53 protein-coding genes and 1 riboswitch (1 of these 54 cut by a window edge) are annotated in these 56581 nt (G+C 71.4%); of the genes, 36 read left to right on the top strand and 17 right to left on the bottom strand.

The window, feature by feature from the left end:
• On the top strand, positions 1-1492 hold the 3' end of the coding sequence (locus tag ADK52_RS29760) for an efflux RND transporter permease subunit (RefSeq protein WP_053692949.1). It extends 1640 nt beyond the left edge of the window; the window shows 1492 of its 3132 coding nt (coding positions 1641-3132); its start codon lies beyond the left edge, outside the window; the stop codon is at positions 1490-1492.
• A gap of 94 nt (positions 1493-1586) precedes the next feature.
• On the opposite strand, the gene nadA is transcribed toward ADK52_RS29760, so the two are convergent.
• Positions 1587-2774 (bottom strand): quinolinate synthase NadA, encoded by a 1188-nt coding sequence (gene nadA / locus ADK52_RS29755; RefSeq protein WP_078988697.1) that lies wholly within the window; start codon positions 2772-2774, stop codon positions 1587-1589.
• 303 nt (positions 2775-3077) lie between these two features.
• Between nadA and erpA the strand changes: the two genes are divergently transcribed.
• Positions 3078-3434, top strand: a complete 357-nt coding sequence (erpA, locus tag ADK52_RS29750; RefSeq protein ID WP_030010511.1) for an iron-sulfur cluster insertion protein ErpA — start codon at positions 3078-3080, stop codon at positions 3432-3434.
• A gap of 75 nt (positions 3435-3509) precedes the next feature.
• Here erpA and ADK52_RS29745 read toward each other — a convergent pair whose 3' ends face one another.
• Positions 3510-4982, bottom strand: coding sequence for a hypothetical protein (locus ADK52_RS29745; protein WP_053692947.1), 1473 nt, complete (start codon positions 4980-4982; stop codon positions 3510-3512).
• Positions 4983-5072: 90 nt separating this feature from the next.
• Entirely contained in the window at positions 5073-5312 is a 240-nt protein-coding gene (locus ADK52_RS29740; protein WP_420714952.1) for a hypothetical protein, read from the bottom strand.
• A 133-nt stretch (positions 5313-5445) separates the two neighbouring features.
• On the opposite strand from ADK52_RS29740, the gene ADK52_RS29735 reads away from it, so the two are divergent.
• On the top strand, positions 5446-6423 hold the full coding sequence (locus tag ADK52_RS29735; RefSeq protein ID WP_053692946.1) for a carbohydrate kinase family protein: 978 nt from the start codon (positions 5446-5448) through the stop codon (positions 6421-6423).
• A gap of 51 nt (positions 6424-6474) precedes the next feature.
• Here the strand turns inward: ADK52_RS29735 and ADK52_RS29730 are convergent, their stop codons facing one another.
• Positions 6475-7884, bottom strand: coding sequence for a cysteine desulfurase/sulfurtransferase TusA family protein (locus tag ADK52_RS29730; RefSeq protein ID WP_053692945.1), 1410 nt, complete (start codon positions 7882-7884; stop codon positions 6475-6477).
• Positions 7885-8167: 283 nt separating this feature from the next.
• Here ADK52_RS29730 and coxB point away from each other — a divergent pair, with 283 nt between their 5' ends.
• The 4 genes from coxB to ADK52_RS29710 all read left to right on the top strand — a co-directional run bounded on the left by coxB (position 8168) and on the right by ADK52_RS29710 (position 12636).
• The gene (coxB, locus tag ADK52_RS29725) at positions 8168-9142 is read left to right on the top strand and encodes a cytochrome c oxidase subunit II (protein WP_053692944.1); all 975 of its coding nucleotides are present in this window, start codon (positions 8168-8170) and stop codon (positions 9140-9142) included.
• Positions 9139-10869 carry a cytochrome c oxidase subunit I gene (ctaD, locus tag ADK52_RS29720; RefSeq protein WP_053692943.1) on the top strand — a complete coding sequence of 577 codons (1731 nt, stop codon included), beginning with the start codon at positions 9139-9141 and terminating at the stop codon, positions 10867-10869. Before coxB ends, ctaD begins: the two co-directional genes overlap by 4 nt.
• Positions 10866-11264, top strand: coding sequence for a cytochrome c oxidase subunit 4 (locus ADK52_RS29715; RefSeq protein ID WP_053692942.1), 399 nt, complete (start codon positions 10866-10868; stop codon positions 11262-11264). The genes ctaD and ADK52_RS29715 overlap by 4 nt, the downstream gene beginning before the upstream one ends.
• A 124-nt stretch (positions 11265-11388) precedes the next feature.
• A complete protein-coding gene (locus ADK52_RS29710; protein ID WP_053692941.1) occupies positions 11389-12636 on the top strand; it encodes a L,D-transpeptidase in 1248 nt (415 codons plus the stop codon).
• Positions 12637-12746: 110 nt separating this feature from the next.
• On the opposite strand, the gene ADK52_RS29705 is transcribed toward ADK52_RS29710, so the two are convergent.
• Positions 12747-13148, bottom strand: coding sequence for a chemotaxis protein CheY (locus tag ADK52_RS29705; protein WP_053692940.1), 402 nt, complete (start codon positions 13146-13148; stop codon positions 12747-12749).
• 199 nt (positions 13149-13347) lie between these two features.
• Between ADK52_RS29705 and ADK52_RS29700 the strand changes: the two genes are divergently transcribed.
• From ADK52_RS29700 to ADK52_RS29675, 6 genes are all read left to right on the top strand, one after another.
• Complete coding sequence (locus ADK52_RS29700; RefSeq protein ID WP_030863506.1) at positions 13348-13968, top strand: cytochrome c oxidase subunit 3; 621 nt, start codon at positions 13348-13350, stop codon at positions 13966-13968.
• A gap of 76 nt (positions 13969-14044) precedes the next feature.
• On the top strand, positions 14045-14854 hold the full coding sequence (locus ADK52_RS29695) for a c-type cytochrome (RefSeq protein ID WP_030156111.1): 810 nt from the start codon (positions 14045-14047) through the stop codon (positions 14852-14854).
• Positions 14851-15909, top strand: a complete 1059-nt coding sequence (locus tag ADK52_RS29690) for a ubiquinol-cytochrome c reductase iron-sulfur subunit (protein ID WP_053692939.1) — start codon at positions 14851-14853, stop codon at positions 15907-15909. Before ADK52_RS29695 ends, ADK52_RS29690 begins: the two co-directional genes overlap by 4 nt.
• Positions 15906-17534, top strand: a complete 1629-nt coding sequence (locus tag ADK52_RS29685; RefSeq protein ID WP_053692938.1) for a cytochrome b — start codon at positions 15906-15908, stop codon at positions 17532-17534. The genes ADK52_RS29690 and ADK52_RS29685 overlap by 4 nt, the downstream gene beginning before the upstream one ends.
• 166 nt (positions 17535-17700) lie before the next feature.
• The gene (gene trpD / locus ADK52_RS29680; protein WP_053692937.1) at positions 17701-18765 is read left to right on the top strand and encodes an anthranilate phosphoribosyltransferase; all 1065 of its coding nucleotides are present in this window, start codon (positions 17701-17703) and stop codon (positions 18763-18765) included.
• A 99-nt stretch (positions 18766-18864) separates the two neighbouring features.
• Positions 18865-18981, top strand: a riboswitch (SAM riboswitch).
• Between the two features lie 239 nt (positions 18982-19220).
• Positions 19221-20612 carry an aminotransferase class V-fold PLP-dependent enzyme gene (locus ADK52_RS29675; protein WP_053692936.1) on the top strand — a complete coding sequence of 464 codons (1392 nt, stop codon included), beginning with the start codon at positions 19221-19223 and terminating at the stop codon, positions 20610-20612.
• A gap of 74 nt (positions 20613-20686) precedes the next feature.
• Here the strand turns inward: ADK52_RS29675 and ADK52_RS29670 are convergent, their stop codons facing one another.
• Positions 20687-20968, bottom strand: a complete 282-nt coding sequence (locus ADK52_RS29670; protein ID WP_008738815.1) for an Lrp/AsnC family transcriptional regulator — start codon at positions 20966-20968, stop codon at positions 20687-20689.
• Entirely contained in the window at positions 20965-21687 is a 723-nt protein-coding gene (locus ADK52_RS29665; protein WP_053693019.1) for a rhomboid family intramembrane serine protease, read from the bottom strand. The genes ADK52_RS29670 and ADK52_RS29665 overlap by 4 nt, the downstream gene beginning before the upstream one ends.
• Positions 21688-21814: 127 nt before the next feature.
• On the opposite strand from ADK52_RS29665, the gene ADK52_RS29660 reads away from it, so the two are divergent.
• The 8 genes from ADK52_RS29660 to ADK52_RS29625 all read left to right on the top strand — a co-directional run bounded on the left by ADK52_RS29660 (position 21815) and on the right by ADK52_RS29625 (position 31236).
• Positions 21815-22054, top strand: a complete 240-nt coding sequence (locus ADK52_RS29660) for a hypothetical protein (RefSeq protein WP_008738811.1) — start codon at positions 21815-21817, stop codon at positions 22052-22054.
• A gap of 40 nt (positions 22055-22094) precedes the next feature.
• Positions 22095-23459, top strand: coding sequence for an NYN domain-containing protein (locus ADK52_RS29655; RefSeq protein ID WP_053692935.1), 1365 nt, complete (start codon positions 22095-22097; stop codon positions 23457-23459).
• Positions 23460-23718: 259 nt separating this feature from the next.
• The gene (locus ADK52_RS29650) at positions 23719-24753 is read left to right on the top strand and encodes a C40 family peptidase (protein ID WP_053692934.1); all 1035 of its coding nucleotides are present in this window, start codon (positions 23719-23721) and stop codon (positions 24751-24753) included.
• A 251-nt stretch (positions 24754-25004) separates the two neighbouring features.
• Entirely contained in the window at positions 25005-26048 is a 1044-nt protein-coding gene (locus tag ADK52_RS29645) for a C40 family peptidase (RefSeq protein ID WP_053692933.1), read from the top strand.
• 57 nt (positions 26049-26105) lie between these two features.
• Positions 26106-27236, top strand: a complete 1131-nt coding sequence (locus tag ADK52_RS29640; RefSeq protein WP_053692932.1) for a hypothetical protein — start codon at positions 26106-26108, stop codon at positions 27234-27236.
• Positions 27237-27294: 58 nt separating this feature from the next.
• Positions 27295-28437 carry a glycosyltransferase family 4 protein gene (locus ADK52_RS29635; RefSeq protein ID WP_053692931.1) on the top strand — a complete coding sequence of 381 codons (1143 nt, stop codon included), beginning with the start codon at positions 27295-27297 and terminating at the stop codon, positions 28435-28437.
• A 295-nt stretch (positions 28438-28732) separates the two neighbouring features.
• Positions 28733-29494, top strand: coding sequence for an SDR family NAD(P)-dependent oxidoreductase (locus ADK52_RS29630; protein ID WP_053692930.1), 762 nt, complete (start codon positions 28733-28735; stop codon positions 29492-29494).
• 125 nt (positions 29495-29619) lie between these two features.
• Positions 29620-31236: a GMC oxidoreductase gene (locus ADK52_RS29625; RefSeq protein ID WP_053692929.1), complete on the top strand. Its 1617-nt coding sequence runs from the start codon at positions 29620-29622 to the stop codon at positions 31234-31236.
• A 58-nt stretch (positions 31237-31294) separates the two neighbouring features.
• On the opposite strand, the gene ADK52_RS29620 is transcribed toward ADK52_RS29625, so the two are convergent.
• The 3 genes from ADK52_RS29620 to ADK52_RS29610 form a co-directional block, all read right to left on the bottom strand.
• The gene (locus ADK52_RS29620) at positions 31295-32857 is read right to left on the bottom strand and encodes a caspase family protein (protein WP_053692928.1); all 1563 of its coding nucleotides are present in this window, start codon (positions 32855-32857) and stop codon (positions 31295-31297) included.
• An 11-nt stretch (positions 32858-32868) separates the two neighbouring features.
• Complete coding sequence (locus ADK52_RS29615; protein WP_159046057.1) at positions 32869-33318, bottom strand: effector-associated constant component EACC1; 450 nt, start codon at positions 33316-33318, stop codon at positions 32869-32871.
• A gap of 89 nt (positions 33319-33407) precedes the next feature.
• Positions 33408-35204 carry an AMP-dependent synthetase/ligase gene (locus tag ADK52_RS29610; protein ID WP_053692926.1) on the bottom strand — a complete coding sequence of 599 codons (1797 nt, stop codon included), beginning with the start codon at positions 35202-35204 and terminating at the stop codon, positions 33408-33410.
• A gap of 229 nt (positions 35205-35433) precedes the next feature.
• On the opposite strand from ADK52_RS29610, the gene ADK52_RS29605 reads away from it, so the two are divergent.
• From ADK52_RS29605 to ADK52_RS29580, 6 genes are all read left to right on the top strand, one after another.
• Positions 35434-36216 carry a metallophosphoesterase family protein gene (locus ADK52_RS29605; protein ID WP_053692925.1) on the top strand — a complete coding sequence of 261 codons (783 nt, stop codon included), beginning with the start codon at positions 35434-35436 and terminating at the stop codon, positions 36214-36216.
• 99 nt (positions 36217-36315) lie between these two features.
• Positions 36316-36756 (top strand): SRPBCC family protein, encoded by a 441-nt coding sequence (locus tag ADK52_RS29600; RefSeq protein WP_053692924.1) that lies wholly within the window; start codon positions 36316-36318, stop codon positions 36754-36756.
• Positions 36757-36759: 3 nt separating this feature from the next.
• Positions 36760-38001 carry an ArsA-related P-loop ATPase gene (locus ADK52_RS29595; RefSeq protein WP_053692923.1) on the top strand — a complete coding sequence of 414 codons (1242 nt, stop codon included), beginning with the start codon at positions 36760-36762 and terminating at the stop codon, positions 37999-38001.
• 95 nt (positions 38002-38096) lie between these two features.
• On the top strand, positions 38097-38582 hold the full coding sequence (locus ADK52_RS29590; protein ID WP_053692922.1) for a DUF5304 domain-containing protein: 486 nt from the start codon (positions 38097-38099) through the stop codon (positions 38580-38582).
• A gap of 140 nt (positions 38583-38722) precedes the next feature.
• Positions 38723-39664, top strand: a complete 942-nt coding sequence (locus ADK52_RS29585) for an ROK family glucokinase (RefSeq protein WP_053692921.1) — start codon at positions 38723-38725, stop codon at positions 39662-39664.
• A gap of 59 nt (positions 39665-39723) precedes the next feature.
• A complete protein-coding gene (locus ADK52_RS29580) occupies positions 39724-40479 on the top strand; it encodes an endonuclease/exonuclease/phosphatase family protein (RefSeq protein ID WP_053692920.1) in 756 nt (251 codons plus the stop codon).
• 166 nt (positions 40480-40645) lie between these two features.
• Here the strand turns inward: ADK52_RS29580 and ADK52_RS29575 are convergent, their stop codons facing one another.
• Both ADK52_RS29575 and ADK52_RS29570 read right to left on the bottom strand, forming a co-directional pair.
• Positions 40646-41269, bottom strand: a complete 624-nt coding sequence (locus ADK52_RS29575; protein WP_053692919.1) for a hypothetical protein — start codon at positions 41267-41269, stop codon at positions 40646-40648.
• Positions 41262-42041, bottom strand: coding sequence for an alpha/beta hydrolase (locus ADK52_RS29570; RefSeq protein WP_053692918.1), 780 nt, complete (start codon positions 42039-42041; stop codon positions 41262-41264). The genes ADK52_RS29575 and ADK52_RS29570 overlap by 8 nt, the downstream gene beginning before the upstream one ends.
• A gap of 145 nt (positions 42042-42186) precedes the next feature.
• On the opposite strand from ADK52_RS29570, the gene ADK52_RS29565 reads away from it, so the two are divergent.
• The 6 genes from ADK52_RS29565 to ADK52_RS41825 all read left to right on the top strand — a co-directional run bounded on the left by ADK52_RS29565 (position 42187) and on the right by ADK52_RS41825 (position 47562).
• Complete coding sequence (locus ADK52_RS29565; RefSeq protein WP_078988695.1) at positions 42187-42954, top strand: lysophospholipid acyltransferase family protein; 768 nt, start codon at positions 42187-42189, stop codon at positions 42952-42954.
• 35 nt (positions 42955-42989) lie between these two features.
• Complete coding sequence (gene macS, locus ADK52_RS29560; RefSeq protein WP_053693018.1) at positions 42990-44201, top strand: MacS family sensor histidine kinase; 1212 nt, start codon at positions 42990-42992, stop codon at positions 44199-44201.
• A gap of 50 nt (positions 44202-44251) precedes the next feature.
• Positions 44252-44896 carry a response regulator gene (locus tag ADK52_RS29555; protein ID WP_051696177.1) on the top strand — a complete coding sequence of 215 codons (645 nt, stop codon included), beginning with the start codon at positions 44252-44254 and terminating at the stop codon, positions 44894-44896.
• Positions 44897-45073: 177 nt separating this feature from the next.
• Complete coding sequence (locus ADK52_RS29550; protein ID WP_053692915.1) at positions 45074-46102, top strand: 6-phosphofructokinase; 1029 nt, start codon at positions 45074-45076, stop codon at positions 46100-46102.
• A 107-nt stretch (positions 46103-46209) separates the two neighbouring features.
• Positions 46210-47208, top strand: coding sequence for a 2-hydroxyacid dehydrogenase (locus tag ADK52_RS29545; RefSeq protein WP_053692914.1), 999 nt, complete (start codon positions 46210-46212; stop codon positions 47206-47208).
• A 69-nt stretch (positions 47209-47277) separates the two neighbouring features.
• Entirely contained in the window at positions 47278-47562 is a 285-nt protein-coding gene (locus ADK52_RS41825; protein WP_053692913.1) for a hypothetical protein, read from the top strand.
• A 91-nt stretch (positions 47563-47653) separates the two neighbouring features.
• On the opposite strand, the gene ADK52_RS29535 is transcribed toward ADK52_RS41825, so the two are convergent.
• Positions 47654-49561: an anthranilate synthase family protein gene (locus ADK52_RS29535; RefSeq protein WP_053692912.1), complete on the bottom strand. Its 1908-nt coding sequence runs from the start codon at positions 49559-49561 to the stop codon at positions 47654-47656.
• Positions 49562-49857: 296 nt separating this feature from the next.
• Between ADK52_RS29535 and ADK52_RS29530 the strand changes: the two genes are divergently transcribed.
• Positions 49858-51207, top strand: coding sequence for a class II 3-deoxy-7-phosphoheptulonate synthase (locus ADK52_RS29530; protein ID WP_053693017.1), 1350 nt, complete (start codon positions 49858-49860; stop codon positions 51205-51207).
• Between the two features lie 173 nt (positions 51208-51380).
• Positions 51381-51629: a (2Fe-2S)-binding protein gene (locus ADK52_RS29525; RefSeq protein ID WP_053692911.1), complete on the top strand. Its 249-nt coding sequence runs from the start codon at positions 51381-51383 to the stop codon at positions 51627-51629.
• Between the two features lie 24 nt (positions 51630-51653).
• Here the strand turns inward: ADK52_RS29525 and bfr are convergent, their stop codons facing one another.
• A complete protein-coding gene (gene bfr, locus ADK52_RS29520; RefSeq protein ID WP_053692910.1) occupies positions 51654-52133 on the bottom strand; it encodes a bacterioferritin in 480 nt (159 codons plus the stop codon).
• A gap of 201 nt (positions 52134-52334) precedes the next feature.
• Between bfr and ADK52_RS29515 the strand changes: the two genes are divergently transcribed.
• Positions 52335-52967 (top strand): sulfite oxidase-like oxidoreductase, encoded by a 633-nt coding sequence (locus tag ADK52_RS29515; RefSeq protein WP_053692909.1) that lies wholly within the window; start codon positions 52335-52337, stop codon positions 52965-52967.
• A 50-nt stretch (positions 52968-53017) separates the two neighbouring features.
• Here ADK52_RS29515 and ADK52_RS29510 read toward each other — a convergent pair whose 3' ends face one another.
• The 3 genes from ADK52_RS29510 to pknB all read right to left on the bottom strand — a co-directional run bounded on the left by ADK52_RS29510 (position 53018) and on the right by pknB (position 56438).
• Entirely contained in the window at positions 53018-53542 is a 525-nt protein-coding gene (locus ADK52_RS29510; RefSeq protein WP_053692908.1) for a DUF4396 domain-containing protein, read from the bottom strand.
• A 93-nt stretch (positions 53543-53635) separates the two neighbouring features.
• Complete coding sequence (locus ADK52_RS29505) at positions 53636-54505, bottom strand: deoxyribonuclease IV (protein WP_053692907.1); 870 nt, start codon at positions 54503-54505, stop codon at positions 53636-53638.
• 4 nt (positions 54506-54509) lie between these two features.
• Positions 54510-56438 (bottom strand): Stk1 family PASTA domain-containing Ser/Thr kinase, encoded by a 1929-nt coding sequence (gene pknB / locus ADK52_RS29500; protein WP_053692906.1) that lies wholly within the window; start codon positions 56436-56438, stop codon positions 54510-54512.
• Positions 56439-56581: the final 143 nt, after the last annotated feature.

The following is a 56581-nucleotide window of genomic DNA, read 5'->3' as shown; positions in this document are numbered from 1 at the left end:
GATGGCGCCCCTGCTGAAGACCAACTTCTTCGACCAGGGCGAGCAGAGCGTCCTCACCGTCAAGCAGCAGCTGCCCCCGGGCACCTCGCTGGCCGCCTCCGACGCGGCGAGCCAGAGGGTCGAGAAGGCCCTGACCGGGATCGAGGGCGTCAAGGACTACCAGGTCACCGTCGGCTCCTCCGGCTTCCTGGCCGCCTTCGGCGGCGGTACGGGCTCCAACCAGGCCTCGTACCAGGTCACCCTGGAGGACTCCGGCGACTCCGAGGGCGTCAAGAAGCGCATCGAGGACGCGCTCGGCAAGCTCGACGGCATCGGCGACACCAGCATCTCGGCGGGCGGCGGCTTCGGCAGCCAGAACCTGAGCGTGGTCGTCAAGGCGGGCGACGCGGACGTCCTCGCCAAGGCCGCCGAGCAGGTCCGGGCCGAGGTGGCCACGCTCGACGACGTCACCGACGTACAGAGCGACCTCTCCCAGTCCGTGCCCCGGATCTCGGTGACCGCCACCCCGAAGGCCGCCGAGGCGGGCCTGAACCAGGCCGCCCTCGGCGCGGTCGTCGCCCAGGCCGTACGGGGCAACCCGGCGGGCAAGGCCGTACTGGACAACACCGAGCGGGACATCGTCATCAAGTCCGCGCACCCGGCCACCACCCTGGCCGAACTGCAGGCGCTCCCCGTCGGCCCGGTCAAGCTCGGCGACATCGCCGAGGTCAAGGAGGTCCCCGGCCCGGTCTCGATGACCCGGATCGACGGCGCCCGCGCCGCCACCGTCACCGCGAAGCCGGTCGGCGACAACACCGGCGCGATCGGCGCCGCGCTCCAGACGAAGATCAGCGCACTGGACCTGCCCGAGGGGGCCACGGCCACCATCGGCGGCGTCTCCGCCGACCAGGACGACGCGTTCGCCAACCTGGGCCTGGCCATGGCCGCGGCCGTCGCCATCGTGTTCATGCTGCTCGTGGCCACGTTCCGGTCGCTGAGCCAGCCGCTGATCCTGCTGGTGTCGATCCCGTTCGCGGCGACCGGCGCGCTCGGCCTGCTGCTGGTGACCGGCACCCCGCTGGGCGTCCCGGCGATGATCGGCATGCTGATGCTCATCGGCATCGTCGTGACCAACGCGATCGTCCTGATCGACCTGGTCAACCAGTACCGCGCCCAGGGCCTCGGCGTCGTCGAGGCCGTCATCGAGGGCGGCCGGCACCGCCTGCGCCCGATCCTCATGACGGCCCTCGCGACGATCTTCGCGCTGCTGCCGATGGCGCTCGGCGTCACCGGCGAGGGCGGGTTCATCTCGCAGCCGCTCGCGGTGGTCGTGATCGGCGGCCTGGTCAGCTCGACCCTGCTGACGCTGCTCCTGGTGCCGACGCTGTACACGATGATCGAGCTCCGCAAGGAGCGCCGCCGCGCGAAGCACGAGGCCAAGCGCACGGCCCGCCTGACGGTGGTCCCGGCCCCGGACGAGTCCTCGGACGAGGAGTCCCCGGTCCGGGTCTGACGCACGGTCCGGTGAACGCGCTCCGGTGAACGCCGAAGGGCCGCCCCTCCCCGGTCGGGGAGGGGCGGCCCTTCGGGCGTACGGGCGGGGACGGCTACGGGAGGGCGAGCATGCGCTCCAGGGCGAGCTTCGCGAAGCTCTCCGTCTCCTTGTCGACCTGGATCTGGTTGACGAGGGTGCCCTCGGCCAGGGACTCCAGGGTCCACACCAGGTGGGGGAGGTCGATGCGGTTCATCGTCGAGCAGAAGCAGACCGTCTTGTCGAGGAAGACGACCTCCTTGTCCTCGGCCGCGAAACGATTCGCCAGGCGGCGGACGAGGTTCAGCTCGGTGCCGATGGCCCACTTGGAGCCGGCCGGGGCCGCCTCCAGCGCCTTGATGATGTACTCCGTCGAGCCGACGTAGTCCGCGGCCGCGACGACCTCGTGCTTGCACTCGGGGTGGACGAGGACGTTCACGCCGGGGATGCGGGCGCGCACGTCGTTGACCGAGTCGACCGAGAACCGGCCGTGCACGGAGCAGTGGCCGCGCCACAGGATCATCTTGGCGTCGCGCAGCTGCTGGGCGGTCAGGCCGCCGTTCGGCTTGTGCGGGTTGTAGAGCACGCAGTCGTCCAGGGACATGCCCATGTCGCGGACGGCGGTGTTGCGGCCCAGGTGCTGGTCCGGCAGGAACAGCACCTTCTCGCCCTGCTCGAAGGCCCACTCCAGGGCCTTCTTCGCGTTGGACGAGGTGCAGATCGTGCCGCCGTGCTTGCCGGTGAACGCCTTGATGTCGGCGGAGGAGTTCATGTACGAGACGGGGACCGTCGCACCGGCTATGCCGGCCTCGGTGAGCACGTCCCAGCACTCGGCGACCTGCTCGGCGGTGGCCATGTCGGCCATCGAGCAGCCGGCGGCCAGGTCCGGCAGGACGACCTTCTGGTCGTCCGAGGTCAGGATGTCCGCGGACTCCGCCATGAAGTGGACGCCGCAGAAGACGATGTACTCGGCCTCCGGCTTGGCGGCCGCGTCCTTGGCCAGCTTGAAGGAGTCGCCGGTGACGTCGGCGAACTCGATCACCTCGTCACGCTGGTAGTGGTGGCCGAGGATGAAGACCTTGTCCCCGAGCTTCTCCTTGGCCGCGCGGGCGCGGGCCACCAGGTCCGGGTCCGACGGCGAGGGCAGGTCGCCGGGGCACTCCACCCCGCGCTCGCTCTTGGGATCGGCCTCACGGCCGAGCAGCAGCAGGGCAAGGGGCGTCGGCTGGACGTCCAAAGGCTGGGCGGTGGTCACGACACGCACCCTTTCTGTTCTGCGACTAGGGAACTTCTGAAGCAGGGCTTCGACTTCTCGTCTATTTGACGCTATCTATGATAGCCGCTTCACGTCACTTTGACGATGCCGATAGTGTCGATGTGACGAATTCGCCCGGGATGAACCCCGCGGTCCGTCAGGTCCACCTCCGCGCGACGGTGTGCGAGCATGAATATGAAACATGCGTCGGGTCCGGAATGAATCCGCGGCCCCGCTCGTTGCCATCGACGGCAAGAGTCCGACGTTTCCCTGCCTTGGGTGGGGAGCCGCCCACTTCGGGAGTGAATGCAGATGTCCGTACAGGACGACAAGACCACTGTGAGCGACGGCATCCTCCTGTCCGACGCCGCCGCCGAGAAGGTCAGGACCCTGCTGGAGCAGGAAGGCCGCGATGACCTGGCGCTCCGCGTCGCCGTCCAGCCCGGCGGCTGCTCCGGCCTGCGCTACCAGCTCTTCTTCGACGAGCGCTCCCTGGACGGCGACGTCGTCAAGGACTTCGACGGCGTGAAGGTCGTCACGGACCGGATGAGCTCCCCGTACCTGCACGGTGCCTCGATCGACTTCGTCGACACCATCGAGAAGCAGGGCTTCACGATCGACAACCCCAACGCCACCGGCTCCTGCGCCTGCGGCGACTCCTTCAGCTAAGCCTGTAGCGAGTACGGACACACGGGAGGCCCCCGGCACCATCGGTGCCGGGGGCCTCCCGTCGTGCGGGACGGGCTACTGCCGGGGGAGCGGCTTGCCCGTCGTCGCGTCGATCACCTTGCGCTCGCCCAGCGGCTGCTGGAGCGTCGTCGACACCGTCATGTCCTGGGCGAGCATGATGCAGGCCCGGCCCGGCTCGTTCGGGGTGTCGGTGATCCTCACCGAGACCGAACCGGCCTCCTCCCGCGCCTCCAGGGCGTACGTGCTGCACACCCCGCCCCAGAAGTTCACGGTCAGCTTCCGGTCGGCCTCGTTGTACGAGACGCCGGGCACGGTCCGCCCGCCCTTGGGGGCCGACGGCACGGCCCGGGCGTTCTCACCGGCCGGCTGGACCACCGTGCGCCCCGGCCCGCCGTTGCTGCCCGCCACCTCGAACAGCCAGGCCGGCACCAGGCCGCGCGCCCCGTCCACGGTCCCCGGGGCCAGCCCGAGCACCGCCCCCTTCACGGTCTCGGTCCGCGGCGGCTTCATCGGCCGCGGCTCCGGGTTGCAGGGAGGGGTGTCCCCGGGGCCGACCGGGGTGTCCGGGGTCAGCGGGACCGAGGTCGCGCAGCCGCTGGGCCCCGGGTCCGTACCGCCGGATCCGGCCGAGGACCGGTTCAGCCGGGCCAGCGCCTCGACGGCCCCGACCACCGGCTGCTCGGCGGCGCGTACGGGGGCCTTCAGCTCACCGCTGCCCGCCACCACCTGGGAGTCCGCGCCCACGCTGACCTTCGTGGCCCAGCCCTGGGTGGGCAGCCCGTCGATCACCGGGTCGGCCGTCACCACGCGTACGGAGCCCTGCGTGAGCCGGGCGTCCAGCTTGGCCCCGCTCTGGCCGAGCGCCGCGAGCACCGGGGCGGCGGCGGCCTTGGCGGCCTCCTCGCTCACCGGGGTCCCGCCCTTGGCGTCCGTCCCGGCCGCCCCGGCCTTGCCGTCCGCACCGTCCGCACCGGCAGCCTGGGGGAGGGTGGCCGGGCCGCAGGTGTCCTTGCCGCGCTTGCAGTCGTCGCCGGCGCCGCCCGTCCCCTGGAAACGGGAGAAGTTCCAGGTCCCGGGGGCCTTGTGGTTCACCGTGAGCCGGGGTCCGGAGCCGTCGGCGCCCTCCCCGGCCTGCCAGGTCTCCCCGGTGAGCCGCGGGGCGCCCGGGATGCCCAGGGCCGCCGCCAGCCGCGCCGCCTCCTCCGAGCCGACCTCGCCGGTCGCGGCGAAGGAGGGCGCGGTCGCCGGGGCGTCCGGAAGCTTCACGTCGGCCCGGTACGTCACCCCGCTGCCGTGCGGGTCCGGCTCGCCGGGGGCGATGCCCGGCCCGGAGGGGCTCGGCGCGACGCGGGGTGCCGAGGCCGCGCTGTCAGCCGTACGGATGCCCTGCTTGCCGTCGCCCGGGGCCGCCGACGCCCAGTACGCCGTACCGCCGCCCGCGAGCAGGACGGCGGCCGCGATCGAGCCGATGGCCCAGGCCGGCCGCCGCCGTGTGCCGCGTGATGTGTCGGGTTGTTCGCTGGTCACCGCTTGCTCCTTCGCCCTCGCCGCAGTGGCTGATGCGGCTGTGACGGAACAGACGGCGAACCGGTTCCCCGGTCCCTCGCCGGCCGGCCGCTAGTCCCCGTACTCGGCCGTCGAGGCGATCAGGCGGGCCGAGGCCGGCGGGACGCTGATCCCGTGGATCTGCGAGGGCGCCACGCGGTCCGGCCGGGGGTCCGCCGGGACCGCCCAGTGCGGAGCCATCCTGGCGCAATCGCCCAGCAGCCGTGCGAACCCGGGCCGCGTGTCGGCGGCGCCCTTTTCGGCGCCCTCCTTGGGCATACCCATGTACCCGAAACCATCGGTGTAGGTCATGGGGGCACGGTAGGCACGGCGCGGCGGGCGAAGAAAGACCTACTACGGGGTAGTTTCATGCGGTCGGCGCCCGGGCAGCGACCGGGTAGTTTTGACTGTCCCCCTCGCCGTCCTCCGCAGGAGCGTCCACGCCGTGCGTATCGCAGTCACCGGCTCCATCGCCACCGACCACCTCATGACCTTCCCCGGCCGCTTCGCCGACCAGCTCGTCGCGGACCAGCTGCACACGGTCTCCCTCTCCTTCCTCGTCGACAACCTCGACGTGCGCCGGGGCGGCGTCGGCCCGAACATCTGCTTCGGCATGGGCCAGCTCGGCACCCGCCCGATCCTGGTCGGCGCGGCCGGGTACGACTTCGACGAGTACCGCGCGTGGCTGGACCGGCACGGCGTCGACACGGAGTCCGTGCGGATCTCCGAGGTGCTGCACACCGCGCGCTTCGTGTGCACCACGGACGCCGACCACAACCAGATCGGCTCCTTCTACACGGGCGCGATGAGCGAGGCCCGCCTGATCGAGCTGAAGGCGGTCGCGGACCGGGTGGGCGGGCTCGACCTCGTCCTCATCGGCGCCGACGACCCCGAGGCGATGCTGCGCCACACGGAGGAGTGCCGGACGCGGGGGATCCCGTTCGCGGCGGACTTCTCGCAGCAGATCGCCCGGATGGACGGCGAGAACATCCGCACGCTGATGGAGGGCGCGACGTACCTCTTCTCGAACGAGTACGAGAAGGGCCTGATCGAGTCGAAGTCCGGCTGGAGCGACGAGGAGATCCTGGGCAAGGTCGGCACGCGCGTGACCACGCTGGGCTCGCGCGGCGTGCGGATCGAGCGGGTCGGCGAGGAGCCGATCGTGGTCGGCTGCCCGGACGAGACGGCGAAGGTGGACCCGACGGGCGTCGGCGACGCGTTCCGTGCCGGGTTCCTGACCGGTCTCGGCTGGGGCGTGGGCCTGGAGCGGGCGGCGCAGGTCGGCTGCATGCTGGCCACCCTCGTGATCGAGACCCTGGGCACGCAGGAGTACACCCTGGCGCGGGCGCACTTCATGGAGCGCTTCGCGAAGGCCTACGGCGAGGACGCGGCGTCCGAGGTTCGCGCCCACCTGGCGGCGTAGCCCCCGCGCACGCCGCACGCTCAGGCGGGGCTGGATCCAGCCCCGCCGGGGTCACACCCGGCGGCGGACCGTGTACGCGACCCCCGCCGGGCGCGGGGCTTCGCCCAGGTACGTGTGGCCGCGCATCGTGCACCAGGCCGGGATGTCCAGGCGGGCCACCTCGTCGTCCGAGAGGACGGTGACGGTGCCGCCGATCGGGACCGTGCCGATGGCGCGGGCCAGCTCGATCACCGGCTGCGGGCAGCGCAGGCCCAGGGCGTCGATCTCCAGCGAGTCCGACGCCAGCGAGTCCGACGCCAGAGCGTCCGACACCGGCGCCGCGGCGGCCGGTTCCGCTACGCCGAGCGTGGCGCGGACCCCGGCCACCACCCCCGGCAGCACCTCCAGGAAGCCGTTCACCTCCTGCGCCGTCGTCCCCGGCGGCAGGGAGACCCGTACGTTCCCCTCCGACAGCACGCCCATCGCCCGCAGCACGTGACTCGGGGTCAGCGTGGAGCTGGTGCACGAGGAGCCGGAGGAGACGGAATAGCCCGCCCGGTCCAACTCGTGCAGCAGCGTCTCGCCGTCGACGTACAGGCAGGAGAACGTGACCAGGTGCGGCAGCCGCCGCTCCGGATCCCCGACCACCTCCACGTCCGGCACCAGCCGGGCCACGCGCCGCCGGATGCGGTCCACCAGGATCCGCAGCCGGGCCGCCTCCGCGTCGGCCTCGGCCCGTACGGCCCGCAGCGAGGCCGCCGCCGCCACGACGGCCGGGAGGTTCACGAAGCCGGGGGAGCGGCCCGACTCCCTCTCGTCGGCGGGGAATTGGGGCGAGAAGCGGACGCCCTTGCGGACCGCCAGCAGCCCGACCCCCGCCGGACCGCCCCATTTGTGCGCACTCGCGGTGAGCACCGACCAGCCGCCCTCCACCGGGCCCCAGCCCAGCGACTGCGCCGCGTCCACGAGCAGCGGCACCCCGGCCGCCGCGCAGACCTCGGCCACCTCCGCCACCGGCTGGACCGTGCCCACCTCGTGGTTGGCCGACTGGAGGCAGGCCAGGGCCGTCGACGCGTCCAGTACGGAGGCGTATCCGGCGGGGGAGACCGCGCCCGCGCGGTCCACCGGGACCTGGGTCACCGTCCCGCCGGCGGCCTCGTGCGCCGCCGCCGCGTGGAGTACAGAACTGTGTTCGACCGCCGATACGACCAGATGACCGCCGACGCGCCGGCGCCCGGCGAGCGCCCCCGCCACCCCGGTGTGAACCGCGTGCGTCCCCGAAGGAGTGAACACGAGCTCGTCGGGGCGACAGCCCACGGCCTCCGCCGCCGCCTCCCTGGCCGCGTCCAGCAGCAGCCGGGCGCGCCGGCCCTCCCGGTAGAGCCGGGCGGGGTCCGCCCAGCCCTCGTCCAGGGAGGCCTGCAACGCCTGCCGGGCCACGGGGTGCAGGGGAGCGGCGGACGCGGTGTCGAAGTACGGCATACGGGCACGCTAACCGGCGGCCGGGTACGTTCGAGGTCAGGGGTCGTCAGATGCCCCCCGGAGGCCGCCATTCAGGGGGTGCTGGGCCGTCCCCCGTACGGCGGATCCATCCCTTCGGGGGCAGTAGCGGCGCGTTGGGCACCCTCCCCGCGCGACCCCAAATAGCGTCCAGTAGGGTTTGGTCCGCATAAACATCCAAACCCCTGCCTGCGTCAGGGCCGGCGACCGACCCGAATACGGCCGCGGCCGGCCGCGCGGGCCGAGACTCTCGGGAAGGCGCTACGTGAGTCCCTACGGCTCCGACCGCTCGCCGCGGCGCCCGATGCGGCGGAAGCTGCTGCAGGCGCTGACTGCGGGCGCGGTCCTGGCGACCGCCACTGGTTGCTCGTACAACTGGCAAGACTTCCCCCGGCTCGGAATGCCCTATCCGGTCACGGAGGAGGCGCCTCGCATCCTGTCCCTGTGGCAGGGGTCGTGGGCAGCTGCCCTCATCACGGGCATCCTGGTCTGGGGCCTGATCATCTGGAGCATCATCTTCCACCGGCGCAGCCGGACGAAGGTGGAGGTCCCCCCGCAGACCCGGTACAACATGCCCATCGAGGCGCTGTACACCGTGGTTCCGCTCATCATCGTCTCGGTGCTCTTCTACTTCACCGCGCGTGACGAGTCGAAGCTGCTCGCCCTCACCCCGAAGCCGGCTCACACGATCAACGTGATCGGCTTCCAGTGGAGCTGGGGCTTCAACTACGTCGAGAACGTCGACGGCGATGCGGCGACCCCGAAGGCGGGCGACGTTCCCAAGGAGCTCGCCAACATCCCGGACCGCTTCACCAAGGAATTCCCCGCGGGCGCCGAAGGCGTCTACGAGAAGGGCGTTCCCGGCGACCGGAACCTGGAGACCGGCAACCCCGGCCCCACGCTCTGGCTGCCCAAGGGTGAGAAGGTCCGTTTCATCCTGTCGTCGAACGACGTCATCCACTCCTTCTGGGTGGTCCCCTTCCTGTTCAAGCAGGACGTCATCCCGGGCCACACCAACGTCTTCGAGGTCACCCCGTCCCAGGAGGGCACCTTCGTGGGCAAGTGCGCCGAGCTCTGCGGCGTCGACCACTCCCGGATGCTCTTCAACGTCAAGGTCGTCTCGCCCGAGGTCTACCGGGCGCACCTCAAGGAACTGGCCGAGAAGGGGCAGACCGGCTTCCTCCCGGCCGGCATCAAGCAGACTGACCCGGCCCGGAATGCGGAGACGAACAAACTGTGAGCATCCTCAACGAATCTCAGGGTGCCGCCGCCGACTCGTATGAAAACGAGCTGCCGGTGCGGCGCAAGCAGCCGGGCAATGTCGTCGTGAAGTGGATGACCACTACCGACCACAAGACCATCGGCACGATGTACCTGGTCACCTCGTTCGTGTTCTTCATCATCGGCGGCGTGCTGGCGCTCCTCATGCGCGCCGAGCTGGCTCGTCCGGGCACGCAGATCATGTCGAACGAGCAGTTCAACCAGGCGTTCACCATGCATGGCACGATCATGCTGCTGATGTTCGCCACCCCGCTCTTCGCGGGCTTCGCGAACTGGATCATGCCGCTGCAGATCGGCGCGCCCGACGTGGCGTTCCCGCGGCTGAACATGTTCGCGTACTGGCTGTACCTCTTCGGCTCGACCATCGCGGTGGCCGGCTTCGTGACGCCGAACGGCGCCGCCGACTTCGGCTGGTTCGCCTACTCCCCGCTGTCGGACGCGGTCCGCTCGCCGGGCATCGGCGCCGACATGTGGATCATGGGTCTGGCCTTCTCCGGCTTCGGCACGATCCTCGGCTCGGTCAACTTCATCACCACGATCATCTGCATGCGCGCTCCCGGCATGACGATGTTCCGCATGCCGATCTTCACCTGGAACGTGCTGCTGACCGGTGTCCTGGTCCTGCTCGCCTTCCCGGTGCTGGCCGCCGCGCTCTTCGCCCTGGAGGCGGACCGCAAGTTCGGCGCCCACGTATTCGACGCCTCGAACGGCGGCGCATTGCTCTGGCAACACCTCTTCTGGTTCTTCGGACATCCAGAGGTGTACATCATCGCGTTGCCATTCTTCGGAATCGTCTCCGAGATCATCCCGGTCTTCTCCCGCAAGCCGATGTTCGGTTACATCGGCCTGATCGCGGCGACGATCGCGATCGCCGGCCTCTCCGTGACCGTGTGGGCCCACCACATGTACGTCACCGGCGGTGTGCTGCTGCCGTTCTTCTCCTTCATGACCTTCCTGATCGCGGTCCCGACCGGTGTGAAGTTCTTCAACTGGATCGGCACCATGTGGAAGGGCTCGCTGTCCTTCGAGACCCCGATGCTCTGGACGATCGGCTTCCTGGTCACCTTCACCTTCGGTGGTCTGACCGGCGTCATCCTGGCCTCGCCCCCGATGGACTTCCACGTCTCCGACTCGTACTTCGTCGTCGCCCACTTCCACTACGTCGTCTTCGGCACCGTGGTGTTCGCGATGTTCGCCGGCTTCCACTTCTGGTGGCCGAAGTTCACGGGCAAGATGCTGGACGAGCGCCTCGGCAAGATGACCTTCTGGACGCTGTTCATCGGCTTCCACGGCACGTTCCTGGTGCAGCACTGGCTGGGCGCCGAGGGCATGCCGCGCCGTTACGCGGACTACCTCGCGGCCGACGGTTTCACCGCCCTGAACACGATCTCGACGATCAGCTCGTTCCTGCTGGGCATGTCGATGCTGCCGTTCATGTACAACGTCTGGAAGACGGCGAAGTACGGCAAGAAGGTCGAGGTCGACGACCCGTGGGGCTACGGCCGTTCGCTCGAGTGGGCGACGTCCTGTCCGCCGCCGCGGCACAACTTCCTCACCCTGCCGCGGATCCGTTCCGAGTCGCCGGCGTTCGACCTGCACCACCCTGAGATCGCAGCCCTCGACCACCTCGAGGACCACGGCGTGGCCCCCAAGGCCGTCGCGGGTGGCAAGGAGGCCGGCAAGTGAAGATCCAGGGCAAGATGTTCCTCTGGCTCTCCTTCTTCATCCTGATCATGGCCGTCGTGTACGGCGTGTGGTCGAAGGAGCCCGTCGGAACCACCGCGCTCTTCCTGGCCTTCGGCCTGAGCGTCATGATCGGCTACTACCTGGCCTTCACGGCCAAGCGCGTGGACGAGATGGCCCAGGACAACCTGGAGGCCGACGTCGCCGACGAGGCGGGCGAGCTGGGGTTCTTCTCCCCGCACAGCTGGCAGCCGCTCTCGCTGGGCATCGGCGGTGCGCTCGCGTTCATGGGCGTCATCTTCGGCTGGTGGCTCATGTACTTCTCGGCCCCGATCATCATGATCGGCCTGTGGGGCTGGGTGTACGAGTACTACCGCGGTGAGAACCAGAACCAGTAGGACCGCAGCACCGCAGCACCGAGACAAGACCTGGGGCCCGGACACCTCCAATGGAGGAGTCCGGGCCCCTCGTTTGCAGTCACCCCGCGCGCAGCAATGGTCATACCTTCATAGCGTGGGCTCCATGAAGCACTCACCGCGTCTTTGGACGGTACTCAGCTGCTCCGTGCTGGTGGCGTCCCTCGGGGCCGGCGCCACCGCTTGCGGGCCCGGAGACAACCCGCTGTCAGCCCGCCCGTACGACGCGGGCGACCAGGTCGTCTTCAACCAGCCGCCGGGCGGGCGGCCCGTCGACCCCGAGAAGCCCTTGGAGATCACCGCCAAGGGCACCGGCGGCAGCCGGATCACCGACGTGTCCGCCGTGGACGCCCAGGGGCGTCGTCTCGCGGGCGAGCTGAGCGCCAAGGGCGACCGCTGGCACAGCACCGTCCCGATGGCCGCCGGTGTCCACTACACGGTGCTGGTGAACACCGAGGACGAGCGCGGCGCTCCGGGGCAGCGCAGGCTGACGTTCGAGACCACTCCGGCCGATAAGGTCCTCAAGGTCGAATTCGGGCCGGACGAGGGCAAGTACGGCGTCGGACAGCCCCTCACGGCCGAACTCAACGAGCCCATCACGGACAAGGCCGCCCGGGCGATCGTGGAGCGGGGCCTGGTCGTCTCCACGCCGTCGGGCGTCGAGGGCGCCTGGCACTGGGTGGACGACAAGCACCTGCACTTCCGCCCGAAGGATTACTGGCCCGCGCACTCCACCGTCTCCGTACGGAGCAGCCTGGAGGGCATCAAGATCTCCGACGAGCTCCACGGGGCCGCGGCCAAGCCGCTGACGCTGGAGATCGGGGACCGCGTCGAGGTCACCACGGACGCGTCCGCGCACTACCTCACGTTCGAGCGCAACGGAGAAGTGATCAACACCATTCCGGTGACCACCGGAAAGCCGGGCTTCTCCACCCGCAACGGGGTCAAGGTGGTGCTCGGCAAGCAGTACTTCGTCCAGATGCGCGGCGACACCGTCGGCATCGGCGGCAGCGAGTACTACAACCTGCCCGTCTACTACGCGACCCGTGTCACCTGGAGTGGTGAATACGTGCACGCCGCGCCGTGGTCCGTGGACTCGCAGGGCTCCGAGAACGTCAGCCACGGCTGCACCGGCATGAGCACGGGCAACGCCGCCTGGTTCTACGAGAACATCACCGAGGGCGACATCATCCGGGTGATCAACAGTATCGGCGACGACATGGAGCCCTTCGGCAACGGCTTCGGCGACTGGAACCTGGACTGGAAGGAGTGGCGCGACGGCAGCGCCCTCCTCAAGGGCACCCAGGAAGGCCGCAGTCCGATCGACCAGGCCCGGCTGCGCCCGCAGGTCTGAGCCCCGTCCGGCCCGGCCCGCGATCCGGGCCGGACGGGCCCCGCAGGACCCCGCACCGGCGCGCCGGAGCCCGTACGTACGGATTCCGGCGCGCCGGCGGCGGCCGCGCGTCAGGCGGCCGACGACAGCCGGGAACGCACCAGGCCCGCCAGGGCGTCCGCGAACTCCACCGGGTCGACCGGAAGGGTCACCGCCGCGTCCGCGCGGCTCCAGGTGGCGAGCCAGGCGTCCTGCGGGCGCCCCATCAGCAGCAGTACCGGCGGGCATTGGAAGATCTCGTCCTTGATCTGCCGGCACACGCCCATGCCGCCGGCCGGAACCGCCTCGCCGTCCAGTACGCACGCGTCGATCCCGCCCGCGTCCAGCTCGCTCAGGACGGCCGGGAGCGTGGCGCATTCCACGAACTCGACCGGCGGCAGGTCCGCGGCCGGCCTGCGCCCGGCCGCCAGCCGCACCTGCTCGCGGGTGCTCGCGTCGTCGCTGTAGACCAGAACCCGTGCAGTCGACCGCATTTCGTTCCTCCACGGTGCCGTGAATCACGTTGATGTTGCGCGGGATGCTACTCCGTCCGACCCGGTGTCAACATCGGTTCGGACAGCCTCGCCGATGAAGGTCCCGGGGCCGATCTGATGGGCCGTTCGGGCCTTGCACACGCCCCTGACACTCCGAACGGCACCCCCCGGGGTGAGGGCGGGATAAGCGACCGACATAATGTCGGTCGTGGCGACAGCAACGACAGTAGATACCGGGCACGCGCACCCGACGGTCAACCGGCCGAACCTCGTCAGCGTCGGAACCATCATCTGGTTGAGTTCCGAGCTGATGTTCTTCGCGGCCCTCTTCGCGATGTACTTCACCCTGCGATCCGTGACAGGTGCCGAGTACTGGTCAGAGCAGGCTTCGGCCTTGAATCTGCCCTTCTCGGCGACGAACACGACGATCCTGGTGCTTTCCTCCCTCACCTGCCAGCTCGGCGTATTCGCAGCCGAGCGCGGTGACGTGAAGAAGCTCCGGTCGTGGTTCATGATCACATTCGTCATGGGTGCGATCTTCATTGGCGGCCAGGTGTTCGAGTACACCGAGCTGGTCAAGCACGAGGGCATGTCTCTCAAGTCAGGTCCGTACGGCTCGGTGTTCTACCTGACCACCGGCTTCCACGGTCTGCACGTGACGGGCGGTCTCATCGCCTTCCTGCTGGTCCTCGGCCGGACGTACGCGGCCAAGAGGTTCACCCACGAACAGGCCACGTCGGCCATCGTCGTGTCCTACTACTGGCACTTCGTCGATGTCGTCTGGATCGGCCTCTTCGCGACGATCTACCTGATCAAGTAGCGAACACGTCACCGGGCCAGACCCGGCACTCCATCCAGAAACACCGACGCAGAAGATCCTGACACCGGGGTAATCCGTGAAAAAGCTCTCCGCACGACGACGCCATCCGCTGGCGGCGGTCGTCGTTCTACTCCTCGCGCTGGCGGCCACTGGGGGGCTGTACGCCGCCTTCGCCCCCGCGGGCAAGGCGCAGGCCGATGAAACCGCCCAGTCCCTCGCCATCGAGGAGGGCAAGAAGCTCTACGCCGTGGGTTGCGCAAGCTGCCACGGAACCGGCGGTCAGGGTTCCACTGACGGCCCCAGCCTGGTCGGCGTCGGCTCCGCGGCCGTCGACTTCCAGGTGAGCACGGGCCGCATGCCCGCCCAGCAGCCCGGCGTGCAGGTGCCGAAGAAGCCGGTCATCTACGACCAGGCGCAGATCGACCAGCTCGCCGCCTACATCGCCTCCCTCGGCGCCGGCCCGATCGTGCCGACCGAGAAGCAGTACGACCCGGCGGGCGCCGACATCGCCAGGGGTGGTGAGCTCTTCCGCAACAACTGCGCGCAGTGCCACAACTTCACCGGCGAAGGCGGCGCGCTGACGAACGGCAAGTACGCCCCCAACCTCGAGGGCGTCGAGCCGAAGCACATCTACGAGGCCATGCTCACCGGCCCGCAGAACATGCCCTCCTTCCCGGACAGCACCATGCCGACGAAGGAGAAGAAGGACATCATCGCGTACCTCCAGCACGTGAACGGCGAGCAGTCGGTCAGCCCTGGCGGCCTGAAGCTCGGTGGCCTCGGCCCCGTTTCCGAGGGTCTGTTCGGCTGGATCTTCGGCTTGGGTGCGCTGATCGCTGTCGCCGTCTGGGTCGCGGCCCACACCGCTAAGGCCAAGAAGTCATGAGTAGCCAAGACATTCCCGAAGAGAAGCACCTGCCGAGCGAGCAGGGCGACGCGCACCACGGTGGCGTAGCAGTCGCGGACGATCCGTTCGCCGACCCGGGCCTGCCGGTCCACAAGCCCCGTATCCAGGACATCGACGAGCGGGCCGCGAGGCGCTCCGAGCGCACCGTGGCGATGCTGTTCACGCTGTCGATGCTGGCCACGATCGGCTTCATCGTCTCGTACGTGACCATCCCGGTCGACAAGATCGTCTACATCTTCCCGGTCGGGAAGGTGAGCGGGCTCAACTTCGCCCTCGGTCTGACCCTGGGCACCGCCCTCTTCTGCATCGGCGCGGGAGCGGTCCACTGGGCCCGCACCCTGATGTCCGACGTCGAGGTCGCCGACGAGCGCCACGAGATCGCGGCGCCGCCGGAGCTCAAGGCGAAGGTCATGCAGGACTTCGCCGACGGCGCGAACGAGTCGGGCATCGCCCGCCGCCCGCTGATCCGCAACACCATGCTCGGCGCGCTGTCCATGCTGCCGCTGTCCGCTCTCATGATCATGCGCGACCTGGGCCCGCTGCCCGAGGAGAAGCTGCGCAAGACCGTGTGGGCCAAGGGCAAGCTGCTCATCAACGACAACACGAACGAGCCGCTGCGTCCCGAGGACGTGCTGGTCGGTTCGCTGACCTTCGCCAGGCCCGAGGGCCTGGAGGAGGAGCAGCACGACTTCCAGACGCAGATCGCCAAGGCCGCCCTGATGATCGTCCGCATCAAGCCGGACGACATCAAGGACAAGCAGGAACTCGAGTGGTCCCACGAGGGCATCGTGGCCTACTCGAAGATCTGCACCCACGTCGGCTGCCCGATCAGCCTGTACGAGCAGCAGACCCACCACGTGCTCTGCCCGTGCCACCAGTCCACCTTCGACCTCTCCGACGGCGCCCGAGTCATCTTCGGTCCGGCCGGCCACGCGCTTCCGCAGCTGCGGATCGGCGTGAACGGTGAAGGCTTCCTCGAAGCGCTCGGCGACTTCGAAGAGCCCGTCGGTCCTGCATTCTGGGAGCGCGGATGAGCACTGCCACTGATACCAAGCGCTCCGCGCCTTCCAAGGGCGAGCGGGTAGCGGACTGGGCCGACGGACGCCTGGGCATCTACAGCCTGGCCAAGTCCAACATGCGCAAGATCTTCCCGGACCACTGGTCCTTCATGCTGGGTGAGATCTGCCTCTACAGCTTCATCATCATCATCCTCACGGGTGTGTACCTGACGCTGTTCTTCCACCCGAGCATGAACGAGGTCGTGTACCACGGCTCGTACGTGCCGATGCAGGGCGTCCAGATGTCCGAGGCCTTCGCCTCGACCCTGGACATCAGCTTCGACGTCCGCGGTGGTCTGCTCATCCGGCAGATCCACCACTGGGCGGCGCTGATCTTCGTCGCCGGCATGGTCGTGCACATGATGCGCGTCTTCTTCACCGGCGCGTTCCGCAAGCCGCGCGAGGTCAACTGGATCTTCGGCTTCCTGCTGCTGGTCCTCGGCATGTTCACCGGTTTCACCGGTTACTCCCTGCCGGACGACCTGCTCTCGGGCACCGGTGTCCGCTTCATGGAGGGCGCGATCCTGTCCGTGCCGATCGTCGGCACGTACATCTCGTTCTTCCTCTTCGGCGGCGAGTTCCCCGGCGGCGACTTCGTCGCGCGGTTCTACTCGATCCACATCCTGCTGCTGCCCGGCATCATGATGGGCCTGCTGGTGGCCCACCTGATCCTGGTCTTCTACCACAAGCACACCCAGTTCGCGGGTCCCGGCAAGACGAACAACAACGTCGTCGGCATGCCGCTGCTGCCGGTCTACATGGCCAAGGCCGGAGGCTTCTTCTTCCTGGTCTTCGGTGTCATCGCGGCCATCGCGGCGCTCGCCTCGATCAACCCGATCTGGGCGCTCGGCCCGTACCGTCCGGACCACGTGTCCACCGGTGCGCAGCCCGACTGGTACATGGGCATGCCGGAAGGCCTGATCCGTGCCATGCCGGGCTGGGAGATCAACCTGTGGGGCCACACGCTCGTCCTGGGCGTGTTCATCCCGCTGGTCATCTTCCCGGTCGTGCTGGGCGCGATCGCCGCCTGGCCGTTCATCGAGTCCTGGGTCACCGGGGACAAGCGCGAGCACCACATCCTGGACCGCCCGCGCAACGTCCCGACCCGTACGGCCTTCGGTGTCGCCTGGATCGCGGAGTACATCGTGCTGCTGATCGGCGGTGGAAACGACATGTTCGCGCAGTACTTCCACCTCTCGATCAACAACATCACGTGGTTCGTCCGGATCGGCTTCTTCGTCGTCCCGGTCCTCGCGTTCATCGTCACCAAGCGCATCTGCCTCGGCCTCCAGCGCCGGGACCACGACAAGGTGCTGCACGGTCGCGAGACCGGCATCATCAAGCGCCTGCCGCACGGTGAGTTCGTCGAGGTCCACGAGCCGCTCTCGCAGGCCAAGCTGCACACGCTGACCGCGCACGAGCAGTACAAGCCGGTCGAGATCGGCCCGACGGTCGACGAGAACGGCGTCGAGCGCAAGGTCGGCCGCAAGGAGAAGCTCCGCGCGAAGCTCAGCAAGGGCTTCTACGCCGAGAACAACCAGATTCCGAAGCCCACGGTGGAGGAGTACAAGGAGATCCAGAGCGGCCACGGCCACCACTGATCCCGCTTGAGGGACTGATTCAGGTCAGTCCTGGTGTCGCCACGGCGAGAGCCCCGTCCAGTGTCCGGACGGGGCTCTTTGCCGTCCCCGGGGCTGGATAGGCTGAACCCCTTCCCATTCGAGTGGGCCCCGACATCGGGTGGCCGATCAACAGCAGGAGCGGACCATGAACGTTGCGACCCCGGCAGGCGGCGACAGCGTGGCGGCCCGCGGCTGGCCGGGCATCCTCGACGCCCTGCTGACCGGCCAGGACCTGCGCTCCGACGAGACGGCCTGGGCCATGGACCGGATCATGCGCGGGGAGGCCACGGACGCCCAGATCGCGGGCTTCGTGGTGGCGCTGCGGGCCAAGGGGGAGACGGTCGAGGAGATCAGCGGCCTCGTCGGGAGCATGTACGAACACGCCAACCTGATCGAGGTGCCGGGCCGGACGGTGGACATCGTCGGCACCGGCGGCGACGGGGCCAAGACGGTGAACATCTCCACGATGTCGGCGATCGTCGTGGCCGGTACGGGTGCCAAGGTGGTCAAGCACGGCAACCGGGCCGCGTCCTCCGCGAGCGGGTCCTCGGACGTCCTGGAGAAGCTCGGCGTCAACCTGGACCTGACCCCCGCCGGGGTGGTGCGGGTCGCGGAGGAGGCCGGCATCACGTTCTGCTTCGCCGTGAAGTTCCACCCGGCGCTGCGGCACGTGGCCGCCGCCCGCAAGGAGCTGGGCATCCGGACCCTGTTCAACTTCCTCGGACCGCTGACCAACCCGGCGCGGGTACGGGCCCAGGCGACCGGTGTGGCCGACCCCCGGGTGGCGCCCATCGTGGCGGGCGTGCTCGCCGAGCGGGGCTCCTCGGCGCTGGTGTTCCGCGGGGACGACGGCCTGGACGAGCTGACGACCACCGCGACCTCCCGGGTGTGGTGGGTCCGCGACGGCCGGGTGGACGAGCAGTCGTTCGACCCGCGCGACGTCGGCATCCCGCTGGTCGACGTCTCGGCGCTGCGGGGCGCGGACGCCTCGTACAACGCGGACGTGGCCCGTCGGCTGCTGGCCGGCGAGACCGGCCCGGTGCGCGAAGCGGTCCTGCTCAACGCGGCGGCGGCCCTGGTGGCCCTGGACCCGGGCACGGGCCCCCTGGAGGACCAGATCCGCAGCGCGGTCGCCCGTGCGGCCGAGTCCATCGACTCGGGCGCGGCCCGCGCGGCCCTGGACCGCTGGGTGGCGGCCAGCAACGCGTGAACGTGGCGAGTGGCACCTGATCGTTTCCGGCCAAGGCCCCGGTCCACCATGCGGACCGGGGTCTTGTGCGCGGGGGATCTTGTGGCAGGATGCTGACCAGGTCACGAGTGACAGCGTTTTGGCCCCGGCTTGCTGTCCGGCAACCCTCCTTCCGTGGCGGGGTGCCCCGGGTGATGACCAGGTCGCAGGCAGAAAGGCCTGCGGCAAGCGCGGATCCCTCGACACCAGGGGTCCTGGTCCCTCGAGGAGCTTTTCCGTGAGCAAGCGAATGCGATAGGGCGACTCCGCCCCTTCTTCACCCTCCGTGCGGTCCTGAGTCGTCCGCGCGTCGAGGCAACTCCCGTACCCACCCGCACCCGTGCATCCGCGCACCCGTTTCCGGGACGCGTGTGCCGCGTGCCTCCGCGTACGGGCCGTCCGAAGCCATTCAGCCTGTCCTGCCGGGAGATACCGCCATGTCCACGTACCCGAACGCCGCCACCACCAGCACCGCCGCCACCGACGCCGTCGACCCCGCCTGTGCCCAGCCGCTGCCGGTCCTCGGCCGGGACGTCACCGTCCCGCTCGTCACGGGCGGCGAGGTCACGTACGCGGCCCTCGACTACGCGGCCAGCGCCCCCGCGCTCCAGCGGGTCTGGGACGACGTCGCCGCGTACGCCCCGTACTACGGCAGCGTGCACCGCGGCGCGGGTTACCTCTCCCAGCTGTCCACGGACCTCTTCGAGCAGAGCCGCGTGACGGTCGCCGAGTTCCTCGACTGCCGTCCGTCCGATCAGGTGATCTTCACCCGGTCCACCACCGACTCGCTGAACCTGCTCGCCGCCGTGCTGCCGGCCGACTGCCAGGTGTTCGTCTTCGAGACCGAGCACCACGCCTCGCTGCTGCCGTGGGGGGACGCGCAGGTCACGTACCTCAACGCGCCGCGGACCCCGGTCCAGGCCGTGGAGACCCTGGAGCGGGCGCTGGCGGAGCGCGACCCCTACGGCCCGGCGCTGGTGTGCGTCACCGGCGCGTCCAACGTCACCGGTGAGCTGTGGCCGGTGAAGGAGCTCGCCGCCGCGGCGCACGCCCACGGCGCGCGGATCGTCCTGGACGCCGCCCAGCTGGCCCCGCACCACCCCGTCTCCGTGCAGGAGCTGGACGTGGACTGGGTGGCCTTCTCCGGGCACAAGCTGTACGCGCCGTTCGGCTCGGGCGTACTGGCCGGGCGCGCGGACTGGCTGCAGCAGGCGCAGCCGTACCTGGCCGGCGGCGGCGCCTCCCGCAAGGTCGCCCGCCGCGCGGACGGCGGCGTCGACGTCGAGTGGCACACGACGGCGGCCCGCCACGAGGCCGGCTCCCCGAACGTGATCGGCGTGTACTCGATCGCCTCGGCCTGCAAGGCCCTGACCGAGGCGGGCTTCGACGGCCTCGTCGCCCGCGAGCGGCACCTGATCGCCAAGGTCCGGGACGGCCTGGCGGAGGTCCCGGCCGTCCGCGTCCTGTCCCTCTTCGGCGACGACGCCCCGCGGGTCGGCGTCATCTCCTTCGTGGTGGACGGCTGGAACAGCTCGCACTTCGCGGCGGCGCTGTCGGCGGAGTACGGGATCGGCGTCCGCGACGGCCTGTTCTGCGCCCACCCGCTGGTCCGCACCCTGCTGGGCAGCGAGCCGCAGGCGCAGGGCGAATGCGGAGCCCCCGAGGGGGCCCCGGGCGAGCGCTCCCTGAACGCGATCCGCGTCAGCTTCGGCGCCGGCACCCCGGACGAGCACGTCGACCGCTTCGTCGGCGCCGTGAAGGAACTGGTCACCTCCGGAGCCAAGTGGCAGTACCGCACCGAGGAAGGCCGCTGCGTACCGGCCGTCTGACACCCCGTCGGGACCGCGCTCCGGGGTCCTGCCGCGCCCCGTCCGCTCCGTGCGGGGGGCGTGCGGGCGTGAGGTCAGGCGTCGAGGCCGATGGCGAAGGCCGCTTCCAGGTCGTGCTGGGAGTACGTGCGGAACGCCACGTGGGTGTCCGTCGCCTCGACGCCCGGGATCTTGCTGATGCGGCCCGGGATGATGTCCGCCAGGTTCTCGTGGCGGGCCACGCGGACCAGGGCGATCAGGTCGTACGTCCCCGTGACGGAGTAGACCTCGCTGACGCTGTCCAGCGCGGCGATCGACTCGGCGATCTCGGGGATGCGGTCCACGCTGGTCTTGATGAGCACGATCGCGGTGATCACGGCTGGCTGTCTCCCTCGGTGGCCGTCGCTGGTCGCCTCACTCTAGTCGTACGCCGATAGCGCACCCACGCGTAGACGAAGCCGAGCGAGAAGCCCACCAGGTGGGCGAGGTAGGCCACCCCGGGGCCGCTTCCCGCGCGGTGCGCGGCCACCCACTGGAGGGCGAACCAGAACAGCAGGACCATCCACGCGGGGAAGCGCAGCGGGAGGAAGAGCAGGAAGGGGAACAAGCTGGTCACCCGCGCTCGCGGGAACAGGCACAGGAAGGCTCCGAGCACCGCCGAGATCGCGCCGGACGCACCCACCAGCGTCTGCGGCGAGGAGGCGTTGGCCGCCGCGTACGCCGCCAGCGCCAGGTAGCCCGTACAGATGTAGAACGACAGGAACTCCGGCCGCCCCATCCGCTCCTGCGTCATCACGCCGAAGACGTACAGGAACAGCATGTTGCCGAGCAGGTGCAGCCAGCTGCCGTGCACGAACAAGGCGGTCAGCGGTGTCAGCAGGGCCCGCGCCGAGCCGGTGAAGAGTTCGTCCGGGACCACGCCCCAGCGCCGGAAGTACGCGGTCCCCGTCTCCACTAACCGCTCGCCCGTCCCGTACGAGGGATCGAGCCCCGAGGCCGGGCCGAGCAGGAACACCACGCAGCAGCCCGCGATCAGCGCGTGGACGACCACCGGGCCCCGGGCGGCCTCCCGGAGGGCCTGCCACTTTACGATCATGCGATCGAGCATGACCCAAGCGGACCCTCCCCGAGCACCGGCAGGCCGTAGGGTTACGTGCTGCGGTCCGCCGATTGACGCGGACGGCGGCTTTAATTGAATCAGCTACGAAGGAGAGAGCGGCCTGATGACGGTTCCCCTGCCGACCGACACCACCCGGTGGCGCTGCACGCTGTGCGGCAACCTCACGCGTTTCGACGTCACTCGTTCGTCGAAGGTCGTGGAGTACGTCCACCTGGATCTTGCCGGGGAGCCCAAGGTCGAGGAGCGCGAGGTGGTCAATGAGACCATCGAGTCGGTCCGCTGCCGGTGGTGCAACGCGGTGGACCAGATCGAGCTCGTGGACAGGCCGGGCGCGGACTCCTGACGGAGCCCCGCCCACAGGTGAATGACGGTAGGGGTGACGGATTGTGGAGCCAGCAAGCGGCGCTGAGCCGGCCGACGCGGCCGGCGACGCCGCCGAGGTGCTCGACCGCCCGCTGCCGGAAGGCGTGCGGCGCCGGGTCGTCGCGCTCGTCTCGGACGCCTTCGGCGGACTGACGGTCGCGGACCTCCCCGCGCAGCTGCGCCAGTACGCCCGGTTCACCCCGACCCGGCGCGCCAAGTTCGCGGGCAACGCCATGGCCGCGGCGGTGGAGGCGGACGCCCTCTTCCGGGGCCGCGTCGCCGAGAAGCTCCGCGAGGCCCAGGCCGAGCTGGCCGGTGCGCTGGAGTCCGGCGCCCCGCCCGCCGCCGCGGACCCGCTGGACGTGGCGGCCGCCGCGTACGTACTGCGCCCGGTCGGCTGGGTGAAGCTGGTGGCCGCCGCGGGCGAGGAGGCGCAGCGCGCCGACGCCGAGCGGGTCGGCGAGGAGACCCGGCGCGAACTGGACCGGCTGCGCGAGGAACTGGCCCACGCACGGGACGCGCAGCGCCTGGGCGGCGAGCAGGTACGGACCGAGCTGGACGCGGCCCGCAAGGAAGCGGAATCGCTTCAGCGCAAGCTGCGCAGCGCCCAGAGCGATGTGAAGCGCGGCGAGGCGGCCCTGCGCAAGGTCACCGCCGAGATCGACGGGATCCGGGGCGAGGCGGCCGCGCAGGTGGCGGCCGCCGAGAGCGAGACCCGGCGCCTCAAGTCCCGCCTCGCGGAGGTGGAGACGGCGCTGGAGACCTCCCGCCGGGCCACCCGCGAGGGCCGCAGCGTCGAGGACATGCGGCTGCGGCTGCTGCTGGACACGGTGCTGGACGCGGCCCAGGGGCTGCGCCGGGAGCTGGCGCTGCCGCCGGTGTCGACGCGGCCGGCCGACACCGTGGACGCGGTGGAGCCGGGCCGGATGACCCCGAAGGACATCGCGGCACGCGCCCTGTCGGAGACGGATCCCGCGCTGCTGGACCAGTTGTTGGCGCTGCCCCAGGCCCATCTGGTGGTCGACGGCTACAACGTGACGAAGACCGGCTATCCGACGATGCCGCTGGAGAAGCAGCGGCTGCGGCTGCTGGGCGGGCTGTCGATGCTGGCCGCGCAGACGGGCGCGGAGATGACGTGCGTCTTCGACGGCGCGGAGCTGGCGGCCCCGGTGCTGCTCGCGCCGCCGCGCGGGGTGCGGGTGCTGTTCTCCAAGCCCGGTGTGACGGCGGACGAGCTGATCCGCCAGCTGGTGCGCGCGGAACCGCCCGGCCGGCCGGTGGTCGTGGTCTCCACCGACCGCGAGGTGGCCGACGGCGTGGCGAAGGCCGGCGCCCGGCCCGTGACGTCCGCTTTGTTGCTGAAGCGGCTTTCGCGCGTTTCGTAACTCGTAGCTGAAATGCCCGATTTCACAGGGCCGGCAGGGAACGTACCGTCAAGTGCCCTGCACAGAGCGTGGGCTGTAGGTAAAGAACCTGGTCGGCAGCCAAGTTTTTTGCCGACAGGATTTGAACTGATCACAGCGAGGTCACTAGGGTCGGCTCAAACCTTCGTGCGGTAGTTCACTCATTCGGGGTGACGGCGGAGGTGCGCTGCCGAGCCCTGCGACTGTAATCGGCGGCTCCAGGCATAAGGAGCTCGCGTTCGTGGCGTCCCACCGTCGACCCAAGCCGCCGACCCGCACCCGCGTGAGCGTGCTCACCGCCCTCGCCACCGCGGCCGTCGCCCTCTCCTCCCACTCGGCCATGGCCGCCCCGGCCAAGCCGGGCAAGGACGAGGTCAAGAGCAAGGTCGACGCCCTCTACGAGGAGTCCGAGCAGGCCACCGAGAAGTTCAACGGGGCCAAGGAGCGCCAGGAGAAGCTGGAGAAGGAGATCTCGCAGCTCCAGGACCAGGTCGCGCGCGGCCAGGACGAGCTCAACGGCCTGCGCAACACGCTCGGTTCGATGGCGACGGCCCAGTACCGCGGCGGCGGCCTCGACCCGTCCATGCTGCTCCTGCTGTCCTCCGACCCGGATGCCTTCCTCGACAAGGCCTCCACGCTCCAGCAGGTGAGCGGCAAGCAGGTCGAGGCGATAACGAAGATCCAGGCCAAGCAGCGCAGCCTCTCGCAGCAGCGTCAGGAAGCCACCGGCAAGCTCGCCGACCTCGAAGCCGTCCGCAAGGAACTCGCCGAGAAGAAGGCGGCCGCCCAGAGCAAGCTCGCCGACGCCCAGGCCCTCCTCAACACGCTGACCACCGAAGAGCGGGGCCAGTTGAAGAGCGACGCGGCCAAGGACGGCCAGGCCGCCGCGGACGCCGCCGGCTCCAAGGGCGCGGTGAAGGGCTCGGGCCGGGCCGGGGCGGCCCTCGCCGCCGCGATCACCCAGAAGGGCGACCGCTACCACATGGGCGACACCGGCCCCGACTCGTGGGACTGCTCGGGCCTGACCCAGTGGGCCTACGCCCAGGCCGGCGTCAAGATCAGCCGCGTCACCACCACGCAGGCCAACGACGGCACGCGCATCTACAACCAGAGCGACCTCCAGCCCGGAGACCTGGTCCTCTTCTACGACGACCTGCACCACGTCGGCCTCTACGCGGGCAACGGCCAGGTCTTCCACGCCTCCAACCCGACCGGTGGCGTCCGTTACGAGGCCATGAAGAACATGCCGTTCCAGTTCGGCGTCCGCGTCGGCTGACCCGCCCCGAGGGCCACGCGCCCGCCCCGGGACGCGCCGCACACCGCCCATCCGGGCGAATTCCGCGGCCCCGCTGTGACCACACGCCCCGCCGGTGACCTGCGTCTCCGGCGGGGCGTCGGCGTATGCGTCCCGCGGGGGTCGTTGGCCGGGGTGTGGCGGCGCGGTTACTGTCTGCCAGCGCGGAACCCGGCACACGGCCGTCCACGGAGGGCGGACCCGGTCCCGTGCAGCGGAAGGGAGCGGTTCCAGTGGCGTCCCATCGTCGGCCCGGGCTCGGCAGCCTCGACAGGAGCACCAGGGTCACCGTCCTGACCGTCGCCGCGGCCACCGCCGCGGCAGCCATGACGGGTGCGACGGCGAGCGCGGCCCCCACGCTGCCGCAGGATCCCGCGGCAGGCGCCCGCGCCCAGGTCGACCGGCTCTTCGAGGAGGCCGAACAGGCCACCGAGCGCTACAACCGGGCGGGCGAGCGGGCCGACCGGCTCCGCACCGAGATCGACCGGGCCCAGGACGCACTGGCCCGCGGCCAGGACCGCATCAACACCATGCGCGGCCTCCTCGGCACCTTCGCCGGAGCCCAGTACCGCTCCGGCGGCATCGACCCCGCCGTCGAGCTGATGCTCTCCGAGGACCCGGACGAATACCTCGACAAGGCCTCCCAGCTGAACCGGCTGACGGACCGGCAGGCCCGCCGGCTCGACGAACTGCGCAAGGAGCAGCGCCGGCTGGTCCAGCAGCGCCACGAGGCCTCGCAGAAGCTCGCCGAACTCGACTCCGTACGGGCCGACGTGGCCCGCCAGAAGCGCGCCGTCACCGCCAAGCTGGCCGACGCCCGCCGGCTCCTGAACGCCATGCCCAGTCAGGAGCGGGCCGACTTCGAGCGGGCCTCGCGCTCCGGCGAGCGCCCCGGGGGCCTGCCCGAGCTGAACTCGCTCGGTCCCTCCTCGGGCCGCGCCGCGACCGCAGTGATGGCCGCCCGGTCCGCCGTCGGCCGCCCGTACATCTGGGGCTCCACCGGGCCCTCCGGGTTCGACTGCTCCGGGCTGATGGTGTGGTCGTACCGGCAGGCGGGCGTCTCCCTGCCGCGCACCTCGCAGGCCCAGCGGTACGCGGGCCGCCAGGTCCCGCTCTCGCAGGCGCAGCCGGGCGACCTGGTCACGTACCGCTCGGACGCCAGCCACGTCGGCATGTACGTCGGCAACGGCCAGGTGGTGCACGCCCCGTACCCGGGCGCGCGGGTGCGGTACGACCCGGTCGGGATGATGCCGGTGGCCTCCGTGACCCGTCCCTGAGCCTTCCCTGAGCCGTCCCTGACCGCCGCCGGTGCGGGGCGTGCGTACGATCGTCGGATGTCCCCGCTCCACCGGCTCCTCGTACGCGTACTGCCGCTCCTGCTGAGCGCGCTGCTCGCGGGATGCGGGGCGCCCGCGGTGCGGGACGCCGCCGAGGGGGACGTCCGGGAGGCCGTCGCCGCCTGGTCGCGGACGCCGCCCGCGCAGCTCGCCGGGATCCCGCTGGAGGGATGGGCGTACGAGGTCTCCGCGGTCCACCGGGACGGCGAGCGGGCCACCGCCCGCGCGCAACTGCGCTACCGGCTCACCGGCTACGACACGGCCCCGGCCGGATCGGCGCGCGAGGTGCTGCTGAGCCGCGAGGGCGCGGACGGCGGGCGGTGGCGGGTCACCGGGGACCGGCCCGCGCCGGGCGCGCCGCCGCAGCTGTGGGACCAGGGCCCGGTGGAGGCGGTCAAGGGGGCCCGCGCGCTGGTGCTCGGCGTCGGGCAGTCCCCGCAGACCCTGGCCGCCGTCGCGGCGGAGGCCGAGCGGGCGGTGCCCGCGGCGAGCGCCGCCTGGCCGCGGGCGTGGGCGGGCCGGGTGGTGGTGCTGGTGCCGGGCTCCCTGGAGCGGATGGCGGAGCTGCTGGGGCGGCCGGCCGCCGAGTACCGGGGCATGGGGGCGGTCACGACGGGCCGGGTGGGCGCCGCGGCGGCCCCCGCCGACCGGGTCGTCGTCAACCCGGAGGGCTGGGCGGAGCTCAGCGCGGCGGGCCGGGGCGTCGTCCTGACCCACGAGGTCACGCACGTGGCCACCCGCGCCGCGACCACCGACCGGACCCCGCTGTGGCTCTCGGAGGGCTTCGCGGACTGGGCGGCGTACCGCGGCGGGAGCGCCACCGCGCGGGAGGCCGCGCCCGCGCTGGGCCGGGCGGTGCGCCGCGGGGAGCTGCCGGCCGCGCTCCCCGCCGACGGGGCGTTCGCGTTCGGCGGCGACCCGGAGGCGCTGGCCCGCGCGTACGAGGGCGCCTGGCTGGCCTGCCGGCTGATCGCGGCCAAGTGGGGCGACGCCACGCTGGTCCGCCTCTACGAACGGGCGGGCCGCGAGCCCCTGGCGACGGCCCTGGAGGAGACCGTCGGCGGCGATCTGCCCGGCCTGACGCTGGCCTGGCAGGCGGGCCTGCGCGAGGAGCTGGGCGCGCCGTAGCCGCGCCTGCGGCCGGGGGGAGGGGCCGCGCGGGGGTGTCCGGTACTGTCGGCAGGCAATGCACAAGACGCTGATCGTGACCAACGACTTCCCGCCGCGACCGGGCGGCATCCAGGCCTTCCTGCACAACATGGCACTGCGGCTGGATCCCGACCGGATCGTCGTCTACGCCTCCACCTGGAAGCACGGCGCGGAGGGCCGCGAGGCCACCGCCGCCTTCGACGCCGAGCAGCCGTTCCCGGTCGTGCGCGACCGTACGACGATGCTGCTGCCGACCCCGCGGGTGACCCGGCGGGCGGTCGGGCTGCTGCGCGAGCACGGCTGCGAGTCGGTGTGGTTCGGGGCGGCCGCCCCGCTGGGGCTGATGGGCCCGGCGCTGCGCCGGGCCGGGGCCAGGCGGATCGTGGCCACCACCCACGGGCACGAGGCGGCCTGGGCGCAGCTGCCGGCGGCGCGGCAGCTGCTGCGCCGGATCGGCGAGGGTACGGACACGCTGACGTACCTGGGCGAGTACACGCGCTCGCGGATCGCCTCGGCGCTGACGGACCGGGCGGCGGCGCGGATGGTGCAGCTCCCGCCGGGGGTGGACGAGAAGACCTTCCACCCCGGGTCGGGCGGCGCGGAGATCCGGGCCCGGCTGGGGCTGTCGGACCGGCCGGTGGTGGTCTGCGTCTCGCGGCTGGTCCCGCGCAAGGGGCAGGACACGCTGATCGAGGCGATGCCGCGGATCCTGGCCGCGGTGCCGGACGCCGTACTGCTGGTGGTCGGCGGCGGCCCGTACGAGGCGGACCTGCGGGCGCTGGCCGTCTCCACCGGGGTCGCGGACTCGGTGGTCTTCACGGGCGCCGTCCCGTGGGCCGAACTGCCCGCGCACTACGGCGCCGGGGACGTCTTCGCGATGCCGTGCCGGACCCGGCGGGGCGGACTGGACGTGGAGGGCCTCGGCATCGTCTACCTGGAGGCCTCGGCGACCGGCCTGCCGGTGGTCGCGGGCGACTCGGGCGGGGCGCCGGACGCGGTGCTGGAGGGCGAGACGGGCTGGGTGGTCCGGGGCGGAGTCCCCGAGGACGCGGCGGACCGGGTGATCGCCCTGCTCCAGGACCCGGAGCTGCGCCGCCGCATGGGGGAGCGGGGCCGCGCCTGGGTCGAGGAGAAGTGGCGCTGGGACCTGCTGGCCGACCGCCTGCGCGAACTGCTCTGACCGACCCGGGCGGACGGGCCGGCCGCGGGGCGCCACCGGCCGCTCCCGCCGTGCGATGGCGCCGGCCCGCGCGATGACGCCGGCCGTGCGATGGCGCCGGCCCGTGCGATGGCGCCGGCCCGCGCGATGACGTCGGCCCGAGCGATGACGCGGCCCGCGGCGTGATGACGCCGGCCCGGCGATTACGCCGACCCGGGCGGGTCGACGGCGCGGCCGTGCATGTGCCGGCGGACACGGAAGGCATGTCTGCGGACGTGCCCGACCGCGGCGCGCCGGCGAGGAGTGGGTGAGGACGATGGACGACGTGCTGCGCGGCACCGTGGCCCTGGTGACCGGTGCTTCGAGCGGGATCGGCCGGGCGGCCGCCCTGACGCTCGCCGGAAAGGGCGCCGCCGTCGCGCTCACCGCACGGCGGGCGGAGCGGCTCACGGAACTGGCGGACCGGATCGAGGCCGGCGGCGGCACCGCGCTCGTCCTGCCCGCCGACATCGCCGACGAGGCCGAGGCCGCGCGCGTGGTGGAGCGTACGGTCGAGGAGCTCGGGCGCCTCGACACCCTGGTCAACAACGCGGGTCTGATGCTCCTCGGGTACGCCTCCGAGTCGCCCCTCGCCGACTGGAAGCGCTCGGTGGACGTCAACCTGACCGCCCTGATGCACACCACCCACGCGGCCCTGCCGCACCTCGTCAGGGCCGCCGGGGACGGCCCCCGGAAGGTGGCCGACATCGTCAACGTGTCCTCCCTGGCGGGCCGCCGGGCCGTGGCCACGGCCACGGCGTACTGCGCCACGAAATTCGGCGTGGTCGCCTTCAGCGAGGCCCTGCGCCAGGAGCTGGCGCCGCAGCACGTGCGGGTCTGCGTCGTGGAGCCGGGCGCCGTGGACACCGAGTTGCGCGGGCACAACTCCCCCGAGATGCAGCAGGCGCTGGAGCAGATGTTCGGGGGCATCGAGCGGCTGGAGGCGCAGGACATCGCGGACGCGATCGCGTACGGCGTCACGCGGCCGTGGCGGGTCGCGGTGACGGAGATGGTGGTCCTGCCGACCGAACAGGTCTGAGGCCGGGTGCGGCGGGCCCCGGCCCCGCCCCGGGGTCCGTGATCCTCCGCCACGCCTGACTGTTCCTCAGATGTCTGTCAACACCGCCTCTGGGTGGACGGCCCGATTCCGCCCATGATGCGGCCATGACACCTCAGCTGACGCGCCGTCACTTCCTGGGTATCGGCGCCCTCCAGACCGCCGCGGCCCTCGGCTTCACCCGCATAGGGCTCTCATCGGCGGCCGCCGCCGAGCCCCCCGCCGCGCAGTACGCCCCCGCCATCGTCGTGGGCTCCGGCTACGGCTCGGCCGTCGCCGCCCTCCGGCTCGGGCAGGCCGGCGTACGGACCGTCGTCCTGGAGATGGGCCGGCTCTGGAACACCCCCGGCCCGGACGGCAAGGTCTTCCCCTCCACCTCCGCGCCCGACCAGCGCTCCATGTGGTTCCGCACCCGCACCGAGGCCCCGCTCGCCCAGTTCCTCTGGCTCGACGTCGTCAACCGGGACATCAGCCCCTACCCCGGCGTCCTCGACCGCGTGAACCACGGCGACATGTCCGTCTACGTCGGCCGCGGCGTCGGCGGCGGCTCCCTCGTCAACGGCGGCATGGCCCCGACGCCCCGGCGCTCGTACTTCTCCGAGGTGCTGCCCCGGGTCGACGCCGACGAGATGTACGGCACGTACTACCCGCGCGCCCGCGCGATGCTCGGCGTCAACGACATCGACCCGGGATGGTTCGAGTCCACGGAGTGGTACCGGTTCGCCCGGATCTCCCGCAAGCACGCCCAGAACACCGGCCTGAAGACCACCTTCGTACCCAACGTGTACGACTTCCGGTACATGCAGCGCGAGGCCGCCGGCACCGCCACCCGCTCGGCGCTGGCCGGCGAGGTCATCTACGGCAACAACTTCGGCAAGAAGAGCGTCGACAAGACCTACCTCGCGGCCGCGATCGGCACCGGCAACATCACCATCGAGACCATGCAGCGCGTCGTCGGGGTGCGCCAGGACCCGGCCGGCGGCTACGTGCTCACCGTGCAGACCAGCGATCTGACGGGGAGGATCACCCAGGTCAGGGAGCTGGGCTGCAAGCAGCTCTTCCTCGGCGCCGGCAGCCTCGGCACCACCGAGATCCTGCTGCGCGCCCGCGAGCGGGGCACCCTGCCCGGGCTCAGCGAGAAGGTCGGTCTCGGCTGGGGCCACAACGGCAACATCATGACCGCCCGGGCCAACCACCTGTGGGACACGGTCGGCTGCAACCAGGCCACCATGCCCGCCCTGGGCATCGACGACTGGGACAACGCCGCCAACCCGGTGTTCGCCGAGATCGCCCCGCTGCCGATGGGCTTCGAGCACTGGATCTCGATGTACCTGGCCATCACCAAGAACCCCGAGCGCGGGCACTTCACGTACGACGCGGCCACCGACTCGGCGCGGCTGAACTGGCGCCGCGACCAGAACACCCCGTCGGTCCAGGCCGCGAAGAACCTCTTCGACCGGATCAACCGGGCCAATTTCACGATCTACCGGTACGACCTGTTCGGCGACAACAGGAACTTCGCCGACAACTTCACCTACCACCCGCTCGGCGGCTGCGTCCTCGGCGACGCGACCGACGACTACGGCCGCGCCAAGGGGTACCAGGGGCTGTACGTGGTCGACAGCTCCCTGATCCCGGGCTCGCTGGGGGTGAACCCGTTCGTCACCATCACCGCGCTCGCCGAGCGGAACATGGCGCGGATCCTCGCCGAGGACCCGCGCTGAGCGGTTGCGGTGCAGTCGTGTGCCGATCGGGATCGGCGGCACGCTGCACCGCATGGGCTCACTGCAGGGTTGCCGCCATCAGGGTCACGTTCCCGCCTCCGTGGTTGCTTTCGAGCGTGATCTCGACGTCCAGGAGCGAGGGCTCCGGGGTGCGGAAGGTCATCTCGTACACCCGGAAATAGTTTTCGTTCAGCGGTCCGGATGCGGTGTCGGCGGTATCCGAGTAGGCGGGTGGCCCGCCGTTCCTGAGGGAGGCGGAGAAGCGGATCGCGCCCTGGCGGTAGGAGACGTAGAGGCGGAACACGCGGGTCGTGCTCTTGGTGGGAACGAGGATGCGGAACCCCGCGCCGGGGCCGCCCTGGTAGACCACGGAACGGACGCCGCTCGCCGACTCGTGCGGGGCGGCGCCCCCGGTCCACGAGAACGACACGGGCTGCCGGCTCGCGTGCAGCCTGACCGGGGGCTCGGTACCGAGCGCGGTGAAGTCTCCGATGACGAAGGCGTCTGCCCTGCGGGTTACGCAGTAGACGTTCAACGGGCGGCATTCCGACTCCGCGGGCCCGCCGGTGTACTCGGCCGTGGCGCCGCGGTCCTTGGGGAGGTACCCCCACTGCACCCAGTCGATCCTCCCTTCCTCCGACAGGTCGACGTCCCCGGTGAAGCTGTTTCCGGCAGCGCGGAGCAGGCTCTCGACTGCGGGTGGGGACGCGGAGTGCCCGCCGTCCTTCGAGCCCTCGCCGGTGAAGGGGTCCAGCACCAGGACGGTGACCGCCGCGAAGACCGTCACGGCCGCGGCCAGAGCGCCGATCAGCTTGCGTGCGCGTGACCCGGTCGGGACGGCGGTCCGCTCCGGTGCCGTCGACCCGGGAGGTGGTTCCCGGTACTGCCGGTTGTGGGCGAGGGCGAGCTGAGCAGGGCTGCCCCAGGACCTCAGCTGCGGATGGGTCCTGTTGCGTCGGTGCATCCTGCGGTGGAGCTGTCGGTGCAGGGTGTCCAGGTCCAGGAACCGAGGACCCTCCGCAACCCCCTCCGACAGGACGGACAGGAGTTCGGCGGTGAAGTCGGTCAAGGGCTGCCCTTCGGGGGCCCTCGCCCGTTCGTTGCGGGCCGTGGCGGTCAGCAGGAAGATGCCTTCCACGGGTGGTTCTTCGGGTGGCCGCTTCCCTCCCATTCCCCCGTTCGAAGCAGCGCCGCTGTAGCAGCAGTCCAGGATGACGATGTTGCGCTGGGCTCCGGACCGCGAGTTCTTGAGGGCCTTGACGACGTCTCCATAAAAGAGGGACCAGTACAGCTTGTCCATGGAGGAGTCGGGCATCGCCAGGTACAGGTGGTCGATGTGCTCCGGGTCGATGAGGCCGTGCCCCGCGTAGTACAGGACGAAGGTGTCCTCGGTCTCCTCCGTGAGGGAGCGGATGCGGTCGAGCACCTCCTGGCCGACCAGGGGGCGGAGGATGACGCAGTGCTCCTCCGGCAGACCCCATACCTCGGGGTCCATGAGCACGGCCCGCAGCTGTTCGAGGTTGTTCGCGACCGCGGCCAGGTCGTCCATGCCGTCCTTGTTGTACGCGGACACTCCGACCAGCAGGCATCGTGAGGAGGCCGGATCGGGAAGCACGACCATGGCCGTGGCGGCTACTCGTTGCCCGGCTCGGGGCCGGGACCGCCCGCAGGTCCCGTGTCCGCCGAGGCCGCCGACGCTGCCGAACCCGTCCCGTCCGTCGCGTCCGGGACGCCGAACATCCCGGCGATCTCGGCCACCTGTCGCGGCGAGGCCCCGTCGATGGCGACCGTGGTGTCGCCCCTGCTGATCCGTACGGTCGCGGTGGGCCGGCGGGATGCGCGGGCCTCCAGCCACGCGGCGATCGCCGCCGCCAGGCTGCCGAGCGCGCTGACGTCCTGGATGACCACGCTGATCGCGTCCAGCCCGGACCCCATGCCCCCGGCCTCGGGCGGCGCGTACACGGGAGCGGGCCGGCAGTGCCTTCGTACCACCGAGTCGTAGGACAGCCACTTGAGCAGTGAAGCCGTGGACTTCTCGCCCTCACTAACATCAGTGCTTGATACAACCAATATGGCGTCCAATGGGACTCCCGTGGTCGCGGAGCGGCAGATGGCCGAGCGGCTCAAGTATGGCGTGAACTCGGCCCCCTTGTCCGGGAGTTACCGCGGCCTCAGCCCCGGTACAGGGCCTCGATCTCGTCCGCGAAGTCCTTCGCCACCACATTCCGCTTCAGCTTCAGCGAAGGCGTGATGTGACCCGACTCCTCCGTGAACTGGGAGGGGAGAATGCGGAATTTCCGCACCGATTCCGCCTTGGAAACCGCCGCGTTGCCGTCGTCCACGGCCTGCTGGACGGCGGCGATGAGGTCCGCGTCCTCGCGCAGCTCCGCCGCCGTGACCCCGGCCGGCTTGCCGTGCTCCGCGGCCCAGCGGCCCAGGAACTCCTCGTCGATGGTGACCAGTGCGGCCACGAACGGCCGCGCGTCGCCGACCACCATGCACTCCGCGACCAGCGCGTGCGCCCGGATCCGGTCCTCGATCACCGCGGGGGCCACGTTCTTGCCGCCCGCCGTGACGATGAGCTCCTTCTTGCGCCCGGTGATCGCGAGGTAGCCGTCCTCGTCGAGGGTGCCGACGTCGCCGGTGTGGAACCAGCCGTCGGTCAGCGCCTCGGCGGTCGCCGTCTCGTTCTTCCAGTACTCCTTGAAGATGTGCTCGCCGTGCAGCAGCACCTCGCCGTCGTCGGCGATGCGCACCACGGAGCCCGGCAGCGGCTGGCCGACCGTACCGATCTTCGTACGGTCCCACGGGTTGAACGCGGTGGCCGCGCACGACTCCGTCAGGCCGTAGCCCTCCAGGACCGTGAAGCCGATGCCGCGGAAGAAGTGGCCGAGCCGCTCGCCCAGCGGGGCGCCGCCGGAGATCGCGTACTCGCCGCGGCCGCCGAGGACCGTGTGCAGCTTGCTGTAGACCAGCTTCGAGAAGACCTTGTGCTTCAGCTTCAGGCCGAAGGACGGGCCGCCCGGGGCGTCCAGCGCCCGGCTGTACGCGATGGCCGTCTCGGCCGCCGCGTCGAAGATCTTGCCCTTGCCGTCGGCCTGGGCCTTGGCGCGCGCGGAGTTGTAGACCTTCTCGAAGACGCGCGGCACGCCGAGGATCAGCGTGGGCCGGAAGGACTGCAGCTCGTCGGTGAGGTTCTTGATGTCCGGTACGCAGCCCAGGCGGATCGGCGCCAGTACGGCCGCCACCTCCACCAGGCGCCCGAAGACGTGCGCGGCGGGCAGGAACAGCAGCACGGAGCATTCGCCGGTGCGGAACAGCGGGCTCAGGCGCTCCACCACGTTGCCGCACTCGGCGAAGAAGTTGCGGTGGGTCAGCACGCAGCCCTTGGGGCGGCCGGTGGTGCCGGAGGTGTAGACGATGGTGGCCGGGTCGTCGGCGTTCGCGAGCGAACTGCGCTCGTCGACCTCGGCGTCGGCGACCTCGCGCCCTGCGGCGTTCAGCGCCGCGATCGCGCCCTGCTCGATCTCCCAGACCTCGCGCAGCTCCGGCAGCCGGTCGCGCAGCGAGGCCACGGCCGCGCTGTGCGCCGGGCTCTCGACGATCACGGCGACGGCGCCGGAGTCGCCGAGGATCCACTGGATCTGCTCGGGCGAGCTGGTCTCGTACACGGGGACGGTGACGCCGCCCGCGCTCCAGATCGCGAAGTCGAGGAGCACCCACTCGTAGCGGGTGCGGGAGATCAGGGCGACGCGGTCGCCCGGCCGGATGCCGGCCGCGATCAGACCCTTCGCGGCGGCGCGCACCTCGGCGAGGAACTCGGTCGCCGTCACGTCCTGCCAGCCGCCGTCGACCTTGCGGCCCATGACGGCGGTGTCGGGATGCTGAGCGGCGTTGCGGCGGATGAGATCCGTCAGGTTCCCGTCCGACGGGACCTCGTACAGGGCCGGAAGGCTGAACTCGCGCAAGACTGCTGCTCCTCTGGGCGCCATCGCCACCATGTGGACCGACCGGACGTTACCCACCGGTAGTGGGTTCCGGATAGAGGGAACCGGCCAGATGTTCCGTGCGTCACATGACGCGGCCGTGCCATGCCGACAGTAGTCGACCTCGTTTGCGACTCGGTAGTAACCGCAGGTAGGCCGCCTGTGCCACCCCCTCTACCCGCGGCACCCGGGCCCCCCTAGGGTGGAGCGCATGGGTGGCAGGAAAAGCAGTACGCGGGTCCACGTCGTCAGCGACGTCCACGGCAACGCCGAGGCGCTCGCCCGGGCCGGGGACGGCGCCGACGCCCTGATCTGCCTCGGTGACCTCGTGCTCTTCCTCGACTACGCCGACCACTCGCGCGGCATCTTCCCCGATCTGTTCGGCGTCGAGAACGCCGACCGGATCGTCGCACTGCGCACCGAGCGCCGCTTCGACGAGGCCCGCGACCTCGGGCGCCGGCTGTGGGCCGGGCTGGACCGGGAACAGCTGATCGAGGGCGCGGTGCGCCGCCAGTACGCCGAGATGTTCGCCGCGTTCCCGCAGCCCACGTACGCCACCTACGGCAATGTCGACATCCCGGGCCTGTGGACCGAGTACGCCGGACCCGGTACCACCGTCCTCGACGGGCAGCGGGTGGAGATCGGCGGCCGCGTCTTCGGCTTCGTCGGCGGCGGACTGCCCTCTCCGATGCGCACCCCGTACGAGGTGGACGAGGCGGAGTACGCCGCCAAGGTCGAGGCGCTCGGCGAGGTGGACGTGCTGTGCTCGCACATCCCGCCGGAGGTGCCGGAGCTCTGCTACGACACGGTCGCGCGCCGCTTCGAGCGCGGCAGCGAGGCCCTGCTCGCGGCGATCCGGCGGACCCGGCCGCGGTACGCCCTCTTCGGGCACGTGCACCAGCCGCTGGCGCGGCGGATGCGGATCGGCGCCACGGAGTGCGTGAACGTCGGGCACTTCGCCGCCACCGGAAGGCCGTGGGCCCTGGAGTGGTGAGCCGGGCCCTGGAGTGGTGACCTCCGCACGCACGGTAGCCTGCACGCGGCGGCCACGGGCCGCACACTTCCTCGAAAACTCCCTGGAGGGGCGACCGCCATGGCCGAACACACCAGCTCGAGCATCACGATCGATGCGGCGCCGGCCGACGTGATGGCCGTGATCGCCGACTTCGCGCGCTACCCCGAGTGGACCGGCGAGGTGAAGGAGGCCGAGGTGCTGGCCACCGACGCCGAGGGCCGGGCCGAGAAGGTCCGGCTGCTGCTCGACGCGGGCGCGATCAAGGACGACCACACCCTGGCGTACTCCTGGAAGGGCGCCGACGAGGTCAGCTGGACCCTGGACAAGTCGCAGATGCTGCGCCAGCTCGACGGCTCCTACCGGCTCGCCCCGCTGGACGGCGGCAAGCGCACCGAAGTCACCTACCAGCTGACCGTCGACGTCAAGATCCCGATGCTCGGCATGATCAAGCGCAAGGCCGAGAAGGTCATCATCGACCGCGCCCTCGCGGGCCTGAAGAAGCGCGTCGAGTCGGCCTGATCCATGCGCATCCTGCTGATCACCGGTCCCGGCGGAGCCGGCCGGACCACCGTGGCCGCGGCCACGGCCGTCGCCGCCGCGCGGACCGGGCAGCGGGTGCTGCTGCTCTCCCAAGACCCCGGGGATCCCCTGGCCGCACTGGTCGGGGAGCCGGCGGGGGAGTCCGTCGAAGCCGCGCCCGGGCTGGCCGCCGTACCGGCCGGCGGGGTGCTCGTGGCCCGCGTGGACTCCGGCGAGGAGTTCCGCGAGGAGCTCGTCGCCCTCCAGGAGCGGGGATCGGCCCTCCTCGGCATGGTCGGAGCCCGGCCGCTCGGGGCCGAGGAGCTCACCGAGCTGCCCGGCGCCGAGCAGTTCGCCCTGCTGCGCGCCCTGCGCCGGGCCGCCGCCGCCCCCGCCGCCGACCTCGTCGTCGTCGACCTGCCCCCGCTCCACCAGGCCGTGGCCACCCTCGCCCTCCCCGCCCAGCTGCGCCGCTACCTGGCCCGGCTGCTCCCGGCCGAGCGGCAGGCGGCCCGCGCCCTGCGGCCCGTACTGGCCCAGCTGGCCGGCGTACCCATGCCCGCGCAGTGGCTGTACGAGGCCGCCGCGCGCTGGGACGAGGAGCTGGCCGCCGTCCAGGCCGTCGTGGAGGCCGCCGGCACCTCGCTGCGGATCGTCGCCGAGCCGGGGCCGGGCGCCGACGCCGCGCTGCGCACCGGGCTGCTCGGCCTCGCCCTCGAACAGCTCCCGGTCGGCGCGATCGTCGCCAACCGGATGGTGCCGCAGGGCTCGCCCGACCCGTGGCTGGCCGGGCTCGCCGCGCAGCAGGAGAAGTACGCCGCCCAGTGGGCCGGGCCCGCGTCGGCCGGGGTCGTACCGGCCGGAGACGTGCCCGTGCTGCCGCTCGGCCACCTCGGGCGGGACCCCTCGGGGCCGGAGGACCTGACTCGGCTGGCCGGGGCGGAAGGGCTCCTTCCGGGGGCCTCCGAGGCCCGAGTGCGGGCCCGGAGCGCGTGGGTGGTCGAGGACCGGCTCGCCGACGACGGGGTACTCGTCTGGGTGGTGCCGCTGCCCGGGGCCCACAAGCGGGACCTCGACCTGGTCCGGCGCGGCGACGAGCTGCTGCTCGCGGCGGGCCCGTACCGCAGGATCGTTCCACTGCCCTCCGCGCTGCGCCGCTGCACGGTGTCCGGCGCCGCCCTCGCCGACGGGGTGCTCCGGATCCGCTTCACGCCGGACCCGGACCTCTGGCCGCGCAGGCCCTGAACGCCGCGCGGTACCCGAACCGGGGTACCCCCGTTCGGGTACCGTCGAAGGTAGTACGTACCGCACGTCCAGCAGCTTCCGCAGGAGAGTCCGCCATGAGCGAGGCCACCGACCGTCCCACCGACGACGACGCCTGGGCCAAGGCCTGCGCCGAGGACCTCGCCGCGGAGCAGGAGCGCCGCCGTGCCCGCCAGGGCGGCTCCGGCGCGGGCGCCGGGAGCGGCACCGGGACCGCCGCCGAGGAACTGTTCAAGCTGTTCGAGGCCGTCGCCGACAAGGTGTCCGGGCTGAACAACCCGCTGCTCGGCGCCGCCGCCCAGGGCGCCGTACGCCAGTTCGTCAACCAGGCGAAGGCCGCCGCCAAGCCCGTCGTCGAGCGCAACCCCGAGGTCTTCGACCACCTCGCGGCCGCCGGCTCCGAGCTGCTCGCCGCGTACCGCTCGGCCGTCGAGGGCCACGAGCGCCGCTGGACCCGCGACGAGCCCGCCCCCGGCTCTCCCGCCGAGCGCCCCTCCGGCGATCATTCCGACCCCCGTGACGAGGGCGGGAGCGGTCCGACGCAGCGGATCGATCTCGACTGAGACGCTCAGGGGGCATCCGGCGGATCACGACCGGGCCCGGGGTCCGGCACCCCGGGCTTTCCGGCCCTGATCCGCCGGATGCCCCCTCGCCCTCGGGTACCGTTGGCCGTGGCGGGGTTTGACCGGAAACCGAGGGACTAATGGGACTCACCATCGGCGTCGACATCGGCGGCACGAAGATCGCGGCCGGCGTGGTCGACGAAGAGGGCACCATCCTTGAGACGTACAAGGTGCCCACCCCGCCGACCGCGGACGGCGTGACGGACGCGATCTGCGCCGCAGTGTCCGAAGTCAGCAGCAACCACACCATCGAGGCCGTCGGCATCGGCGCCGCCGGATACGTGGACGACAAGCGGGCGACCGTGCTCTTCGCGCCGAACATCAACTGGCGCCACGAGCCGCTCAAGGACAAGGTCGAGCAGCGCATCGGCCTGCCGGTCGTCGTCGAGAACGACGCGAACTGCGCGGCCTGGGGCGAGTACCGCTTCGGCGCCGGCCAGGGCCACGACGACGTCATCTGCATCACGCTCGGCACGGGCCTGGGCGGCGGCATCATCATCGGCAACAAGCTGCGCCGCGGACGCTTCGGCGTGGCCGCCGAGTTCGGGCACATCCGGGTGGTCCCGGACGGCCTGCTGTGCGGGTGCGGCAGCCAGGGCTGCTGGGAGCAGTACGCCTCCGGCCGCGCGCTCGTCCGGTACGCGAAGCAGCGCGCCAACGCCACCCCCGAGAACGCGGTGGCCCTGCTCGCGCTCGGCGACGGCACCCCCGAGGGCATCGAGGGCAAGCACATCAGCGAAGCGGCGCGGGCCGGCGACCTGGTCGCCATCGACGCCTTCCGCGAGCTGGCCCGCTGGGCGGGCGCGGGCCTGGCCGACCTGGCCTCGCTCTTCGACCCGTCGGCGTTCATCGTCGGCGGCGGGGTCTCCGACGAGGGCGACCTCGTCCTCGACCCGATCCGCAAGTCCTTCAAGCGCTGGCTGGTCGGCGGCGCCTGGCGCCCGCACGCGCAGGTGCTGGCCGCGCAGCTCGGCGGCAAGGCCGGGCTCGTGGGCGCGGCGGACCTGGCCCGCCAGGGCTGACACCGTCTGTTGCCCGAACTGCCCGCCGCGCCCTCTGGGGCACGGCGGGCAGTCTGGCTATGTTGCCGTCCATGCTGCCGAACTCTGTGACGGAACCCGACGGTTCCGCGGTGATCCGAGCCCTCAGCTACAACATCCGCTCGATGCGGGACGACGAGGAGGCGCTGGCCCGGGTGATCCGCGCCTGCGCCCCGGACCTGGTCTTCATCCAGGAGGCTCCCCGGTTCTTCCGCTGGCGCAAGCACGCGGCGCGGCTGGCCGCCAAGACGGACCTGGTGGTGCTGAGCGGGGGCGCCACGGCCGCGGGCCCGCTGCTCCTGTGCTCGCTACGGGCCTTCGTGGAGCGGACGGAGGACGTCCTGCTCCCGAGGACCCCGGGGCTGCACCGGCGGGGCTTCGCCACGGCGGTGGTCCGCTTCGGGGCCGCGCGGGTCGGGGCCGTCAGCGCGCACCTGTCCCTGGACCGGGCGGAGCGGACCGTGCAGGCAGGACTGCTCGCACAGCGGGCCGCGTCGCTGGAGGCGCCGTACGCGATCGTGGCGGCGGACGTGAACGAGGCCCCTGGCGGGCCGGCCTACGGGCGCCTCACCGAGAGCCTGCGGGATTGCTGGACGGTGTCCCCGTGGGGCGGTGAGCGCACCTTCCCGGCGGCGGCGCCGGACCGGCGGATCGACGCCGTCTTCGCCTCGCCGGGGGTGGAGGTCCTGGCCTGCGGAGTCCCCGAGGGCCTGCCCGGGGTCACCCCCCGGGACCTGCACGTCGCCACGGACCATCTCCCGGTCCTGGCCACCCTCCGCCTCCCCGCCCCGCGCTAGCCTTCGGCGGATCACGGCGGATCACGGCGGATCACGGCGGGGCCCACCGTGGGCCCCGCCCCCAGCCCGTCGGACGGAGTCCGACGCGGCGGCGCGAAGCCGGGGAGGCCCGCCAGGGCCGAGCCGTGCGAGCGGCGCGTCGGGGAGGCAGCGGCGCGTCAGAACATCAGACCACGGCACCGCGGCCCGGATCGTCATCGTCGTCATCGCCCTGCGACATCCGCGCGACGAGCGTCGCGAACCCGCCCAGGAACCCGCCGATCCCCAGCGTCGTGAGCCACCAGGTCATGTCCCACTGCAACAGCACGGCCACGAGCAGCAGCACCGGTCCGCCGACCACCGCCAGCCACGCGAACTTCGCCGTCGTGTCCGCCGGCGGCAGCTCCGGCTCCGGGGGGACGAAGTGCCCCTCGTCCTTCTCGTCCGGCTCCGCCGGCGCGTGGTCCCGGGGTCCGCTCCCGGGCCCCGTACCGCCGACACCGACCCCCGGAGCGAACACCACCGAGCTCCCCAGCACCGTCGGCGCCGGCCCAGGCTCCGCCGGCGATTCCGCGGGGGGCTCCGCCGACGGCTCCGCGGACGGCTCCTCGGAGGGCTCCGCAGACGACGACGCGGCCGCAGGCTCCGGCTCCACGTCCTCCTCCGGCAGCATCAGGTTCTCGATCGGCCGGAACGGCCTCGCCCCCGGCGGGTCCGGCGGCTCCTGGCCGTACCCGGCGACGATCGCCGCCCAGGCCGCCTCCTCGTCCAGCGGGGGGACACCCCCCGGGGACTCCTCGTGCTCAGCCACCGCTGGCCGCCCCCTCCCTGCCGACGCTCTCCGCGAGCCGTCCGACGAACGCAAAACTGTCCGCGAAGATCCGCTCCGCGTCATGGTCCAACGTCGCGACGTGGTAGCTCTGTTCCAGCAGGGTCTCGGTGACGTCCGTCGACGAGATCCGCGCGAGGATCCGCGCCGAGTCGGCCGGGTTCACGACGTGGTCCTGCACGCTGTGCAGCAGCAGCACCGGCTGCGTGACCTGCGGCAACTCGGTGTCGACCAGCCTCAGGAACTGCCGCAGCGAGGCCGCGGCCCGGGTCGGGACCCGGGTGTAGCCGACCTCGGCGACGCCCGGCTTGGCGATGTCGCTCGCGATGCCCGGCGTGGACCGCAGGAAGTGCTGCGCGACCGGAAGGGCGAAGGCCATCGGGTCGTTGATCTTGTTGACCGGGTTGACCAGGACGATGCCGCGCACGGCGTCCCCGTGCCGGGCCGCCAGCCGCAGCGTCAGCGCCCCGCCCATCGACAGCCCGAAGACGAACACCTGCGTGCACCGCTCCAGCAGCTCCCGCAGCGCCCGGTCCACCTCGGCGTACCAGTCCTGCCAGCCGGTGAGCTGCATGTCCTGCCACCGCGTCCCGTGCCCGGGCAGCAGCGGCACGGAAACCGTCAGACCCCGCCCGGCCAGGTACTCCGCCCACGGGCGCATGGACTGAGTGGTACTGGTGAAACCGTGGCAGAGGAGGACACCGACCTCTCCGCCCTCGTGGCGGAACGGCTCGGCTCCAGGGAGGACGGGCACCAGGGTCTCCTTCGACGGGTGGGGGGTGCGTAGCGCTGTGTGACTTCACCGTACGCGACGGGGGTGACACCGACCAGGGTCGTCGCCCCCTCCGCCCCGAGCCAGGGGATATGGTCTGTTCGACAGACACAGGAAGGCTTTCGAGTTGATCTACGGCGCAATGAAGTTCTCCATCGGGGGGTCCCTGAAGCTCGCCTTCAGGCCGTGGGTGGAGGGCCTCGAGAACATTCCCGCCGAGGGGCCGGCGATCCTCGCGAGCAACCACCTGTCCTTCTCGGACTCCTTCTTCCTGCCGGCCGTGCTGGACCGGAAGGTCACCTTCATCGCGAAGGCGGAGTACTTCACCTCCCCGGGCGTCAAGGGCAAGCTGACGGCCGCCTTCTTCAAGGGCGTCGGCCAGCTCCCCGTGGACCGCTCCGGTGCGCGCGGTGCGGGCGAGGCCGCGATCAAGAGCGGCATCGACGTCATCGAGCGCGGGGAGCTGTTCGGTATCTACCCCGAGGGGACCCGTTCACCCGACGGCCGCCTCTACCGCGGCAAGCCCGGCGGACTGGCCCGCGTGGCCCTGGCCACCGGGGCGCCGGTGATCCCCGTCGCGATGATCGACACGGAGAAGATCCAGCCGCCCGGCAAGGTCGTCCCCAAGCTGATGCGCCCCGGCATCCGCATCGGCAAGCCGCTGGACTTCAGCCGCTACCAGGGCATGGACGGCGACCGCTTCATCCTGCGCTCGGTGACCGACGAGGTCATGTACGAGATCATGAAGCTGTCCGGCCAGGAGTACGTCGACATCTACGCGACGGCCGCCAAGCGGCAGATCGCCGACGCGGAGAAGGCCGAGAAGGCCGCCAAGGCCGCCGCGGACAAGAGCGCCGAACAGCACGCCGACAAGAACGACAAGGCCGCGGAGTAGAGCACGGGCGGCATCGCCCGCACGGGGTGGGGGAGATGGCGAAACGCGAGCGCGTCGTGCGCATGTCGGTCGAGCAGCCGCTGTGGCGGGCGCTGACGGCCTACCGGCTGATCACCATGGTCTACGCGGGCCTGCTGTTCGCCTCGGCGTACCGGGACTTCGACCGGCCCTGGGTGGCGGCCGGCTACCTCGCCGTGCTCGCCGCCTGGACCCTGGCGACCCACCGCCGGGTGGCGAACGCGGCCAGCTGCACCAAGCGCTTCCTCGGCGCCGACCTCACCGTCGCGCTCGTCGGCGTCCTGCTCACCCCGCTCGCGGACAGCGACGCGCGGATCGCCGCGGGCGGGCCCACCCTCCCCTCCATCTGGACGGCGGGCTCCGTCCTCGCCTTCGCCATCAAGGGCGGCTGGCGCTGGGCCGGCTTCGCCTCGACCTTCGTGGCCGTGGCCAACATCGTCGTCCACGGCGGCGAGCCCACCCGCGACACCCTGCACAACGTGCTGCTGGTCTGGGTCGCCTCCATCGCCATCGGGTACGTCGTCGAGGTCGCCCGGGCCAGTGAGGCCACGCTGGCCCGCGCCCTGGAGATCGAGGCCGCCACCCGCGAACGCGAGCGGCTCGCCCGCGACATCCACGACGGGGTCCTCCAGGTCCTCGCCATGGTCCAGCGGCGCGGCACCGAACTGGGCGGCGAGGCCGCCGAGCTCGGCCGGATGGCCGGGGAGCAGGAGGTGGCGCTGCGCACCCTGGTCTCCAGCGGGCTGGTGCCCACCTCCCGGATCTGCCGGGACGAGTCGCTCGGCGCGCTGGTCGACGCGTACGAGGTGGAGGAGCCCGGCGCGGACGAGGGGGAGCTGGACCTGCGGAGCCTGCTCGCGCCGCACGCCGGATCCCGGGTCAGCTTCGCCGAGCCGGGTACGCCGGTGCCGCTGCCGGTGCCCGCGGCGAAGGAGCTGGCCGCGGCCGTCGGGGCCGCCCTCGACAACGTGCGCAAGCACGCCGGGGACGGGGCCCGGGCGTGGATCCTGGTCGAGGACTGGGGCGACGAGGTGATCGTGACCGTACGCGACGACGGCCCGGGCATTCCGGCGGGCCGGCTCGACCAGGCCGAGGGCGAGGGCCGGATGGGCGTGGCCCTGTCCATCCGCGGCCGGCTGCGGGACCTCGGCGGCAGCGCCGAGCTGGTGTCCGTCCCCGGGCAGGGCACCGAAGTGGAACTGAAAGTACCGAGGGGGAGGACCCAGTGAGCAAGACCGCCGAGCCGCAGCCACAGCCGCAGCCGCACGAGATCAAGGTGATGGTCGTCGACGACCACCCGATGTGGCGGGACGCGGTCGCCCGCGACCTCGCCGCCGCGGGCTTCGACGTGGTCGCCACGGCCGGCGACGGCCCCGAGGCCGTCCGCCGGGCCGTCCCGGCCGCCCCCCACGTCCTGGTCCTCGACCTCAACCTGCCGGGCATGCCCGGGGTGCAGGTCTGCAAGGAGCTCGTCGGCGCCAACCCCGCGCTGCGCGTCCTGGTCCTGTCCGCGAGCGGTGAGCACGCCGACGTCCTGGAGGCGGTGAAGTCCGGGGCCACCGGCTACCTGCTGAAGTCCGCGGGCGCCCAGGAGCTGATCGACGCCGTGCGCCGCACCGCGGCCGGCGACCCGGTGTTCACCCCGGGCCTGGCCGGGCTGGTGCTCGGCGAGTACCGGCGCCTGGCCACCGACCCCGCGCCCGCCGCCCCCGACGAGCCGAAGGTCCCCCAGCTGACCGACCGGGAGACCGAGGTGCTGCGGCTGGTGGCCAAGGGGCTCTCGTACAAGCAGATCGCGGAGCGCCTCGTCATCTCGCACCGCACGGTGCAGAACCACGTGCAGAACACCCTGGGCAAGCTCCAACTGCACAACCGCGTCGAGCTCGTCCGGTACGCGATAGAGCGCGGCCTCGACGACGCGTAACGGGGGACGTTCACCGTCTCGTGCGTCGTACTCATGTCCTCGTACGAGTGAACGGTGAAACGCAACACCCCGTGATTCCACCGGAATTGACCCTTCCCAGGCCCTTGCTGTGACCTGAGTCACCACTAGCGTGACCGCCATGCGGGCTCGGTGGGCCCTGTGGCGAAGGGAAATTCCATGAAGGTCGGAGTGCTGACGGGCGGCGGCGACTGCCCCGGTCTCAACGCGGTCATCCGGGCCGTCGTCCGCAAGGGCGTCCAGGAGTACGGGTGCGACTTCGTCGGGTTCAAGGACGGCTGGCGCGGCGCGGTCGACGGCGACACCGTCCCGCTCGGCATCCCCGCCGTCCGCGGCATCCTGCCGCGCGGCGGCACCATCCTCGGCTCCTCGCGGACCAACCCGTTCAAGCAGGAGAACGGGGTCCGGCGGATCAAGGAGAACCTCGCCAAGTACGAGGTCGAGGCCCTCGTCGCGATCGGCGGCGAGGACACCCTGGGCGTGGCCGCCAAGCTGTACGGGGAGTTCGGCATCCCGTGCGTCGGCGTCCCGAAGACCATCGACAACGACTTGTCGGCCACCGACTACACCTTCGGCTTCGACACGGCGGTGGGCATCGCCACGGAGGCCATCGACCGGCTGCACACCACGGCCGAGTCGCACATGCGGGTGCTGGTCGTGGAGGTGATGGGCCGGCACGCCGGCTGGATCGCCTTGCACTCGGGGCTGGCGGGCGGCGCCAACGTCATCCTCATCCCGGAGCAGCGCTTCGACCTGGACCAGGTGTGCGCGTGGGTGACCTCCCGGTTCAAGGCGAGCTACGCGCCGATCGTGGTGGTCGCGGAGGGGGCCATGCCCAAGGACGGGGAGATGGTGCTGAAGGACGCCACCACCGACTCGTTCGGGCACGTCCGGCTGTCGGGCGTGGGGGAGTGGCTGGCCAAGGAGATCGAGGCGCGGACGGGCAAGGAGGCCCGGACCACGGTGCTCGGGCACATCCAGCGCGGCGGCACGCCGAGCGCGTTCGACCGGTGGCTGGCGACGCGGTTCGGGCTGCACGCGATCGACGCCGTGCACGAGGGCGACTTCGGGAAGATGGTCGCGCTGAAGGGGACGGACATCGTGCGGGTGCCGATCGCCGACGCGACGGCGAAGCTGAAGACGGTGGACCCGGCGCTGTACACGGAGGTCGGGGTGTTCTTCGGCTGACCCGGAGCGGGTAACCCGGAGCGGGTGAGCGGGCCGTGGGTCGTATCGGACGTAAGGTGACGAAACGACCCATGGTCCGTTGGGTTGTCCACAGCACGGGAGCGAACGTGGAAATCCTGGCATTCGGAGTGCAGGGCGACGAGAGACCGCTGATCGAGAAGGCGTTCGCGGACACCGGACGGCACGAGGTGCGCTGCCTGGACGTCTTCCTCACCGAGGACACCGCCCCCATCGCGGCCGGGTACGAGGTCGTCTCGTCGAGCGTGAACGCGGATCTGGGCGGGCGGGTGCTGCGGACCCTGGCCGGGGGCGGGACGAAGATGATCGCTCAGCGGTCGACGGGCTTCAACAACATCGACCTGGACGTCGCCCGGCAGCTCGGCATGACGGTGAGCCGGGTGTCGTACTACTCCCCGTACTCCGTGGCCGAGTTCGCGTGGACCCTGGCGATGGCCGTGAACCGGCGCATCGTCCGGGCCTCGAACCGGACGCGGGACTTCGACTTCCGGCTGAACGGGCTGATGGGCCGCGACCTGCACGGCCGTACGGTGGGGGTGCTCGGGACCGGCAGGATCGGCGAGGCGTTCACGCGGATCGCGCACGGGTACGGCATGAGCCTGCTGGGCTGGGACGTCGCGCAGAACCCGGCCTGCCTGGAGCTGGGCATGAAGTACGTGGACAAGGAGGAGCTGTTCACGTCGGCGGACCTGGTCAGCCTGCACGTACCGCTGCTGGAGTCGACGCACCACCTCATCGACGCGGCGGCCCTGCGGATGATGAAGGACGACGCGATCCTCGTGAACTCCAGCCGGGGCGGGCTGATCGACACCGATGCGCTGGTGTCGGAGCTGCGGGCGGGGCGGTTCGAGGGGGTGGGACTGGACGTGTACGAGGCGGAGGCCGGGCTCTTCTTCCTGGACAGGTCCCTGGAGGCCGTCGAGGACGACACCCTGGCGCGCCTGATCACGTTCCCGAACGTCGTGGTGACCTCGCACCAGGCGTACTACACGCACGATGCGGTGGGCCAGATCATCGAGGCGACGGTCCGGAACGTGGCGGACTACGTGGCGGGGCGCCGCTCGGAGAACACGCTGTCCCCCGAGTGACGCGGGTTCACCCCGAGTTAAGGCAGCGGCCATGCGCGCGGCGCGGGTGCATGGCCTAGATTCGCCCCTGTGGACATACCTTCCGCGGCCCGCTGGCTCCTGCTGGCCGCCGCCGCTGCACAGTTCGTGTACGCCGTACGGGCCCTGCGGCCCGCGCTCCGATCCGGACCGGGGGAGCGGGTGGACCCTTGGCTGGCCTTCGCGGATCCGGCGGTGGGCGTCCCGGTGACGCTGGCGCTGGCCTTCGGGAACCTCACGGCCTTCCTCGTCGCCATGGCGGTGCTCGGCCCGATCCTGGCCACCCAGCTGGTACGGAGCCTCGCCGCCCGCCGCAAGAAGCCGACCCCGGCCTGACGGCTCCGACCCCGGCCTGACGGCCCCGGCCCCGGCCTGACGGATCCGGCCGCGCGGGGACCGGGGCCGGTCCCCGCGCGGCGGACCCGGGCTACGCCGGGGCGGCGGCGCGCAGGCCCGTCAGCAGCTCGTGCAGCAGCTGCGCGCCGCCCAGGGTGAGGACGGACTCCGGGTGGAACTGGACCCCCGCGAAGGCGGGGGCCCGCAGGGCGTGGACCTCCGCCGTCGCCGGGTCGCGGGAGACCTCCACGCCCCGGTCGGACAAGCGGGCGGCCGCCTCGTCGGGGCAGTGGGCCGTGTACGTGTTGTAGAAGCCCACCACCTCCTCCCTGCCGAAGAAGTCGATCCGCGTCTGCGCCCCCTGTGCCGGCTCCGCCTTGCGGATCAGCGGCAGGCCCAGCTCGGCCGCCAGCAGCTCGTGGCCCAGGCAGACGCCGAGCAGGCCGTGCCGGTGTCCCGCGAGCAGTTCGCCGGCCAGTGCGCGCAGCATCCGCATCTTCGGGTCGGCGGCGTCCGCCGGGTTCCCCGGCCCCGGGCCCATGACGATCGGGCCGGTCCACGACAGGGCCGCCGCCCGCAGCCCGGGATCGTCGTAGCGGCGTACGGTCACCTCCAGCCCCGTCACCCGCAGCACGTGCGCCAGCATCGCCGTGAAGGTGTCCTCGCCGTCCACCACCAGGGCGTGGCCGGTCACGGCCGCCGGCCGCTCCTGCATCCGCAGCCAGAACGGGGCCAGGTCCGCCCGCCGGGCCGCCAGCGCCGCCCGCACCCGGGGGTCCTCCCCGAGCCGTGCCCCCTCGAAGGCCGCTCGCGGCGCCGCCGGGCGGACCCCGAGCGCCGCCAGCACCCCCGCCGCCTTCGCGTGCGTCTCCGCGACCTCGCCCGCCGGATCCGAGTGCCGCACCAGCGTCGCCCCCACCGGCACCCGCAGCGCGCCGTCCGCCGCGATGTCCGCGGTCCGGATCAGGATCGGCGAGTCCAGCGTCTGGGACCCCGAGGCGTCCACGCCGAGCAGGGCCAGCGCGCCCGCGTAGTAGCCGCGCCCGCCCGCCTCGTACCGCTCGATCACCCGGCAGGCGTTCTGTACCGGCGACCCCGTCACCGTCGCCGCGAACATCGTCTCGCGCAGCACCTCCCGTACGTCCAGCGAGGACCGGCCGCGCAGCTCGTACTCGGTGTGCGCGAGGTGCGCCATCTCCTTAAGCCGCGGCCCGACGACGGCCCCGCCCCGGTCGCCGACCGTGCACATCATCTTGAGCTCCTCGTCCACGACCATGGACAGCTCCTCGGTCTCCTTGCGGTCGCCGAGGAAGGCGAGGAGGGACTCGGCGGTCGGGCCGCCGGCCGGATAGCGGTACGTCCCGCTGATCGGGTTCATCACCACCGTGCCGCCGGACATCCGTACGTGTACCTCCGGGCTGGCCCCCACCAGCGTCCGGTCCCCGGTGTGGACGACGTACGTCCAGTACGCGCCCCGCTCGCCCACCAGCAGCCGCCGGAACAGTGCGAGCGCGTCGGCCCGCCCGAAGCCCTCGATGCGGCCCTCGTACGTGCGCCGGATGACGAAGTTCGCCCCCTCGCCGCGGCCGATCTCGTCCCGGATCACGCGCTCGACGGTGGCCGCGTACTCCTCGTCGGGTACGTCGAAGCCGCCGCCCTCGACCCGCACCGGGTGCTCCGGCAGCGCGTCCAGCGCCTGCGCGAGGGGGATCTCGTACGCCTCCTCGGCGGTCAGCACGGCCAGCGGCGTGCCGTCGTCGCGCACGTCGAACCCGCGCTCGCGGATCTGCCGGAACGGGACGAGGGCGAGGGTGGGCAGCTCCCGAACGGGCAGCTCGGCGAGGCGCCCGGCCTCGTGCACCGGGCCGATCAGCACCTCGACGGTGTCGTGGTCGCGGCCGGGGGTCCGCCGGCGCAGCAGGGCGAAGGGCGGGCAGGACCCGTCGTCGAGCAGGCGGCGGAGCGGGTCGGGCGTGCTGCTGGTGCTGCTGGGTCGCATGGGGTGGCGTCCTTCTCCGTGGAGTGGGGTGGAGGAGGAGCGGCCGGGCCCGGAAAACACCGAAGGCCGCCCCTCGGGCGGCCTTCGCGTCGTGCGTGTCAGTGGGTACGCGCGAGAAGTGGGCCGCCGGGAGCGGGCCACCACCAGTTCTGGTTCGAGTGCGCGTACATGCGGCCGACGATAGCCCACCCGCGATCCCGCCCGCGAGCCCCCACGCGTCCGCAGAGACACCCGTCTCACGGAGTGGGCGCCGGGCTGGACGTGGCGCAAGACGCCGTAATGTGTACGAGGTGACCGTGAACGCTGAAACCCAAGCCCCCGCCGCCAAGGCGACCTGGCGAGACCTTCCCGCGGCGCAGCAGCCTTCGTACCCCGATGCCGAGGCACTGCGCGCTGTCGTCGCGGACCTCGAGTCGTATCCTCCGCTCGTTTTCGCGGGTGAGTGCGACCAGCTGCGCGCCCGTCTGGGAGCCGTCGCCAAGGGCGAGGCGTTCCTGCTGCAGGGCGGCGACTGCGCCGAGGCCTTCGACGCCGTGTCCGCCGACCACATCCGCGCCAAGCTGAAGACGCTGCTCCAGATGAGCGCCGTCCTGACGTACGCGGCCTCCGTGCCCGTCGTCAAGGTCGGCCGCATCGCCGGCCAATACTCCAAGCCGCGCTCCAAGGACACCGAGACCCGCGACGGCGTCACCCTGCCGACCTACCGCGGCGACTCCGTCAACGGCTTCGCCTTCACCGAAGAGGCCCGGATCCCGGACCCCGAGCGGCTGAAGCGCATGTACAACGCCTCCGCGTCGACGCTGAACCTGGTGCGCGCCTTCACCACCGGTGGTTACGCCGACCTGCGCCAGGTGCACGCCTGGAACCAGGACTTCGTGAAGTCCTCCCCGTCCGGGCAGCGCTACGAGCAGCTCGCGCGGGAGATCGACAACGCGCTGAACTTCATGAAGGCGTGCGGCACCGACCCGGCCGAGTTCAAGGCCGTGGAGTTCTACGCCTCCCACGAGGCGCTGCTGCTCGACTACGAGGGCGCGCTGACCCGTACGGACTCCCGCACCGGGAAGCTGTACGACACCTCCGGCCACATGGTCTGGATCGGCGAGCGCACCCGCCAGCTCGACCACGCGCACATCGAGTTCTGCTCGCAGATCGCCAACCCGATCGGCATCAAGCTCGGCCCGACCACCACCGTGGACGAGGCGCTGACGTACATCGACCGCCTGGACCCCGACCGCGAGCCGGGCCGGCTGACCTTCGTCGTCCGCATGGGCGCCGACAAGGTCCGCGACAAGCTCCCCGAGCTGGTCGAGAAGGTCACGGCCTCGGGCGCGACCGTCGCCTGGGTCACCGACCCGATGCACGGCAACACCTTCGAGGCGGCCTCCGGCCACAAGACGCGCCGTTTCGACGACGTGCTCGACGAGGTCAAGGGCTTCTTCGAGGTCCACAAGGCCCTGGGCACCCACCCGGGCGGCATCCACGTCGAGCTCACCGGTGACGACGTCACCGAGTGCGTGGGCGGCGGCGACGAGATCTTCGTCGACGACCTGCACCAGCGCTACGAGACGGCCTGCGACCCGCGGCTCAACCGCAGCCAGTCCCTGGACCTGGCCTTCCTCGTCGCCGAGATGTACCGCGACCAGTAAGCGGATCAGTACGTAGGGCGCATGCCCTGTAGATACGTACGACGGTGGGGCACGGATCGATGTGATCCGTGCCCCACCGTCGTTTCCAGGGCTTTTAGGTAAGCCTCACTTTGGGTACGGTTAGGTAAGCCTCACCGAATAGGGGATGGCTGCAGAAACCATTCCTGTGGGAGGTGAACCGCGTGTACGTCTGCTCTTGCTTCGGGATCACCGACAAGCAGGTCAAGGACCACGCGGCCGCCGGCGCCTGCACTCCTCGCCAGATCGCCTCGGTCACCAAGGCCGGCACCGACTGCGGATCCTGCGTGCGCACCATCCAGGGCATCCTGGGCCGCGGGGCCTGCCCGCGCCGGGAGCTGCTGGAGAAGGGCAACGCGACCGCCGTGCTGGCCGCCGACCCGGAGCTCGCGGAAGCCGCGTAAGGCCCGGGGCCCGCGGCCCGGGGCTCAGCTCTCCGGCTGCTCGATCTGCTGCGCGATGTAGAGCGGCTCCCCGATGGCCTCGATGAGCTCCAGCTGGGTGTCGAGGTAGTCGATGTGGTGCTCCTCGTCCGCCAGGATGTCCTCGAAGAGCCGCGCCGAGGTCACGTCGCCCTTGCCGCGCATCACCTCGATCCCGCGCTTGAGGCGGTCGATGGCCTCGACCTCGACCTGCCGGTCCGCCTGGAACATCTCCGTCAGGGTCTGGCCGACCCGTACGTGGAAGAGCCGCTGGTAGTTCGGCAGCCCGTCCAGCATCAGGATGCGCTCGGTGATCTTGTCCGCGTGCTTCATCTCGTCGATGGACTCGGCACGGGTGTAATGCGCGAGCTTCGTCCAACCCTTGTTGTCCTGGATCCGGTAGTGGAGCCAGTACTGGTTGATCGCCGTGAGCTCGCCGGTCAACTGCTCGTTCAGAAACTCGAGGACCTCGGGGTCGCCCTGCATCGCAGAGGCTCCTTCCAGGCAATGTCAGCTGTGTGACGGGGCTGGGGTACCGCCCCAGCCGTGACTGGGGGAGTGCGCGCATCCTTGCACCGCCGCAGGGGGTCGTCCAGTAAGTGCCTCCTTAGTGTGAGTTGGCGTGACTTGCCCGTATAGGGGCATACCTGGTCGTGACCACCCTGCCGCGTCTGTCACCATGGAGACATGGGTCAGCCGGAAAGCCGGGAATCTCCGGGAGCAGAGCAACTGGAGCTTCCTCCGGGGCAGCGGCTGCAGCGCGGCTGGCCGGTCACCCACTACGGCCCGGTCCCCAAGTTCAAGCCGGACCGCTGGGAGTTCCGCGTCTTCGGGGCCACCGCCGACGGTGAGAAGCACTGCTGGAACCACGAGGAGTTCACGGCCCTGCCGTTCGACTCGGTCGTGGCGGACCTGCACTGCGTGACGAAGTTCAGCATGCCGGGCGCCGAGTGGGGTGGGGTCCTCGCCCGCGGCATACTCGACCTGGCGCCGCCGTCGCCGCAGGTCACGCATGTGATGGTGTGGGCCGAGTACGGCTTCAGCTCCAATCTGCGGCTGGCCGACTTCGCCTCCGACCGGACCGTCTTCGCCACCCACGAGGGCGGCGAACTGCTCACCGCCGAACACGGTTTCCCGGTACGGCTCGTGGTGCCGCACCTGTACGCGTGGAAGGGCCCGAAGTGGGTCCGCGGCATCGAGTACATGACCGCCGACCGCCGCGGCTTCTGGGAGGAGCGCGGCTACCACAACATCGGCGACCCCTGGCGGGAGCAGCGCTACTCGTACCAGGAGGAGCCGGGGGACGGCCCCGAGCTCTAGGCCGTGTCCTTTGGATCAGTCCGGGCTCGCCGGGCGCGCCCGCAGGTCGGTCAGTGGTACTGGTGGACGACCGCGTGGCCCTTGCCGCGGCCGATCAGCCACTTGTTGACCGGGGTCGTCACCACGAAGGCGAGTGCGAGCGAGATCGCCAGCGCGATCCAGAACAGCGCCTCCGAGAGGCGCGCGTCCATCGCTCCGGGCCAGAGCGCGATCACGCCGTTGTCGATCAGCTCCATGACGGCGATCGAAAGGGTGTCCGCCGCCAACGCCACCCGGACGGCCGTACGCAGGTCCACGCCCGCGGTGAGGATCCCGCGCAGGGTGAGCGCGTAGCCGAAGAAGAACGCCAGGACGATCGCCAGGATCATCGTCGGAACGTTCCCCCAGCCCAGTGCCGTGCCGATGACCATGCCGAGCACCTCGCCGACGGCGCATCCGGTGAGGCAGTGGAGGGTGGCCCTGGCGGCCATGGCCCAGCTCGCCTTGCGGTGGTCGGCGTGGTGGTCCCGGTCTTCGGGGTGCGCGTGGCGCGCCTGGTGCCCGTGCTGCTCGTCGTGTGCGTGTGCGTGTTCCATCGGAACCCCCTGGGAACGCCGGATAACGGTCCTGCGTACAGCAGAACCGTATACCCCCCAGGGGTATTCCGCGCGGAGGGCGCGGGGGCGCGGTCAGTGAAGCCCGCGCAGTTCCTTCAGCAGGGCCACGTCCGCCGCGTGGCCCTCCTTCCCGCCCGGCGTCTCGGTGATCAGCGGGACGCCCTCCATCGCGGGGTGCGCGAACAGCTCGGCGAAGGCGTCCCGGCCGATGTGGCCCTGCCCGATGTTGGCGTGGCGGTCCTTGTGCGAGCCCACGCCCTCCTTCGAGTCGTTCGCGTGGATCAGCTTCAGCCGCCCCTCGCCCACCGTCTCCACCAGCAGGTCCAGCGTCTGCTTCGTCCCGCCCGGCTCCGCCAGATCGTGCCCGGCGGCGAAGACGTGGCAGGTGTCCAGGCAGATCCCGAGCTTCGGGTGGTGGTCGAGCGCCTCGAAGTACGGACCGAAGTCCCAGGTCCGCGAGCACAGCGAGGAGCCCTGCCCGGCCGTGGACTCCAGCAGCAGGAACGGGTCGTCGTCGTGCGTCAGCTCGTCCAGCAGCGGCAGCATGTGCTCCCTGACCTGCGCGTACGCCGCCTCGCGCGGGCGCCCTCCGGTCGCCGAGCCGGTGTGCACGACGACTCCGAGCGCGCCGATCTCCCGGCCACGGCGCAGCGAGTGCCGCAGCGATTCCACCGACTTCTCGACGGTCGCCTCGGTGTGCGAGCCGAAGTTGATCAGGTACGGGGCGTGGACGTACGCCGGGATCGACTCCTGCGCGCACTGCGTGCGGAACAGCTCGTCCTGCGCCGGGTTCCCCACCGGGGTGGCCCATCCGCGCGGATTGGCGACGAAGACCTGGACGGCCTCGGCACCCATCTCCCGCGCGTACGTCAGCCCCACCGAGGCGAGCCCGCCGGCGACGGGGACGTGCCCGCCCACGGGGTTGCGCGTTGTCTGATCCACAGTGCTACAGCCCCTTGGTCCGCAGGACGATCGTGCTGCCCTCGGGGGCGCTCTGCCCGCCCGGCACCGACTGGGCGTCCACCGTGTTGCTGAAGCCCAGGAACGGCCGCTCCACCTTCACCTTGAAACCGGCCGCCTCCAGCGTCCTGCGGGCCACGTCCGCCTCCTGGCCGATGACGGGCGGCACCGGGATCTGCCGGGGGCCCTTGGACACGGTGAGCGTCACCGTGTCACCGGTCGCGGCCTGGGCGCCGGCGCCGATCGACTGGTTGGCGACCGTACCGGCCGGGAACGGCGAATTGACCTGGTCGGCGGCCGTCTCGACCTTGAGACCGAGGTCCTGGAGGGCGGCCCGCGCCTGGTCCAGGGGGCGTCCGACCACGTTCGTCACCTGCACCGGCCGGCCCTTGCTGACCACGATCGCGACCGCCGTGTCGGGCGAGCGCTTCTGCCCGCCCTGCGGGTCGGTGGAGATCACCGAACCCTGGGCGACGTCCTGGCTGAACGCCTGCGTGACCATGCCGGGCGCCAGACCGCTCTTGGCCAGCTCGGCCTTCGCGTCCTCCAGCGGCTTGCCCTTCAGGTCCGGTACGAAGACGACCTCCGGGCCGCGCGAGACCGTGAGGACCACCGCGCCGTTGCCGCGGATGCGCTTGCCGCTCTCCGGGTCGGAGTTCATCACCGTCCCGCGGTCGAAGCTGTCGCTGAACTTCCGGTCGACCCGCTTCACGCCGAGGCCGGCCGCGGACAGGTCGGACTTGGCCTGCGCCTCCGTCTTCCCGAGCAGGTTGGGGACCTTGGTGAACTGACCCGAGTTGATGTACCAGACCCCGGTGCCGATGCCGAGCGCGAGCAGCACGCCGACGATGACGAGCAGCGTGCCGCGGCGCGGGCGGCGCGAGGCGGGTGCCCGGTTCTGGGACCGGGAGCGGGCCGGCGCGGCCTCCGGGCGGTCCGGTGGCTCCAGCCGGGACGTCTGCTGTACGGGCGGCTGCGCCGCGAGGGACCGCGGGATCACGCTGGTGCGGTCCTCGGTGGCGCTCCGGTCCTCGGCGCGCGCCTGCGGCGGCACCGCGTCCAGCTCGGCGTCGCCGAGCAGCGCGCGGGCGTCGAGCACCAGCCCGAGCAGTCCGGCGGCGTCGGTGGGCCGCAGCTCCGGATCGCGGGCGGTGGCGTACGTGACGAGCTGGTCCAGGATGGCGGGCAGCCCGGGGACGGCGGCCGACGGGGGCGGCACGTCCTCGTGGAGGTGCTGGTAGAGCACCTGGGCGGGGGTGCCGCCGGTGTGCGGCTTGGCGCCGGTGAGCATCTCGTACAGGACGACACCGCAGGCGTAGACGTCCACGCGGGTGTCGGTGACGCCGTTCTCGATCTGCTCGGGGGCGAGGTAGGAGACGGTGCCGAGGACGGCGCCGGTCGTGCTGGTGACGGTGTCGACGCTGCGGACCAGACCGAAGTCCGCGACCTTGACCCGGCCGTCGTCGCCGATCAGGACGTTCTCGGGCTTCATGTCGCGGTGCACGAACCCGGCGCGGTGGGCGGCGCCGAGGGCGGCGAGGACCGGCTCCAGGATGTCGAGGGCCGCGCGGGGCTGGAGCGCGCCGCGCTCGCGCAGCACGTCGCGCAGGGTGCAGCCCGAGACGTACTCCATGGCGAGGTACGTGTACGGCCCGTCGGTGCCCTGGTCGAAGACGGCCACGACGTTGGGGTGCGCGAGGCGGGCGACGGACTTGGCCTCCCGGATGAAGCGGTCGACGAAGCCGGCGTCGGCGGCGAGCGCCGGGTGCATCACCTTGAGGGCCAGCACGCGGTCGAGGCGGGTGTCGACGGCCCGGTAGACCGTCGCCATGCCGCCGGCCGCGATGCGGGCGTCGACGCGGTAGCGGCCGTCGAGTGTCTGCCCGACGAGGGGGTCATCCAGGGTCGTATCCACCCGGCGATTCTACGAGCCGGTGGGTTTGAGCCGTCCAGGGTGTCCCCGCTTGCAGCGCAGCCGTGACATGGACGGGACGTACGGGCCCCACGGCGCGGGCCCGCCACCTCCCCCTCGGCCCCCCCGGGGCGGGTCGCCGGGGG

This window comes from Streptomyces sp. WM6372 (assembly GCF_001279655.1).
In the GTDB taxonomy this organism is placed as follows: domain Bacteria; phylum Actinomycetota; class Actinomycetes; order Streptomycetales; family Streptomycetaceae; genus Streptomyces.
The sequence above is the reverse complement of the archived record's forward strand: the minus strand, read 5'-3'. Positions and strand labels throughout refer to the sequence as shown.

What these genes read in the sequence shown, in the direction of transcription:
- ADK52_RS29660 (WP_008738811.1), top strand. Translation starts at nt 21,815, where the DNA reads ATGACGGTTCCCCTGCCGACCGACACCACCCGGTGGCGCTGCACGCTG.
- ADK52_RS29630 (WP_053692930.1), top strand. Translation starts at nt 28,733, where the DNA reads ATGGACGACGTGCTGCGCGGCACCGTGGCCCTGGTGACCGGTGCTTCG.
- ADK52_RS29550 (WP_053692915.1), top strand. Translation starts at nt 45,074, where the DNA reads ATGAAGGTCGGAGTGCTGACGGGCGGCGGCGACTGCCCCGGTCTCAAC.
- ADK52_RS29515 (WP_053692909.1), top strand. Translation starts at nt 52,335, where the DNA reads ATGGGTCAGCCGGAAAGCCGGGAATCTCCGGGAGCAGAGCAACTGGAG.
- ADK52_RS29595 (WP_053692923.1), top strand. Translation starts at nt 36,760, where the DNA reads ATGCGCATCCTGCTGATCACCGGTCCCGGCGGAGCCGGCCGGACCACC.
- ADK52_RS29675 (WP_053692936.1), top strand. Translation starts at nt 19,221, where the DNA reads ATGTCCACGTACCCGAACGCCGCCACCACCAGCACCGCCGCCACCGAC.
- ADK52_RS29625 (WP_053692929.1), top strand. Translation starts at nt 29,620, where the DNA reads ATGACACCTCAGCTGACGCGCCGTCACTTCCTGGGTATCGGCGCCCTC.
- ADK52_RS29600 (WP_053692924.1), top strand. Translation starts at nt 36,316, where the DNA reads ATGGCCGAACACACCAGCTCGAGCATCACGATCGATGCGGCGCCGGCC.
- bfr (WP_053692910.1), bottom strand. Translation starts at nt 52,133, where the DNA reads ATGCAGGGCGACCCCGAGGTCCTCGAGTTTCTGAACGAGCAGTTGACC.
- ADK52_RS29580 (WP_053692920.1), top strand. Translation starts at nt 39,724, where the DNA reads ATGTTGCCGTCCATGCTGCCGAACTCTGTGACGGAACCCGACGGTTCC.
- ADK52_RS29665 (WP_053693019.1), bottom strand. Translation starts at nt 21,687, where the DNA reads ATGATCGTAAAGTGGCAGGCCCTCCGGGAGGCCGCCCGGGGCCCGGTG.
- ADK52_RS29730 (WP_053692945.1), bottom strand. Translation starts at nt 7,884, where the DNA reads ATGCCGTACTTCGACACCGCGTCCGCCGCTCCCCTGCACCCCGTGGCC.
- ADK52_RS29585 (WP_053692921.1), top strand. Translation starts at nt 38,723, where the DNA reads ATGGGACTCACCATCGGCGTCGACATCGGCGGCACGAAGATCGCGGCC.
- ADK52_RS29700 (WP_030863506.1), top strand. Translation starts at nt 13,348, where the DNA reads ATGTCGGTCGTGGCGACAGCAACGACAGTAGATACCGGGCACGCGCAC.
- ADK52_RS29635 (WP_053692931.1), top strand. Translation starts at nt 27,295, where the DNA reads ATGCACAAGACGCTGATCGTGACCAACGACTTCCCGCCGCGACCGGGC.
- ADK52_RS29590 (WP_053692922.1), top strand. Translation starts at nt 38,097, where the DNA reads ATGAGCGAGGCCACCGACCGTCCCACCGACGACGACGCCTGGGCCAAG.
- erpA (WP_030010511.1), top strand. Translation starts at nt 3,078, where the DNA reads ATGTCCGTACAGGACGACAAGACCACTGTGAGCGACGGCATCCTCCTG.
- ADK52_RS29535 (WP_053692912.1), bottom strand. Translation starts at nt 49,561, where the DNA reads ATGCGACCCAGCAGCACCAGCAGCACGCCCGACCCGCTCCGCCGCCTG.
- ADK52_RS29740 (WP_420714952.1), bottom strand. Translation starts at nt 5,312, where the DNA reads ATGACCTACACCGATGGTTTCGGGTACATGGGTATGCCCAAGGAGGGC.
- ADK52_RS29640 (WP_053692932.1), top strand. Translation starts at nt 26,106, where the DNA reads ATGTCCCCGCTCCACCGGCTCCTCGTACGCGTACTGCCGCTCCTGCTG.
- ADK52_RS29690 (WP_053692939.1), top strand. Translation starts at nt 14,851, where the DNA reads ATGAGTAGCCAAGACATTCCCGAAGAGAAGCACCTGCCGAGCGAGCAG.
- ADK52_RS29605 (WP_053692925.1), top strand. Translation starts at nt 35,434, where the DNA reads ATGGGTGGCAGGAAAAGCAGTACGCGGGTCCACGTCGTCAGCGACGTC.
- trpD (WP_053692937.1), top strand. Translation starts at nt 17,701, where the DNA reads ATGAACGTTGCGACCCCGGCAGGCGGCGACAGCGTGGCGGCCCGCGGC.
- ADK52_RS29705 (WP_053692940.1), bottom strand. Translation starts at nt 13,148, where the DNA reads ATGCGGTCGACTGCACGGGTTCTGGTCTACAGCGACGACGCGAGCACC.
- macS (WP_053693018.1), top strand. Translation starts at nt 42,990, where the DNA reads ATGGCGAAACGCGAGCGCGTCGTGCGCATGTCGGTCGAGCAGCCGCTG.
- ADK52_RS29620 (WP_053692928.1), bottom strand. Translation starts at nt 32,857, where the DNA reads ATGGTCGTGCTTCCCGATCCGGCCTCCTCACGATGCCTGCTGGTCGGA.
- ADK52_RS29685 (WP_053692938.1), top strand. Translation starts at nt 15,906, where the DNA reads ATGAGCACTGCCACTGATACCAAGCGCTCCGCGCCTTCCAAGGGCGAG.
- ADK52_RS29510 (WP_053692908.1), bottom strand. Translation starts at nt 53,542, where the DNA reads ATGGAACACGCACACGCACACGACGAGCAGCACGGGCACCAGGCGCGC.
- ADK52_RS29555 (WP_051696177.1), top strand. Translation starts at nt 44,252, where the DNA reads ATGGTCGTCGACGACCACCCGATGTGGCGGGACGCGGTCGCCCGCGAC.
- ADK52_RS29710 (WP_053692941.1), top strand. Translation starts at nt 11,389, where the DNA reads ATGAAGCACTCACCGCGTCTTTGGACGGTACTCAGCTGCTCCGTGCTG.